This window comes from Micromonospora cabrerizensis (assembly GCF_022230955.1).
GTDB lineage: Bacteria > Actinomycetota > Actinomycetes > Mycobacteriales > Micromonosporaceae > Micromonospora > Micromonospora cabrerizensis.
Genome location: NZ_JAKKFI010000077.1, coordinates 1 through 57,352, shown reverse-complemented (window position 1 = coordinate 57,352; position 57,352 = coordinate 1). Strand labels below are relative to the sequence as shown.

At 71.7% G+C, this 57,352-nt stretch carries 53 protein-coding genes and 1 pseudogene (1 of these 54 cut by a window edge); 35 read left to right on the top strand and 19 right to left on the bottom strand.

What is annotated here, in order from left to right:
* The 3 genes from rfbC to LADH09A_RS19380 all read left to right on the top strand — a co-directional run.
* Window positions 1-618, top strand: partial view of a dTDP-4-dehydrorhamnose 3,5-epimerase gene (gene rfbC / locus LADH09A_RS19390; RefSeq protein WP_238646879.1) — the 3' portion only. 6 nt of this gene lie to the left of the window's left edge; the window shows 618 of its 624 coding nt (coding positions 7-624); its start codon lies off the left edge, out of view; it ends in the stop codon at window positions 616-618.
* A 68-nt stretch (window positions 619-686) separates the two neighbouring features.
* On the top strand, window positions 687-2,045 hold the full coding sequence (pafA, locus tag LADH09A_RS19385) for a Pup--protein ligase (protein ID WP_238646878.1): 1,359 nt from the start codon (window positions 687-689) through the stop codon (window positions 2,043-2,045).
* A 101-nt stretch (window positions 2,046-2,146) separates the two neighbouring features.
* A complete protein-coding gene (locus LADH09A_RS19380) occupies window positions 2,147-2,341 on the top strand; it encodes a hypothetical protein (RefSeq protein WP_238646877.1) in 195 nt (64 codons plus the stop codon).
* 143 nt (window positions 2,342-2,484) lie between these two features.
* On the opposite strand, the gene LADH09A_RS19375 is transcribed toward LADH09A_RS19380, so the two are convergent.
* On the bottom strand, window positions 2,485-3,570 hold the full coding sequence (locus LADH09A_RS19375) for a DUF3866 family protein (RefSeq protein WP_238646876.1): 1,086 nt from the start codon (window positions 3,568-3,570) through the stop codon (window positions 2,485-2,487).
* Between the two features lie 61 nt (window positions 3,571-3,631).
* Window positions 3,632-4,639 (bottom strand): cation diffusion facilitator family transporter, encoded by a 1,008-nt coding sequence (locus LADH09A_RS19370; RefSeq protein WP_238646875.1) that lies wholly within the window; start codon window positions 4,637-4,639, stop codon window positions 3,632-3,634.
* Between the two features lie 117 nt (window positions 4,640-4,756).
* Here LADH09A_RS19370 and LADH09A_RS19365 point away from each other — a divergent pair, with 117 nt between their 5' ends.
* The 6 genes from LADH09A_RS19365 (at window position 4,757) to LADH09A_RS19340 (ending at window position 9,559) form a co-directional block, all read left to right on the top strand.
* Window positions 4,757-5,755, top strand: coding sequence for a helix-turn-helix transcriptional regulator (locus LADH09A_RS19365; RefSeq protein ID WP_238646874.1), 999 nt, complete (start codon window positions 4,757-4,759; stop codon window positions 5,753-5,755).
* Window positions 5,752-6,798 (top strand): helix-turn-helix transcriptional regulator, encoded by a 1,047-nt coding sequence (locus LADH09A_RS19360; protein WP_238646873.1) that lies wholly within the window; start codon window positions 5,752-5,754, stop codon window positions 6,796-6,798. Before LADH09A_RS19365 ends, LADH09A_RS19360 begins: the two co-directional genes overlap by 4 nt.
* 10 nt (window positions 6,799-6,808) lie before the next feature.
* On the top strand, window positions 6,809-7,054 hold the full coding sequence (locus LADH09A_RS19355) for a hypothetical protein (protein WP_238646872.1): 246 nt from the start codon (window positions 6,809-6,811) through the stop codon (window positions 7,052-7,054).
* Between the two features lie 157 nt (window positions 7,055-7,211).
* Window positions 7,212-7,526, top strand: coding sequence for a Sec-independent protein translocase subunit TatA (tatA, locus tag LADH09A_RS19350; RefSeq protein WP_238646871.1), 315 nt, complete (start codon window positions 7,212-7,214; stop codon window positions 7,524-7,526).
* A gap of 18 nt (window positions 7,527-7,544) precedes the next feature.
* Entirely contained in the window at window positions 7,545-8,498 is a 954-nt protein-coding gene (tatC, locus tag LADH09A_RS19345; protein WP_238646870.1) for a twin-arginine translocase subunit TatC, read from the top strand.
* A 146-nt stretch (window positions 8,499-8,644) separates the two neighbouring features.
* Window positions 8,645-9,559, top strand: coding sequence for a diacylglycerol kinase (locus LADH09A_RS19340; protein ID WP_372492311.1), 915 nt, complete (start codon window positions 8,645-8,647; stop codon window positions 9,557-9,559).
* Here LADH09A_RS19340 and LADH09A_RS19335 read toward each other — a convergent pair.
* Window positions 9,522-10,439 carry an EamA family transporter gene (locus tag LADH09A_RS19335; RefSeq protein WP_372492310.1) on the bottom strand — a complete coding sequence of 306 codons (918 nt, stop codon included), beginning with the start codon at window positions 10,437-10,439 and terminating at the stop codon, window positions 9,522-9,524. The genes LADH09A_RS19340 and LADH09A_RS19335 overlap by 38 nt on opposite strands.
* A 148-nt stretch (window positions 10,440-10,587) precedes the next feature.
* Here LADH09A_RS19335 and LADH09A_RS19330 point away from each other — a divergent pair, with 148 nt between their 5' ends.
* Together LADH09A_RS19330 and LADH09A_RS19325 are read left to right on the top strand one after the other, a co-directional pair.
* A complete protein-coding gene (locus LADH09A_RS19330) occupies window positions 10,588-10,896 on the top strand; it encodes a hypothetical protein (protein ID WP_238646867.1) in 309 nt (102 codons plus the stop codon).
* Window positions 10,893-11,291, top strand: coding sequence for a PIN domain-containing protein (locus LADH09A_RS19325; RefSeq protein ID WP_238646866.1), 399 nt, complete (start codon window positions 10,893-10,895; stop codon window positions 11,289-11,291). The genes LADH09A_RS19330 and LADH09A_RS19325 overlap by 4 nt, the downstream gene beginning before the upstream one ends.
* Before the next feature lie 18 nt (window positions 11,292-11,309).
* Here the strand turns inward: LADH09A_RS19325 and LADH09A_RS19320 are convergent, their stop codons facing one another.
* Window positions 11,310-12,077 carry an HAD family hydrolase gene (locus LADH09A_RS19320; protein WP_238646865.1) on the bottom strand — a complete coding sequence of 256 codons (768 nt, stop codon included), beginning with the start codon at window positions 12,075-12,077 and terminating at the stop codon, window positions 11,310-11,312.
* 86 nt (window positions 12,078-12,163) lie between these two features.
* Between LADH09A_RS19320 and LADH09A_RS19315 the strand changes: the two genes are divergently transcribed.
* Entirely contained in the window at window positions 12,164-14,965 is a 2,802-nt protein-coding gene (locus LADH09A_RS19315) for a DEAD/DEAH box helicase (protein ID WP_238646864.1), read from the top strand.
* 166 nt (window positions 14,966-15,131) lie between these two features.
* Window positions 15,132-16,016 carry an MHYT domain-containing protein gene (locus LADH09A_RS19310; RefSeq protein ID WP_238646863.1) on the top strand — a complete coding sequence of 295 codons (885 nt, stop codon included), beginning with the start codon at window positions 15,132-15,134 and terminating at the stop codon, window positions 16,014-16,016.
* A 32-nt stretch (window positions 16,017-16,048) separates the two neighbouring features.
* On the opposite strand, the gene LADH09A_RS19305 is transcribed toward LADH09A_RS19310, so the two are convergent.
* From LADH09A_RS19305 to LADH09A_RS19295, 3 genes are all read right to left on the bottom strand, one after another.
* Complete coding sequence (locus tag LADH09A_RS19305; protein ID WP_238646862.1) at window positions 16,049-16,918, bottom strand: endonuclease/exonuclease/phosphatase family protein; 870 nt, start codon at window positions 16,916-16,918, stop codon at window positions 16,049-16,051.
* A gap of 132 nt (window positions 16,919-17,050) precedes the next feature.
* Entirely contained in the window at window positions 17,051-17,989 is a 939-nt protein-coding gene (locus tag LADH09A_RS19300) for an NHL repeat-containing protein (protein ID WP_238646861.1), read from the bottom strand.
* 173 nt (window positions 17,990-18,162) lie between these two features.
* Complete coding sequence (locus LADH09A_RS19295) at window positions 18,163-20,496, bottom strand: beta-L-arabinofuranosidase domain-containing protein (protein ID WP_238646860.1); 2,334 nt, start codon at window positions 20,494-20,496, stop codon at window positions 18,163-18,165.
* Window positions 20,497-21,235: 739 nt separating this feature from the next.
* On the opposite strand from LADH09A_RS19295, the gene LADH09A_RS19290 reads away from it, so the two are divergent.
* Entirely contained in the window at window positions 21,236-22,987 is a 1,752-nt protein-coding gene (locus LADH09A_RS19290; protein ID WP_372492316.1) for a family 43 glycosylhydrolase, read from the top strand.
* 393 nt (window positions 22,988-23,380) lie between these two features.
* On the top strand, window positions 23,381-24,748 hold the full coding sequence (locus LADH09A_RS19285; RefSeq protein ID WP_238646859.1) for an endo-1,4-beta-xylanase: 1,368 nt from the start codon (window positions 23,381-23,383) through the stop codon (window positions 24,746-24,748).
* 84 nt (window positions 24,749-24,832) lie between these two features.
* Here the strand turns inward: LADH09A_RS19285 and LADH09A_RS19280 are convergent, their stop codons facing one another.
* The 3 genes from LADH09A_RS19280 to LADH09A_RS19270 form a co-directional block, all read right to left on the bottom strand.
* The gene (locus tag LADH09A_RS19280; RefSeq protein ID WP_238646858.1) at window positions 24,833-27,700 is read right to left on the bottom strand and encodes a glycosyl hydrolase; all 2,868 of its coding nucleotides are present in this window, start codon (window positions 27,698-27,700) and stop codon (window positions 24,833-24,835) included.
* A 155-nt stretch (window positions 27,701-27,855) separates the two neighbouring features.
* Window positions 27,856-28,230, bottom strand: coding sequence for an MmcQ/YjbR family DNA-binding protein (locus tag LADH09A_RS19275; protein WP_238646857.1), 375 nt, complete (start codon window positions 28,228-28,230; stop codon window positions 27,856-27,858).
* Between the two features lie 40 nt (window positions 28,231-28,270).
* Window positions 28,271-28,966: a DUF1223 domain-containing protein gene (locus LADH09A_RS19270; protein ID WP_238646856.1), complete on the bottom strand. Its 696-nt coding sequence runs from the start codon at window positions 28,964-28,966 to the stop codon at window positions 28,271-28,273.
* A gap of 139 nt (window positions 28,967-29,105) precedes the next feature.
* On the opposite strand from LADH09A_RS19270, the gene LADH09A_RS19265 reads away from it, so the two are divergent.
* On the top strand, window positions 29,106-29,396 hold the full coding sequence (locus LADH09A_RS19265; protein WP_238646855.1) for a GNAT family N-acetyltransferase: 291 nt from the start codon (window positions 29,106-29,108) through the stop codon (window positions 29,394-29,396).
* Window positions 29,397-29,439: 43 nt separating this feature from the next.
* Window positions 29,440-30,156 (top strand): isocitrate lyase/PEP mutase family protein, encoded by a 717-nt coding sequence (locus LADH09A_RS19260; protein ID WP_238646854.1) that lies wholly within the window; start codon window positions 29,440-29,442, stop codon window positions 30,154-30,156.
* 65 nt (window positions 30,157-30,221) lie between these two features.
* Here LADH09A_RS19260 and LADH09A_RS19255 read toward each other — a convergent pair whose 3' ends face one another.
* Entirely contained in the window at window positions 30,222-31,148 is a 927-nt protein-coding gene (locus tag LADH09A_RS19255; RefSeq protein WP_238646853.1) for a 5'-3' exonuclease, read from the bottom strand.
* Between the two features lie 59 nt (window positions 31,149-31,207).
* Entirely contained in the window at window positions 31,208-31,435 is a 228-nt protein-coding gene (locus LADH09A_RS19250) for a hypothetical protein (protein WP_238646852.1), read from the bottom strand.
* A 484-nt stretch (window positions 31,436-31,919) separates the two neighbouring features.
* On the opposite strand from LADH09A_RS19250, the gene LADH09A_RS19245 reads away from it, so the two are divergent.
* Entirely contained in the window at window positions 31,920-32,414 is a 495-nt protein-coding gene (locus tag LADH09A_RS19245; protein WP_238646851.1) for a CAP family protein, read from the top strand.
* A gap of 55 nt (window positions 32,415-32,469) precedes the next feature.
* On the opposite strand, the gene LADH09A_RS19240 is transcribed toward LADH09A_RS19245, so the two are convergent.
* The gene (locus LADH09A_RS19240; RefSeq protein WP_238646850.1) at window positions 32,470-33,414 is read right to left on the bottom strand and encodes a LysR family transcriptional regulator; all 945 of its coding nucleotides are present in this window, start codon (window positions 33,412-33,414) and stop codon (window positions 32,470-32,472) included.
* A gap of 39 nt (window positions 33,415-33,453) precedes the next feature.
* Here LADH09A_RS19240 and LADH09A_RS19235 point away from each other — a divergent pair, with 39 nt between their 5' ends.
* Window positions 33,454-35,784, top strand: coding sequence for an MFS transporter (locus LADH09A_RS19235; RefSeq protein ID WP_238646849.1), 2,331 nt, complete (start codon window positions 33,454-33,456; stop codon window positions 35,782-35,784).
* A gap of 123 nt (window positions 35,785-35,907) precedes the next feature.
* Here the strand turns inward: LADH09A_RS19235 and LADH09A_RS19230 are convergent, their stop codons facing one another.
* Window positions 35,908-37,278, bottom strand: a complete 1,371-nt coding sequence (locus LADH09A_RS19230; protein WP_238646848.1) for a glycosyl hydrolase family 18 protein — start codon at window positions 37,276-37,278, stop codon at window positions 35,908-35,910.
* A 203-nt stretch (window positions 37,279-37,481) separates the two neighbouring features.
* Between LADH09A_RS19230 and LADH09A_RS19225 the strand changes: the two genes are divergently transcribed.
* The 3 genes from LADH09A_RS19225 to LADH09A_RS19215 all read left to right on the top strand — a co-directional run bounded on the left by LADH09A_RS19225 (window position 37,482) and on the right by LADH09A_RS19215 (window position 40,351).
* Entirely contained in the window at window positions 37,482-38,597 is a 1,116-nt protein-coding gene (locus tag LADH09A_RS19225) for a M24 family metallopeptidase (protein ID WP_238646847.1), read from the top strand.
* On the top strand, window positions 38,594-39,736 hold the full coding sequence (locus tag LADH09A_RS19220) for an acyl-CoA dehydrogenase family protein (RefSeq protein WP_238646846.1): 1,143 nt from the start codon (window positions 38,594-38,596) through the stop codon (window positions 39,734-39,736). The genes LADH09A_RS19225 and LADH09A_RS19220 overlap by 4 nt, the downstream gene beginning before the upstream one ends.
* 108 nt (window positions 39,737-39,844) lie before the next feature.
* A complete protein-coding gene (locus tag LADH09A_RS19215) occupies window positions 39,845-40,351 on the top strand; it encodes an Lrp/AsnC family transcriptional regulator (RefSeq protein ID WP_238646845.1) in 507 nt (168 codons plus the stop codon).
* Here the strand turns inward: LADH09A_RS19215 and LADH09A_RS19210 are convergent.
* Window positions 40,281-40,892, bottom strand: coding sequence for a histidine phosphatase family protein (locus LADH09A_RS19210; protein WP_238646844.1), 612 nt, complete (start codon window positions 40,890-40,892; stop codon window positions 40,281-40,283). The genes LADH09A_RS19215 and LADH09A_RS19210 overlap by 71 nt on opposite strands.
* A gap of 157 nt (window positions 40,893-41,049) precedes the next feature.
* Between LADH09A_RS19210 and LADH09A_RS19205 the strand changes: the two genes are divergently transcribed.
* The 3 genes from LADH09A_RS19205 (at window position 41,050) to LADH09A_RS19195 (ending at window position 42,766) form a co-directional block, all read left to right on the top strand.
* Complete coding sequence (locus LADH09A_RS19205; protein ID WP_238646843.1) at window positions 41,050-41,244, top strand: CsbD family protein; 195 nt, start codon at window positions 41,050-41,052, stop codon at window positions 41,242-41,244.
* A 75-nt stretch (window positions 41,245-41,319) separates the two neighbouring features.
* On the top strand, window positions 41,320-41,661 hold the full coding sequence (locus LADH09A_RS19200; RefSeq protein ID WP_088948151.1) for a YnfA family protein: 342 nt from the start codon (window positions 41,320-41,322) through the stop codon (window positions 41,659-41,661).
* A 295-nt stretch (window positions 41,662-41,956) separates the two neighbouring features.
* Window positions 41,957-42,766 (top strand): polysaccharide deacetylase family protein, encoded by an 810-nt coding sequence (locus tag LADH09A_RS19195; protein WP_238646842.1) that lies wholly within the window; start codon window positions 41,957-41,959, stop codon window positions 42,764-42,766.
* A gap of 28 nt (window positions 42,767-42,794) precedes the next feature.
* On the opposite strand, the gene LADH09A_RS19190 is transcribed toward LADH09A_RS19195, so the two are convergent.
* Entirely contained in the window at window positions 42,795-43,739 is a 945-nt protein-coding gene (locus tag LADH09A_RS19190) for an NADP-dependent oxidoreductase (RefSeq protein ID WP_238646841.1), read from the bottom strand.
* Window positions 43,740-43,837: 98 nt separating this feature from the next.
* On the opposite strand from LADH09A_RS19190, the gene LADH09A_RS19185 reads away from it, so the two are divergent.
* Window positions 43,838-44,401 (top strand): TetR/AcrR family transcriptional regulator, encoded by a 564-nt coding sequence (locus LADH09A_RS19185; RefSeq protein ID WP_238646840.1) that lies wholly within the window; start codon window positions 43,838-43,840, stop codon window positions 44,399-44,401.
* Window positions 44,402-44,408: 7 nt separating this feature from the next.
* Here the strand turns inward: LADH09A_RS19185 and LADH09A_RS19180 are convergent, their stop codons facing one another.
* Window positions 44,409-45,815 carry a KamA family radical SAM protein gene (locus LADH09A_RS19180; protein WP_238646839.1) on the bottom strand — a complete coding sequence of 469 codons (1,407 nt, stop codon included), beginning with the start codon at window positions 45,813-45,815 and terminating at the stop codon, window positions 44,409-44,411.
* Between the two features lie 141 nt (window positions 45,816-45,956).
* Between LADH09A_RS19180 and kdd the strand changes: the two genes are divergently transcribed.
* The 9 genes from kdd (at window position 45,957) to LADH09A_RS19135 (ending at window position 56,379) form a co-directional block, all read left to right on the top strand.
* The gene (gene kdd / locus LADH09A_RS19175; RefSeq protein ID WP_504854035.1) at window positions 45,957-47,018 is read left to right on the top strand and encodes an L-erythro-3,5-diaminohexanoate dehydrogenase; all 1,062 of its coding nucleotides are present in this window, start codon (window positions 45,957-45,959) and stop codon (window positions 47,016-47,018) included.
* Window positions 47,019-47,022: 4 nt separating this feature from the next.
* A complete protein-coding gene (locus LADH09A_RS19170; RefSeq protein WP_238646838.1) occupies window positions 47,023-48,588 on the top strand; it encodes an amidohydrolase in 1,566 nt (521 codons plus the stop codon).
* A gap of 103 nt (window positions 48,589-48,691) precedes the next feature.
* On the top strand, window positions 48,692-50,254 hold the full coding sequence (kamD, locus tag LADH09A_RS19165) for a lysine 5,6-aminomutase subunit alpha (RefSeq protein WP_238646837.1): 1,563 nt from the start codon (window positions 48,692-48,694) through the stop codon (window positions 50,252-50,254).
* Window positions 50,251-51,015, top strand: coding sequence for a lysine 5,6-aminomutase subunit beta (gene kamE / locus LADH09A_RS19160; RefSeq protein WP_238646836.1), 765 nt, complete (start codon window positions 50,251-50,253; stop codon window positions 51,013-51,015). The genes kamD and kamE overlap by 4 nt, the downstream gene beginning before the upstream one ends.
* Window positions 51,012-51,404: a 3-aminobutyryl-CoA ammonia lyase gene (gene kal, locus LADH09A_RS19155; protein ID WP_238646835.1), complete on the top strand. Its 393-nt coding sequence runs from the start codon at window positions 51,012-51,014 to the stop codon at window positions 51,402-51,404. The genes kamE and kal overlap by 4 nt, the downstream gene beginning before the upstream one ends.
* The gene (locus LADH09A_RS19150; RefSeq protein WP_238646834.1) at window positions 51,401-52,738 is read left to right on the top strand and encodes a glutamate mutase L; all 1,338 of its coding nucleotides are present in this window, start codon (window positions 51,401-51,403) and stop codon (window positions 52,736-52,738) included. Before kal ends, LADH09A_RS19150 begins: the two co-directional genes overlap by 4 nt.
* 479 nt (window positions 52,739-53,217) lie before the next feature.
* Window positions 53,218-54,936 carry an apolipoprotein N-acyltransferase gene (gene lnt / locus LADH09A_RS19145; protein WP_372492308.1) on the top strand — a complete coding sequence of 573 codons (1,719 nt, stop codon included), beginning with the start codon at window positions 53,218-53,220 and terminating at the stop codon, window positions 54,934-54,936.
* Between the two features lie 34 nt (window positions 54,937-54,970).
* On the top strand, window positions 54,971-55,780 hold the full coding sequence (locus LADH09A_RS19140) for a polyprenol monophosphomannose synthase (protein WP_238646833.1): 810 nt from the start codon (window positions 54,971-54,973) through the stop codon (window positions 55,778-55,780).
* A 68-nt stretch (window positions 55,781-55,848) separates the two neighbouring features.
* A complete protein-coding gene (locus tag LADH09A_RS19135) occupies window positions 55,849-56,379 on the top strand; it encodes an FxsA family protein (RefSeq protein ID WP_238646832.1) in 531 nt (176 codons plus the stop codon).
* A 94-nt stretch (window positions 56,380-56,473) separates the two neighbouring features.
* On the opposite strand, the gene LADH09A_RS19130 is transcribed toward LADH09A_RS19135, so the two are convergent.
* Entirely contained in the window at window positions 56,474-56,815 is a 342-nt protein-coding gene (locus LADH09A_RS19130) for an RNA polymerase-binding protein RbpA (protein WP_030489777.1), read from the bottom strand.
* A 227-nt stretch (window positions 56,816-57,042) separates the two neighbouring features.
* Window positions 57,043-57,352, bottom strand: a pseudogene (locus LADH09A_RS19125) (hypothetical protein); the annotation flags it as partial.

The window sequence follows — 57,352 nt, the reverse complement described above, 5'->3', positions numbered from 1 at the left end:
ATCCGGGAGTTGAGCATCGAGGGCGCCTGGGAGATCACGCCCCAGCAGCACGGTGACCCGCGCGGCATGTTCATGGAGTGGTACCGCTTCGACAAGCTCGCCGAGGCGGTGGGCCACCCGATGCGGCTGGCCCAGGCCAACCTGTCGGTCTCCGCGCGTGGTGTGGTCCGCGGCGTCCACTTCGCCGACGTTCCGCCCGGGCAGGCCAAGTACGTCACCTGTGTGCGCGGCGCGGTCCTCGACGTGATCGTAGATCTTCGGGTGGGTTCGCCGACGTTCGGCCGCTGGGAGGGCGTCCGCCTGGACGACACCGACCGCCGGGCGGTCTACCTCAGCGAGGGGTTGGGGCACGGTTTCTGCGCGCTGACCGACGACGCGACACTGAGCTATCTCTGCTCGGCCAGCTACAACCCGACCGGTGAGCACGCGGTGCACCCGCTGGACGAGGAGTTGGGCATCGAGTGGCCCGCCGACGTCCCACTGCTGTCCGCCCGCGACGACGCGGCGCCGACTCTGGCGCAGGCCCGCGAGCGGGGTCTGCTGCCGGAGTACGACACCTGTCAGCGGTTCGTGGCGAGCCTCGGGCCGGACGGTATGTCGCACTCAACCGGTATGTGACCACGCCCGGAGCACGACCTGTGGTGTGACAGTGACGAACCGGGCCTCCGGGCGGCTAATGTCACACCATGGAGCGGCGAATCTTCGGCCTCGAGACCGAGTACGGCGTCACCTGCACCTATCGCGGGCAGCGGCGGCTGTCCCCGGACGAGGTCGCGCGGTATCTGTTCCGACGCGTGGTCTCCTGGGGTCGGTCGAGCAACGTCTTCCTGCGCAATGGGGCCCGGCTCTACCTGGACGTCGGGTCGCATCCGGAGTACGCGACTCCGGAGTGCGACTCGGTGACCGATCTCGTCGCCCACGACCGGGCTGGCGAGCGGATCCTGGAGGGCCTGCTGGTCGACGCGGAGAAGCGACTGCACGACGAGGGCATCGCGGGTGAGATCTACCTGTTCAAGAACAACACCGACTCGGCCGGCAACTCGTACGGCTGCCACGAGAACTACCTGGTCTCCCGGCACGGCGAGTTCGGCCGGCTCGCCGACGTACTCATCCCGTTCCTGGTCACCCGGCAGTTGATCTGCGGGGCTGGCAAGGTCCTGCAAACCCCGCGCGGCGCGGTCTACTGCCTGTCGCAGCGGGCCGAGCACATCTGGGAGGGCGTCTCCTCGGCGACCACCCGCAGCCGTCCGATCATCAACACCCGCGACGAGCCGCACGCCGACGCCGAGCGCTACCGGCGGCTGCACGTGATCGTCGGTGACTCCAACATGAACGAGGTCACCACGCTGCTCAAGGTCGGCACCGCCGACATCGTGCTGCGGATGATCGAGGCCGGGGTGGTGATGCGCGACCTGTCCCTGGAGAACCCGATCCGGGCGATCCGGGAGGTGTCGCACGACATCACCGGCCGGCGCAAGGTGCGGTTGGCCTCCGGCAAGGAGGTCAGCGCCCTGGACATCCAGCAGGAATACCTGTCCAAGGCCACCGAGTTCGTCGAGCGCCGCGGCGGCGACCAGGCCGCGAAGCGGGTCGTCGAGCTGTGGGGTCGGGTGCTCAACGCGGTGGAGAGCGGCGACCTGGAGCCGGTCTCGCGGGAAATCGACTGGGTCAGCAAACTGCGGCTCATCGAGCGCTACCAGCGCAAGCACGACCTGCCGCTGTCGCACCCCCGGGTGGCGCAGATGGACCTGGCCTACCACGACGTGCGTCGCGGTCGGGGCCTCTACGGGCTGCTGGAGCGCCGCGGTGAGGTCGACCGGGTGACCACCGACCCGGAGATCTTCGAGGCGAAGGAGACCCCGCCGCAGACCACGCGGGCCCGGCTGCGCGGCGAGTTCATCCGGCACGCCCAGGAGAAGCGGCGCGACTTCACCGTCGACTGGGTGCACCTGAAGCTCAACGACCAGGCGCAGCGCACCGTGCTCTGCAAGGATCCGTTCCGGGCGTACGACGAGCGGGTGGAGCGGCTGATCGCCAGCATGTGACCGGTGTGCCGACCCCGGCGGCGGTGTGCGTCGTCGGGGTCGGCCTGCCGGGCGGGCTCAGCGGCGCGCCAGGCGCGGCGGCCCGCTAAGCTGGGTCCGCCATGACGACTTCTGGACCTTCCGACCGCTCCGAGCGCGGCACCGAGCGGCAGAACTGGGTCGAACGCCGGCGCGACAAGATCCGCGCCGAGGTCGACCGCAACCGGCGCGGTGAATACACCGTCCCGACGTGGGTGCTGGCCCTGGCCCTGCTGCTCATCGTGGGCGGCTGGCTAGCGCTGATCTTCCTGGCCTAACCCCACCCCACCCCCACCCCCACCCCACCCCACCCCCAGCTCGCGTTGATCATGAAGTTATTGCCGTGACACGCCGAGGAGGCGGGCCATAACTTCATGATCAACCGCGGCGGTGGGCAGGCGCGGGGTCAAGGTTGGGGGGGTTAGGGCAGCAGGGTTGCGGCGTGGCGGCCGGCCGCAGCGGCGGCCAGGAAGTACGCGTGGTCGGCGTCGAGGCCGCGGCCCATGGTGGACAGCGGCACGGCGCTGGCGCGCAAGGCGGCGTCGAGACCGGTCGTGGGCACCCGGACGATCCGGTGCCGGGCCGCCAGGGGGGCCAGCGACGCGTCCACCTCCGCGAGCAGCGCCGGGGTCAGGCCGTCGGGCACCACCAGCTCCGCCGGGGCGAGCGCCACCCGGCCGTACGCGGTCAGGCTGTGGTGCGACACCCCTCGGTGTCGGGGGCGGGGGTCGGCGTCGGAGATGCGCAACGAGCCGACCGGTCGACCGCCCAGCGTGGCGACCGCGTTGACCGCCTCGCCGACGGCGACGCCGGAGAACCCCCACCGGGTGCCGGTGCCCAGATTGCCGGGCCCCTGGGCGACGATGGCCACGTCGGCGCCCAGCACGTACCGGGCGGCAAGCAGGCCGCCGTGCAGGGTGGTGGCCTCCAGGTCACCGCCGAAGGCCTGCCCGACGGTGATCGTGCCGGCCAGTTCGGTCCGCAGCCCGGCGAGGGTGCGGGAGAACCACGCCGGCAGCGCCCCACCGTCGGTGAGCAGGTACGCCACCCGCGCCCGCGGGGCGTCGGCCCGGATGCCGGCCAGGATCGCCGGCAACGCCGAGTGCAGGTCGGCGGTGACCACCGGCAGGCCGCCCAGGTCGTCCGCGTCGGCCAGCACGTCGCGGTGCGGGGACGCCTCCTCGTCGACGCCGAGCAGGATCGGCTGCAACGGCGTGTAGCGGGCCTTGACCAGGTGACCGGCGTCGCGGGTGTCGCCGACCTGCGGCGGGTCCGGCGGCAACCGGTCCGGCAGGGCCACCACCAGGGCGTACCCGCCGGTGCCCAACCCCATCAGCAGCGCACCGGCGTTGAGCAGCACCCGGTCGCCGGGCTGCGGCGTGCCGACCAGCTCGGGGTAGGCCAGCGCCCGCATGTGCGTGCCGTCGGGCAGGTCGACGTCCAGCTCCACCGCCCCGGTCCACTGCCGTCGCAGCGCCGCCACCGTCCCCGTACGCCATCGCACCATGACGGGCACGCTAGCCGCGCGCGCCCGGCGGCCCGCGCCCGGGTGCTGCCGGGCGGCTCGTTCAGGGGCGCTCGGGCCCGTCGTCGTTCTGCGGGGCCGGCGCGGCCTGGGTGTGCCGGGCCCGGCCGGTGGCGCCGGGCAGCGAGCGCGTGGGGTCGAGGAACACGTAGCGGATCTCCGGGTACCGCCCGGTGAGCCGTCGTTCGGCCTCGTCGGCGGCGGCCTCGATGGCCGCGCCGGTGGCCTCGTCGCTGAAGTCGACCTTCGCGGCGACCAGGATGTCCTCCGGGCCGAGCTGCATGGTCATCAGGGTGTCGATGCGCTCCACCTCGGGAAGCCCGGTCAACTCCTGCTCGATCTCGTGGCGCAGACGCTCCGGGACGGCCCGACCGACCAGCAGCGACAGGTTGTTGGCGGCGAGGATCCCGGCGACCGTCAGCAGCAGGAGCCCGATCAGGATCGACGCGACGCCGTCCCACACCTCGTCGCCGGTGGCGTGGGACAGGCCGACGCCTGCCCCGGCCAGCAGCAGACCGATCAGGGCCGCGCTGTCCTCCAGGAAGACCGCCTTGACGGTGGTGTCGGCGGTCAGTCGCAGGAAGCGTCGGGGAGTGGTCCCCCAGCGTTGCGACTCGCTGCGGACCTGTCGCAGGGCCCGGGCCAGGGAGATCGACTCGATGACGAACGACACCGCCAGGACGATGTACGAGACCAGGTAGTCGCCGCTGTGCTCGTGCACCAGGATCGTGGTGACACCGTGGGTGACGGCGAAGCCGGCGCCGGCGACGAAGGTGAACATCGCCGCGAAGAACGCCCAGACGTAGCTCTCCTTGCCGTACCCGAAGGGGTGGCGCTGGTCCGCCGGCCGGGAGCCGCGGCGCAGCGCCTGGTAGAGCAGCACCTCGGTGGTGGTGTCGGCGACCGAGTGCGCCGCCTCGGAGAGCATGGCGGCCGAGCCGGAGATCACCCCGGCGACCAGTTTGGCGATCGCGATGGCGAGGTTGGCGGCGCCCGCGACGATCACGGTGCCGACGCTCTCGCTCTCCGGCCTGGCGTCCCCTTGCGACATGAGGATCACCCTATGACCGGAGACGGCGACGCGCCGGGGGAGGCCCGATCCGAACAAGTGTGCGGCACGCCCGCGCGGGTGCACGTCGTGGGCACGTCGACTGCTAGCGTCTACCGCGTGTCGCGGACCCGCACCGAACGCCTGGTCAACCTGGTGATCTGTCTGCTGTCCACGCGACGGTTCCTGACCGCCGCGCAGATCGCCGCGACCGTGCCCGGCTACGAGCACGATCCCGACGACGCGCGCGACCACGAAGCGTTCCAGCGCAAGTTCGAGCGGGACAAGGCCGAGCTGCGTGAGCTGGGTGTGCCACTGGAGACCGGCACGGCGAGCGCCTTCGACGCCGAGCCCGGCTACCGGATCGCCCACCGCGAGTACGCGCTGCCCGACATCCTCCTGGAGCCGGACGAGGCCGCCGCCGTCGGCATCGCGGCACGCCTGTGGCAGCACGCCGGGCTGGCCGCCGCCGCGTCGTCCGGGCTGGCCAAGCTGCGTGCCGCCGGCGTGGACGTGGACCCACAGGCCACCCTCGGCCTGGAGCCGATGGTCACCGTCGACCCGGCGTTCGCGCCGCTCACCGCGGCCGCCCGCGACCGCCGCGAGGTCGGGTTCGACTACCGGGTACCCGACCGGGACGCGCCCAGCCGGCGGCGACTGCAACCGTGGGGCGTGGTCTGCTGGCGCGGCCGGTGGTATGTGGTCGGCCACGACCTGGACCGGGCGGCGACCCGATGCTTCCGGCTGTCCCGGGTCGTCGGCACGGTCCGGGTGACCGGCACGCCCGACGCGTACGAGCCGCCGGCCAACGTCGACCTGATCAGCCACGTGGCCCGTTGGTCGGGTCCGGTGGAGCGCACCGGCCGGGCCACCGTCCTGGCCGCGCCGGGCCGTGCCGCCGGGCTGCGCCGCTGGGCGGTGGAGGTGACCACCGGGCCGGACGGTGACCGGCTGGTCCTGCCGTACGCGGACCCGGACGGGCTGGCCGGCCACCTCGTCGGATACGGCCCGGACGTGCGGGTGCTCGACCCGCCGGAGGTCCGCGAGGCCGTCATCCAACGACTCAAGGAGATCGCCGTCCGACACGACGAGCTGGCCGTCAGCGGGGGTGCCCGGTGACCCGCCCGGCCGCCCGGGGCGGCTCCCGCGCGTCCGCCGACCGGCTGGCCCGGCTGCTCAACCTGGTGCCCTACCTGCTGGCCCGGCCCGGCATCGAGATCGCCGAGGCGGCCGGTGACCTGGGCGTCACCGAGCGGCAGCTCCGGGAGGACCTGGAGCTGCTCTGGGTGTGCGGGCTGCCCGGCTACGGCCCCGGTGACCTGATCGACATGGCGTTCGACGGTGATCGGGTGACCATCACCTACGACGCCGGCATCGACCGGCCGCTGCGGCTCACCCCGGACGAGGCCCTCGCGCTGGTCGTGGCGTTGCGGATGCTGGCCGAGACGCCCGGGGTGGCCAACCGGGAGGCCGTGGAACGGGCCCTGGCGAAGATCGAGGACGCGGGGGACCTGGTGGGTGCGCCGGTGGCGGTCCGGCTGCCGGGCGACACCCGGCGGGTCGAGGCGCTGCGTGCCGCCGTGGAGGGCGGGAAGGCGCTGCGGATCACCTACTACACGGCAGCCCGGGACGAGACCACCGACCGCGTCATCGACCCGCTGCGGATGCTGATGGTCGGCGGCCGGGCGTACGTCGAGGCGTGGTGTCGGCGCGCGGAGGCGGTCCGACTGTTCCGGGCCGACCGGATCGACGCGATCAGCGAGCTGGCCGAGCCGGCCACCGTGCCGCCGCAGGCCGTCCCGCACGACCTCACCGAGGGGGTCTTCCGCCCCTCGCCCGACCTGCCGCTGATCACGCTGCGCATCGGCCGCAGCGAGCGGTGGATCACCGAGTACTACCCGTGTGAGCGCGTCGAGGCCGGCGACGGCGACCAGTGGCTCGTGTCGCTTCGGGTCACCGACCTGGGGTGGGCGCGCCGGTTCGTGCTGGGCCTCGGCCCGGACGCCACCGTGGTCGCTCCGGTCGAGCTGGCCGAGCAGGTGCGGGCGACGGCGGCCGCCGCCCTGGACGCGTACGCCGTGCCCACCCCGACCCGGCAGCCCGAGACCGACCCGGAGGTCGCGCCGTCGGGTGACCCGGCGGTGGCCGGCCGCACCCAGTAGGCTGACCGCCGTGCTGATCTGGATCGTGCTCGCCGTGGTGCTGCTTCCCCTCGTGGCGCTGGCGCTGGCCGTGCGCCCGGTGCTGACCCGCCTGCCCGGGCTGCGCCGCGCCGCCGTGGCGTTGCAGCGGCGGGCGGTCGAGGCCGAGGCGCTGCGGGAGACCGCCGAGGCGTTGCAGCAGCGCGCCGAGGGCGTGCAACGCCAACTCGACACCACGTCCGGGCGACTCGCGCTGATCAAGGCCAAGCGCAGCTGACCAACCGGTCGTTCGGGTTGTTGACGGATCATCCCGGGTTGGTCAAGACTTCACCCTCCGGGCCAGACCATCACCACCCGGCGGGTGGCGGGCAGCCGATCCGCACGTACGATGGGCTGCGTACCACCCCTCGGACACAGACCGACTGGAGCTTCTCATGGGTGCCCTCAAGCCGTGGCACATCGCTGTTCTCGTGGTTGTGCTGATCCTGCTCTTCGGTGCGAAGCGGCTCCCCGACGCGGCCCGTTCGCTGGGTCGGTCGCTGCGGATCATCAAGGCCGAGACCAAGAGCCTGCAGGACGACGACCGCGACCTCGCCGAGAAGGCCGACGCGCAGGCCGGCTACCAGCCGTTGCCGCCGCACGCCGGGCAGCAGGCGCCGTACACCGGGCAGCCGCAGCAGGCGCCCTACCAGCAGGCGCCGACGCAGCAGCCGGTCGTCGACCCGGTGCACCGCGTCCGCGACAACTGACCGAAGGGCCCCACCACCGTGGCCTTCGCACTGCGTAAACGCGCCCCAAAGGCGTTCGAGCGGGCCGCCGACGGCTCGATGACGCTCATCGAGCACGTCCGCGAACTGCGCAACCGCCTGTTCCGCGCCTCGCTGGCGATCATGCTCGGCTTCGGCGTGGGCATCTGGCTGGCGACGCCGGTCCGGATCCTGTTGTCGGAGCCGTACTGCAGCCTCGACGCCTCGCTCGACCCGGTCACCGGCAAGTGCAAGTTCGTCCAGCTCGGTGTCGCGGACGTCTTCCTGCTGAACCTGAAGATCGGTCTGTGGGTGGGCCTGATCATCGCGGCGCCCATCTGGCTCTACCAGCTCTGGGCGTTCATCGCGCCGGGCCTGCACCGGCACGAGCGGCGTTACGCGTACATCTTCACGGCTCTGGCCGCGCCGCTGTTCGCGGCCGGCGCGGTCCTGGCCTTCTTCGTCACCACCAAGGGCCTCGAGTTCCTGCTGAACGTGTCCGGCGACGACATCTCGACGAATCTGGAAGTCACCCGGTACATCTCGTTCGTCACCAATCTGATCCTGCTGTTCGGTGTGGCGTTCGAGTTCCCGCTGATCGTGCTGATGCTCAACTTCGTCGGCATCGCCAGCGCGAAGCGGCTGCTCAGTTGGTGGCGGGTGGCGATCTTCGTGTTCTTCGCCTTCGCCGCCGTGGTCACCCCCACCCCGGACCCGTTCGGGATGACCGCTCTGGCGCTCTGCCTCATCGCGCTCTACTTCGCCGCAGTCGGGGTCGCGTTCATCAACGACCGGCGGCGGGGGCGTGGCAAGGAGGTCTACGCGGGCATCGACGACGACGAGGTGTCGCCGTTGGAGTTCGACAAGGACCCGGTCGTGGCCGGGCAGCGGGTCGACGCGACCGCGCCGATCGGCGTACCCGAGCCGATCGCCAAGCCGGCACCGATCGAACGCCGCTACGACGACATGACCTGACGGCCCCGCGCCGCCCGGTCCACCGACGCCGTCCCCGCTTTCCGGGGGCGGCGTCGGTGCTTCACCCACAGCGCCGACAAAGGGACGGACCGTGAGGTCGCCCGCCCCTGGCGAACGGCGGGTGTCCGACCGGTACGGTGCTGCCCGTGACCGCAGACGATCACCTGCCCGGCCCGGTCGCCGTGCTCGCCAACCCGACCGCTGGTCGAGGGCGGCACCGCGCTCTGCTGCCCCGGCTGCTGGACGGGCTGGCCGCCTCCGGCCGGCCGATCCGCCTGCTGCCGGCGTCGAGCCCCGCCGAGGCGGAGGCGGCGTGCCGTGCCGCGGTCCGCGACGGCGCCGGCGCGCTGGTGGCGATCGGTGGGGACGGCACCGTGCACCGGGCGCTGCAGGCGGTCGCCGGCACCGACGTGCCGTTCGGCCCGATCCCCGCCGGCACGGGCAACGACTTCGCCCTGGACACCGGTTTCCCGGCCGACCCCCTCGCCGCGGTGGCGGTGATCGCCGACGCGGTGCGTGCCGGCCGGACCAGCGCCCTCGACCTGGCGCGGATGACCGGTGCCGACGGCACCGAGCGCTGGTACGGGGCGGTCCTCGCGGCCGGGTTCGACGCGATCGTCAACGAGCGCGCCAACCGGATGCGCTGGCCGCGTGGCCCCCGCCGCTACGACCTGGCGATCCTGGTCGAGCTGGCCCGGCTGCGGCCCCGCCGCTACACGCTGCGCCTCGACGGGGTGCCGCACGAGCTGGACGCGGTGCTGGTGGCGGTGGGCAACTGCCCGACGTACGGCGGCGGGATGCGGATCTGCCCCGACGCCGACCCGACCGACGGGCTGCTCGACGTGGTGGTGGCGGGTCGGGTCGACCGGCGGACCCTGATCCGGGTGAAGCCGCGTATCTACCAGGGCACCCACGTCAGCCATCCGCTGGTGCGCAGCTTCCGCGCCCGCACCGTGGAGTTGGCCGCCGAGGGCATCACCTCGTACGCCGACGGGGAACGCTCGCTGCGCCTGCCGGTGACGATCAGCGCCGTCCCGGGCGCCCTGCGGCTGTTGCGTTGACCCGTACCGCCCCGATGCTGGCCGCGATGACCAGCACGATGGCGGCGCACTCCAGCAGGGTCAGGGCCTGTCGCAGCACCAACCACCCGGCGAGTGTGGCGACGGCCGGGCCGAGGCTCATCAGCACCGCGAAGGTGGCGGTGGGCATCCGCCGCAGCGCCAGCAGCTCCAGCGTGTAGGGCAGCCCGGAGGCGAGCACCGCGAGGGCGGCGCCGAGCGCCAGCACCGGCGGCTCGAGCAGCACCGCGCCGCCGTCGACGATGCCCAGCGGCAGGGTGACCAGCGCGGCGAGGGTCAGCGCCAGGGCCAGACCGTCGGCGCCCGGGAACCGGCTGCCGACCCGCGCGCTCAGCACGATGTAGGAGGCCCACATGGCTCCTGCGCCGAACGCGAAGGCCACCCCGACCGGGTCCAGTCGGTCGAAGCCGCCCTGGCCGAGCAGTGCCACCCCGGCCAGTGCCAGCCCCGCCCAGCCCCAGCTGGCGAGTCGTCGGGCGGAGAACACCGACAGCGCCAGCGGGCCGAGCACCTCCAGCGTCACCGCCGGACCCAGCGGGATGCGTTCGATGGCCTGGTAGAACAGCGAGTTCATGCCGGCCAGCGCCAGCCCGAACGCGCCCGCCGCGAGCCAGGCCGACCGGTCGTGGCCGCGCAGCCGGGGTCGGCACACGACCAGCAGCAGCACCGCCGAGATTGTCAACCGCAGGGTCACCGCGCCGGCCACCCCGGTACGGGGAAAGAGCAACGCGGCCACCGCGGAGCCGAACTGCACCGACAGGGCCCCGCCGAGCACCAGGCCCACGGCGGCGACGCCACCGCGCCGGGCCGGTGGCGCGTCGGCCGGTGGTGGCGTGGGCAGCAGGATCTCGGTCACGGGCACGACGGTAGGCCGCCCCTTACGGCCATCCTTCGGCGGGTCCACCCGCCGGAAGGTCCGGCTCGTGGTGAGGACCGAGTTCCGCTGCCGTACGCCTCGACACGTCGGTAGGTGTTCGCCAACGTGGTGCTACCGGCGTACGGTCCCTGGTATGACCAGTGCGATGCGGAAGCTGTCGATCTCCGTGCCACCCGACGTGGCCGAGCGGCTGGAGCGCGAGTCGAATGCCAGCGCCTACATCACCCAGGCCGTCCGTGACCGGATGCGGCTGGACGCTCTGGACGCGGAGCTTGCCCACCAAGGCATCGCGATCACCGAGCAGGGGGTGGCCGAGGCGCGTGCCCGCCGGGCTGCCGTTGAGGCCGAATGGTCGCCCGAGCGCCGCAGCGCCCTTCGCGAGCGGGCCCGTCAGCACGGGCTCGACGCGGCCGCCGGGGCGCTCGAACAACCCGCGGCGTGAGCCCCGAGGACGACCGACCGGTCCGGCTCGTACTGGATCGGTCGGCACTGCTGGCGTACCTGGCGGGATCGGTGCACGTCGGGGAGCCGCTGCACGAGGTCATCCAGGACCGCAACAGGTTCGGCGTCACCGCCGTGACCGCGGCGGAGACGCTGGCGATCGTCAGTGACCCGAAGGAACGGGCGACACTGCACCGGTTGCTGAGCCTGGACGCCTGCGAGGTGCTCTCGACCGACGGGCACTCCTGGCACGAACTCAGCTTCTGGCGGACGGTGACGGGCCGTGCCGATCTGGCCACCACAGCGCTGGCCGTCCTCGAACACGACGCCTCGATCCTCACCGGGGAGGATCGGTACGGCGACGGCGAACTACCGGTGATCCACATTCCCGACTGACGACACACGGACCGCCGGTCAGGACGGCAGGGCCAGGTCGAGCACCGCGCCCAGCCCGTTCTCCCGGCCCGGCTCGGCCGCAGGCAGCACCAGCGCCGCGCAGCCGGCGGTGACCGCGCCCGCGTCGGCCGGTGTGTCACCGACCATCAGCGTCTGTTCCGGGTCGACACCGAGCATCCCGCAGGCCCGCCAGAAGATCGCCGGGTCGGGCTTGCAGCGCCCCACCTCGTAGGAGAGCACGAACGCGCCGACCAGGTCGGTCAACCCCCACGTGTCGAAGTGCGGCCGCAGGTCGAAGCCGATGTTGCTGACCACGGCCACCGGCACCCCGGCGTCGCGCAGTGCGGTCAGCGTGGGCGCGGTGTCCGCGTACGGTAGCCACCCCTCGGCGGTCAGCAGCCGCTCGTAGAGCGCGTCGGCGAAACCCTCGATGCCCGCGTCGACCGTCTCGGCCAGCCCGGTGTACGCGCCCCGGTGGGCGTGTTGGTAGAGGTCCCGGTCGGCCCACAACTCGGCCAGCCGGGGTGGCACCCGCGCCGGTAGGGGCCCTCCGGCACGCCCGGCGGTGAGTAGCCGGTCGGCCAGCGAGGTGGCCCGGACCCGGTCCAGGGTGACCCCGCACGCCGCGGCGGCCTCCAGCACCCACTGCCGGGGCTCCTCCACCTGGGCCAGCGTGCCGTGGAAGTCGAAGAGCACCGCCTTCACGGGCCGTCGGGACGCCCGCGGGGCGGCGGCCTCGGCGTTTCCCGGCGAAGGGGTGTGGGGCGGTTCGGCATGGTCCGGCACGCCGTGCACCCTACCGACCGCCCCCGATGGCGACTCCGGACGGCCTTGTCGGGTGCCGTGTCCGGGCACGCACTAATCTTGGTGTCATGTCGAGTCCCGCCGAGCGGTACGCAGCGGCGCGCCGCCGGGCCGCGCAGGCCTCACAGTTTCCCGCGCTGGACGAGTTCGCCCTTGACCTGGGGTTCGACCTCGACGACTTTCAGCGGGAGGCGTGCCAGTCGCTGGAGCGGGGCAGCGGTGTGCTGGTCTGCGCCCCCACCGGGGCCGGTAAGACGGTGGTCGGTGAGTTCGCGGTCCACCTGGCGTTGCGCGGGCGGCCCAACGATCCGGTGGTCGCCGACGACGCGGCGACCCCGCCGGCCCGGCGTAAGTGCTTCTACACCACGCCGATCAAGGCGCTGTCCAACCAGAAGTACCACGACCTGGTCTCCCGCTACGGCGCCGAGCAGGTTGGTCTGCTGACCGGCGACAACGCGATCAACGGTGACGCGCCCGTGGTGGTGATGACCACCGAGGTGCTGCGCAACATGCTCTACGCGGGCTCCAGCACCCTGCAGGGGCTGGCGTACGTGGTGATGGACGAGGTGCACTACCTGGCCGACCGGTTCCGTGGCGGGGTGTGGGAAGAGGTGATCATCCACCTGCCCGCCTCGGTCACCCTGGTCTCGTTGTCGGCGACGGTCTCCAACGCCGAGGAGTTCGCCGACTGGCTGGTCACCGTGCGCGGTGAGACGTCGGTGGTGGTCAGCGAGCACCGGCCGGTGCCGTTGTGGCAGCACATGCTGGTCGGCAAGCGGATGTTCGACCTGTTCCACGACGCCGACGCCGCCCGCAAGCACGACGTGCACCCGGAGCTGCTGCGCTACACCCGGGAGACCGCGCGGCGGTTGGAGTTGGGCGAGGGGCGCAGCGCCGGGCCCGGTGCCGGTCGGCGTGGCCCTCGCTGGCGTGGCCCGATGCGCCCGGACATCGTCGACCGACTGGACCGCGAGGGTCTGCTCCCGGCGATCCTGTTCATCTTCAGTCGGGCCGGTTGCGCCGCCGCGGTGCAGCAGTGTCTCGCCGCCGGGCTGCGGCTCACCTCGCCCGACGAGCGGGCCGAGATCCGCCGGGTCGTCGAGTCGCGGGTCACGGCCATCCCCGGCGAGGACCTGACGGTCCTGGGCTACTGGGAGTGGCTCGACGGCCTGGAGCGCGGCCTGGCCTCCCACCACGCCGGCATGTTGCCGGTGTTCAAGGAGATCGTCGAGGAGTTGTTCGTCCGCGGCCTGGTCAAGGCGGTCTTCGCCACCGAGACGCTGGCGCTGGGCATCAACATGCCGGCCCGCTGCGTCGTCCTGGAACGGCTGGTCAAGTACAACGGCGAGGCGCACGTCGACCTGACCCCGGGGGAGTACACGCAGCTCACCGGGCGCGCCGGCCGTCGGGGCATCGACGTGGAGGGGCACGCCGTCGTGGTGTGGTCCCCGGAGACCGACCCACGGCAGGTGGCCGGGCTCGCGTCCACCCGCACCTACCCGCTGCGCTCCAGCTTCCGGCCCTCGTACAACATGGCGGTGAACCTGGTCGGCACGGTCGGCGTGGAGCCGGCCCGGGCCCTGCTGGAGTCCTCGTTCGCCCAGTTCCAGGCGGACCGGTCGGTGGTCGGCCTGGCCCGGCAGGTGCAGCGCAACACCGAGACGATCGACGCGTACGGCGCGGAGGCCGCCTGCCACCACGGCGACTTCGACGAGTACTTCGCGCTGCGGGTGGCGATCGCCGACCGGGAGAAGGCCATCGCCCGGCAGGGGCAGACCCAGCGCAAGGCCGCCGCAGTGGCGTCGCTGGAGCGGCTGCGGGTCGGCGACGTGATCCGGGTGCCGTCGGGCCGTCGGGCCGGGCTGGCCGTCGTGCTGGACCCGGCGACCGGTGGGTTCGGTGAGCCCCGGCCACTGGTGCTCACCCAGGACCGCTGGGCCGGGCGGGTCAGCCCCGGCGACTTCACCACCCCGGCCGAGGTGCTGGCCCGGATCCGCGTGCCCAAGCACTTCAACCACCGTTCGCCGGGCGCCCGGCGGGACCTCGCCGCCGAGGTCAGCGGCACCGGCCTGGACCGGCACGGCGGCCGACGGGGTGGCCGTTCCCGACAGGTGGCCGGCGAGGACCACCAGATCACCCAGCTCCGCACCGAGCTGCGTAACCACCCCTGCCACGCCTGCCCGGAGCGGGAGGACCACGCCCGCTGGGCGGAACGGCGTCGGCGGCTGGAGCGCGACACGGAGGAGCTGCGGGAGCGCGTCTCCGGGCGTACCGGTTCCCTCGCCCGAACCTTCGACCGGATCGTCGCGCTGTTGACCGACCGTGGCTACCTCGCTCGCGACGGGGCGGTCACCGACGCGGGGCGGATGCTCGGCCGGATCTGGACCGAGGCGGACCTGCTGGTCGCCGAGTGCCTGCGCCGGGGGGTGTGGAACGGTCTGTCCCCGGCCGAGTTGGCCGCCGCGGTGTCCGTGGTGGTCTTCGAGGCGCGCCGCGACGTGGACGAGCGGGCGTCGCTCCCGCGTGGGCCGGTGGCCGACGCGGTCGACGAGACGTTGAAGTTGTGGGGCGAGATCGAGGCCGACGAGGCGGCGCGCGGGCTGACCGCGACCCGGGAGCCGGATCTCGGTTTCGCCTGGCCGATCTACCGGTGGGCCCGGGGTGAGGTGCTGGCCAAGGTGCTCGGCAGCGGGCACGAGATCGACGGTGAGATGCCCGCCGGTGACTTCGTCCGGTGGGCCCGACAGGTCGTCGACCTGCTCGGTCAGATTGCCGACTCCGGTGGTGCCGCAGCGGAGCTGCGGTCGACCGCTCGACAGGCTATAGCGACCGTCAATCGAGGTGTTCTCGCGTACCACACGTCAGCCTGATCTTTACTCTCAGTGATTTTTGGCGGTTGAATCGACGCAGCGGACGGTCACCGCAACGGCACCCCCCGGATAGCCCGGGGGGCACTGTTGCGCCTGATCACAGCACCCCTGATCATTGCCGAGGCGTCTTGTTGACGCGTCGGTAACGAATGGGGAGAAAGCCGCCGTGGCGGAGATCAATCACTTTGAGTACGGGTGGATCACACCCGCGTTGAGTTATGCGCTGTCCGTGCTCGGCTCGATCCTCGGTCTCGTGTGCGCCGGGCGCATCCGCACGGCGCAGACGAACGGCCAGCGGGCCTGGTGGGGTCTGCTGTCGGCCTGGGCACTGGGCGGCACCGCCATCTGGGCGATGCACTTCATGGCCATGCTCGGGTTCGCCGTCGAGAACACCCGGATCCGCTACGACGTGCCGCTGACCGCGGCCAGTACGGCCATCGCGGTGGTGGCGGTCGGGATCGGCCTGGCCATCGTGGGCACCGGCCGGTTGAACACGGTGCGACTGATCGCCGGTGGCGTCTTCACCGGTGTGGGTGTCGCGTCCATGCACTACACGGGCATGGCGGCGATGCGGCTCAACGGCAGTCTCCAGTACGACACCGTCCGGGTCGCGCTCTCCGTCATCATCGCCGTCGTGGCGTCCACCGTCGCGCTGTGGCTCGCCATGACCGTCCGCCGCGGGCTGGCGATCTTCGCCTCCGCGCTGGTCATGGGCGTCGCCGTGAACGGGATGCACTTCACCGGGATGAGCGCCCTGTCGGTGCACCGCCACGAACGGGCGGGCGAGGTGACCGGTGCCGGGGTGAGCACCTTGCTGGTGCCGATCATGCTGGCGGTGATCTTCGGGGTGGTCGGTCTGCTCTACGCCCTGCTGGCCGCGCCGACCGACGACGACCGGGCCGCCGCGGCGTACCTGGAGGGGCGTCGGCTCCCGGAGCCGGCCGCCGCGCCGCCCGTTGCCGCCCCGGACCCGGTCGGTCTGCGGGCCCGCTCCACCCTCGGCCAGCCCGGTACCCCGTTCCCGTCCCGTCGGGACACGCCGCCCCGCTGACGCTCGACCGGGGCGGACAGGTCGCCGGAGGTTCAGGTCGGCGGGCGTCCGGGCCGGCTGCCGTCGATGACGACGGTGGCCAGCAGCCCGGGGTGGTCGGTGGCCTCCCGCATGGTCACCGACCTGCGGCAACAGAGTGTGATGCCGGTTGTCGCCACGATGTGTTGTCGTGCGCCGTCGTCGACCCGGGAGTGGCCCGGCGGCGCACAGGAGCGTACGTCGGGGTCGGCGTCGGCCCGCAGATTGAGGTCGCCACCGAGCACGGCGGGCCCGGATCCGGTGCTCCTGCGGATCGTCGGCAGGATCGTGTCGAGCAGGTGTCCGCACTGGGCGAGCGCGACGCGGTAGTCGGTGTTGGCCAGGTGCGTGGTGCAGGCGAGCAGGCCGCCGTCGACGTTGACGTCGACGCAGAGCCAGGCCCGCTCCTCCGGGTCGGCGAGGTCCTGCGTCGGGTGGATGCCGCCGTACACGTCGTCGGGGGTGGCCGGAGTCCTGGCGTGGGCGAGCAGCCCGACACCGTACGGCCGGCCGTTGCGGCACCGGGTGTCGGCGCCGCTGGGCCGGTCGCCGGCGGCCTGGAACGCGGACACGACGCTGCGACGCGGGTGGACGGTCTCGAAGACGCTCCGCAGGGCGCTCACGTCGTCCTCGCAGATCTCGTTCAGGGTGACCAGATCGGGCGCCTCGGCCCTGATCACCTCGGAGGCGACGGTGATGGACCGGCCGGTGTAGCAGCCGGCGCGGCCGCTGTTGCAGAGGTTCAGCTGGAGCATCCGCAGGATCGTGGGTCTGCCGGTGTCCGTGGAGCCGGTCACCGTCGGCCCGGCCGGCAGCCCGGCGGCGACGATCAGGAGGCCCACGGCCAGGGCTCGGCGCGGGAACCGGTGAGGACGATTGGCCACGCGCACTCCGGGTGGGGGAGGCGACAGTCGTCGCCGGGGTGCCCGTGATCGTACTCGCGGCCGACCGGCGATCTCACCCCGTGCCGGTTGCCGGTGGGGGCACGCGCGGTGCGCGTACCCCCACCGGGTTGGTCAGCGTGCGCGGACCGCGACGACCGTGTACGGCGTGGTCGGGGTCGGTGGGGTGGTGAAGCGGGCGTTGGGCAGGTAGAGCCGGCCCAGCGCCTTGGCGACGGTCGTGGGGACGTCGAAGGTCGGATCGGTGATGGTGGTGGTGAGCGTTCCGGCGGTGCCGGCGTGGTTGAGCGTGACCACCGCGATCTGGTTGAGACGGTTCTGCACGACGTAGAGGGTGCGGCCGACCAGCAGCAGCCCGTCGCCGTTGGTGAAGGTGTGGCCGGGCACGTCCACGACGGTGCTCACGCCGGTCGCCGGGTCGACGCGGAACAGCGTGCCGGTGTTCGACTGGACGACGATCAACGCCCGGCCGTCGGGTGTGGTGGTGATGCCGTTGAGGTTGACGCCCGTGCCGACCTGCTCGTACGCGCCGGTCAGCGCGATGGTGGTGAAGCCGTCGGCGGGCGGCAGCGCGCCACCGCGGCCGAGCGGCAGCCGGTAGAGCACCGGGCGGTTGGAGTCGGTGAAGTACGCGGCGTGGCGGGTCAGGACCACGTCGTTGACGAACGTCGGGGCGGTGGCGAACTGGTAGCTGGCGAGCACGTCGCCGGTGCGGGTGTCGAGCACGCGGGCGTCGCCGGCCGTGCCGCCGGCGACGAACAGCCGGCCGCGGGTGTCGACCTTCAGGCCGAGCGACGGGGTGCCGGTCGGCGCGCCGACCGCCGTGCCCCGGCCGGTGATCAGGTCGACGCGCTGGATGGCGCCCGTCGCGCGGGAGCCGAAGTAGGCGTACCGGCCGGCGGTGGCGATGCCTTCGGGCTGGAATCCGTCGGGTAGGGCGAGGACGGTGGGTGGCCGGACTCCGGGGTGCGCCTGCGCGGGCGCGACGGCGACCGAGGTCAGGAGGGCGGCGGTCAGGGCGCCGCCGAGGGCGGCCCTGAGGGGTCGGTTCACTGTGCTCCTTCCGGGCGGCGCGGCGGCGTGAGCCGACACATCCACCACGATCACTGGGGCCAGGACCCGATCCACTGTACGACCGCTGCCGTCGGTCCGCTCGGCGTGCGACGCCCGGGTCACCGGCGCGGCCCTCACGAGGCCGCGCCGGTGACCCGTCGGGACAGCGGACGTCAGGGGTTGCGGACGAGCCGCCACCGGTTGTCCGCGCTGCCGTTGTCCGAGTCCTGTACGGCCTGCGCGCCCCAGGCGGTCGACCCGTTCAGGATCCCGAGCAGTTTGTTGCTGTTGACGTTGCGGATCTTGTAGGTGCCGTCGCCGTTGTCCACGAGGATCCACCGGTGGTCGGCGGTGCCGTTGTCCGACCACTGCAGGACCCGGGCGTTGTCCGCGGTGGACATGTTCTCCACGCCGAGAACCTTGCCGCTGTTGACGTTGCGGAACCGGACGGCGTTGCCGTCGGTCACGATCACCCAGTTGTGGTCGGCGGTGCCGGTGTCGCTCCACTGCACCGCCAGCCCGCCGTCGGCGGTGGACATGTTCTGGATGCCGAGGACCAGCCCGGTGCCGACGTTGACCAGTCGGCTGCTGCCGCCGGTGCTGCCGCCGCCGCTGGTGCTCCAGTAGACGGTGTAGTTGTACCCGTGGGCGTCCTGGAAGGGGGCCAGGTTGACCGTGGACCCGTTGGCGCTCGCGGTGAACGCGAGCGCCGTGGTGCTGGTCCGGGTGATCGACGAGGCGGTGAGCGCCGGCAGGGTGCTGAGGGCGGTGTTGCCGTAGTTGCCGGCCAGCACCGACGGGCCGTACGTGACCGCGGCGACGTTGGCGTTGTCGTTGGCGGCCCGCAGGACGACCTGCATCGGCAGGCGCACGGTGATGGTGTCGCCGGCGGCCCAGGTGCGGGTGACCGTGGCGTAGCTGCCCGGCGTGGTGGCGACACTCTGCACCGTGCCGTTCACGGCGATCGTGGCGCCGTTGGTCCAGGACGGGATCCGCACCCGGATGCTCCACGAGCCGCTCATCGACCCGGACAGGGTGAGGGTGCTGGTGTCACCGACCGGGTAGTTGGTGCTCTGCGTGACCGTGATGCCGCGTTGCGACCAGGTCAGCACCGACGGCGTGAACAGGTTCACGGTCAGCGTGGTGCCGTTGTGGAAGTAGATGGAGTCCATCAACCTCGTGTTGATCTCCAGGCCGGTGCCCTGGCAGCACCAGAACGAGTTGTAGTCCGTGCTCCAGGTGCCGCCGCCCCACGCCGGCCCCACGCCTCGACGCCCGCCCGGCCTCAGCGGGGTGAAGTAGGTGATGTGGCCATGGCTGTCCGCCGGGTTCTGTCCGCCGATCAGGTGGTTGATCGTCGCGCGCTCGTAGAAGTCGAAGTAGTCCGCCCGGTTCGGGTCGAGCAGCCACAGCTCCCGGGTCAGTTTGAGCATGTTGTACGTGTTGCACTGCTCGCAGGTGTCGTTGCTGAGGTACCCGGCGATGGCGTTCGGCGGCCGGAAGTGCTCCGCCTGACTGTTGCCGCCGATGACGTACGTGTGCGCGCCGACGGTGATGTTCCACGCGTTGCTGGCGATGTTCCGGTACCGGGTGGTCCCGGTGGCCTTGAACTCCCGTGCCGCGCCGATCCACTTGGGCACCTGCGTGTTGGCGTGCTTGCCGTTGAGCTGGTCGGAGTTGTTGGCCAGGGGGTCGAACACGGCGGCGTGGTCGAACCGCTGTGCGGCGGTGAGCCACCGGGAGTCCCCGGTCTGCTGGTAGATGTCGGTGAGCACGTCGTTCATGCCACCGAACTCGGTGCCCAGCATCGACTGCATCTGGCTGGAACTGAGCCGGGCGGTGCGGGTGTCGACCCAGCCGGCGAGGGACAGCAGCACCGTACGGGCCTGCGTGTTGCCGGTGTAGCGCCAGACGTCGAGCAGCCCGGCGAGGGTCTTGTGGATGCAGTAGTAGGGCACGTTGCCGTTGGACAACGTCCGCGCCTCCAGTGCGGTGAAGTCGGACTCGGGGAAACCGGAGAGGTAGCCCGCGCCGAAACCGGCAGCGCCGTTGTTCGACTGGCACTTGGCCAGCTCGGCCACCATGTAGTTCGCCTTGTCCCGGCAGGTGGTGTCACCCAGCACCGCGTACGCGTACGCCCAGGCGGTCAGGAAGTGCCCCTGCATGTGGGTGCGGAACGGGAAGTTCGGTGCGTCCCAGCCGCCGTTGGTGGCGGCGCCGTTGGTGGACAGCCGGTGGTTGGCGCGGAAGTTGTAGAGCAGCCGGTCGACGTCGACGAACCGCAGGTAGTTGAGCGTCCGCGTCTGGTTGTCCATCCAACGGCCGCTGGTCAGCCGCACCTGGCCGAGGTCGAACGGGTACGCGGAGACGCCGATGTCCGGCCGGACCGGTGGCACGACCGCCGCAGCGGCGCTGCCGGCGGCGACAGTGGTGCCGGTTGCGGAGAGCACCACGGTGGCTCCGGCGGCCTGGAGCAGGTGTCGGCGGCTGAGGGGCGGGGGTGGCATGGGACCTCCAAGGGGCTCGTGACAACGGGACGGGGTTGGTGGTGGCCGACCGCAACGGTGGGCGCGTCGGCGGCGGCCGTCGCGTGTGGTGGGTTGCCGCTGCGGACTTTCACGTGTTGCCCGGTGTAATCGCTCCACGTCAATGTGATCGCTAACATAGTTCGTCGTTAACATGCCCGCAACCCCCGTGACGTCTGCGGGCCGATCTGGTCCTGCCGAGCCCGCGCCGCGCGCGGCTGTCGGTGTCCCGGCCACGCCCTCCTCGACAGCGCGAGGGTCGAGGTTGGTGCGAAATGACGCTTAGGGCCCGATGGTCCGTAGCGGCGGGTGGCGGACCACGGCGGTGCGGGCGCCGGTCGGCGTCTCGTTGACGCCCATCGCACCCCTCAGTACGGTGCATCGTAAAACGTGGATGTCAACGCTGATACATCAGCGTTACGGCGAGACAGCACGGGGCGTCTCGTGGCAGGTCAAAAAACCAGGTCAAAGGCGGTGAAGGGAGGTAGCGGCGATCATCTGTTAGCGCTAACAGAATGTCCGTTTGTGCTGCTGGGTCTGGCGACACCGCACGCCCGCTCGAACGGCAGCCGGGTGGCGCATTCCGCCGAGTCAGACATCGCGCACCGCGCATTCGGTAGGAGACAACGTGAAGCTCAAAGATCGCACCGGAACCGGCACCGGGAGCCGTGCCAGGCGTGCCGTCGCCTGGCTGACGAGCATCGTGTGCGTGCTGGCACTGGTGCCCGGCACCGCCAGGGCCGACAACCCCATCGTCCAGCACATCTACACCGCCGACCCGGCACCCCTGGTGCACGACGGCCGGGTGTACCTCTACACCGGACACGACGAGGACGGCTCCACCTACTTCACCATGCGGGAGTGGCGCGTCTGGTCCTCCGCCGACATGGTCAACTGGACCGACCACGGCTCGCCGATGAACCTGGCGACCTTCGCCTGGGCGGACGCCAACGCGTGGGCCGGGCACGTCGTCGCCCGCAACGGGAAGTTCTACTGGTACGTGCCGGTACGCCAGCGCTCGAACGGGCAGATGGTCATCGGGGTGGGCGTGGCGGACAGCCCGACCGGGCCGTTCCGGGACGCCCTCGGTCGACCCCTGGTCGGCAACAACGAGATCGACCCGGCGGTGTTCGTCGACGACGACGGGCAGGCGTACCTGTACTGGGGAAACCCGGGCCTGTGGTACGTGAAGCTGAACGCCGACATGATCTCCTACTCCGGCAGCGCCACCCGGATCACGTTGACCACGGCGGGCTTCGGCACCCGGACCGGTAACGCGAGTCGGCCCACCCTCTACGAGGAGGGGCCCTGGGTCTTCAAGCGCAACGGGTTGTACTACAACGTGTTCGCGGCGGAGTGCTGCTCGGAGTTCATCGCCTACTCCACCGCCCCGGGCCCGACCGGCCCGTGGACGTACCGGGGGACGATCATGCCCCGGCAGGGCAGCAGTTTCACCAATCACGCCGGTGTCATCGACTTCAACGGCGGCTCGTACTTCTTCTACCACAACGGGGCGTTGCCCGGCGGCAGCGGTTACACCCGCTCCGTGGCGGTGGAGAAGTTCAGCTACAACTCCAACGGCACCATCCCGACGATCACCATGAGCACCGCCGGGGCGCCGCAGGTGGGCACGCTGAACCCGTACGGGCGGCAGGAGGCCGAGACGATCGCCTGGGGTTCCGGCATCGAGACCGAGCCGTCCAGCGAGGGCGGCATGAACGTCGGCTGGATCGAGAACGGCGACCACGTCAAGGTCAAGGGGGTGGCCTTCGGCGGCGGCGCGACCTCGTTCACCGCCCGGGTCGCCTCGGCGACCAGCGGTGGCCGCATCGAGGTGCGGCTCGACAGCGCCAGCGGCCCGGTCGTCGGCACCTGCACCGTGGGTGGCACCGGCGGCTGGCAGACCTGGGCCACCACCACCTGCGCGGTGAGCGGCGCGACCGGCACGCGGGACCTGTACCTGCGCTTCGCCGGCGGCAGCGGCAACCTGTTCAACCTCAACTGGTGGCAGTTCGGTGGCACCGGCGGCAGCGGGAACGTCCTGACCAACGGCAACGTCGAGAGCGGTACGACGGGTTGGGGCGTGAACGGCAGCGGCACGCTCTCCACCAACACCTCGGTGGTGCACGGCGGCAGCGGATCGCTGTCGATCAGCGGGCGCACCTCGGCGTGGAACGGCCCCAGCCAGGACGTGACCTCGAAGCTCACCAACGGCAAGAGCTACACCACGAGCGTCTGGGTACGCGCACAGAGCGGCACGCCGTCCGCGAAGGCGACCATCGCGCTGACCGCCAACGGCACGACGAACTACCTTCAGCTGACGCCGGCGGCGGGTGTGACCGTCAACGGCTGGACCCAGCTCACCGGCACGGCGACCGTCTCGTGGAGCGGCACGCTGACCAACGCCACGTTCTATGTGGAGACGGCGGCGGGCACCGACAGCCTGCTCGTCGACGACGCCTCGTTCCAGTGACGCGCGAAGCCGGGGCCGTGCCCGCACGGCTCCGGCACCCCGCCGACGCGGGATCGACGTGGGCACCACCCGACGCTTGACGTACGACATGTTATCGCTCACAGTCGATGGGTGAGGGCGGCCGCTCCTGTGGCTCACCGGGCGAGCTGGCCGGTCGCACCTCCGCACACGACGTCCGCCCAGGGCATGCCGGACGTCGTGTCAGGGCTCCCACCCACGGTGCCGTGACGGCTACCGGGCTCTCGCTCGTCACGGCTCCGCCGGTTCTGGGACGAATCCGCGATCGGCACCGACATCGGTGTCGACATCGCCGACGCCGCGTTCCCCGACTCTCGCGGAGCAGATCCGGGCGCTGCACCTCCATCGCTGAACCACCACAGAGAAGGAAGTCGCATGAAGCACAAACGAGCCCTGCGAGCGGCGGTGACCATCGCGGTGACCGGTGCCCTGGCCGCCGGTATGACCGTGGCGCTGAACCCCGCTGCAGCCGCTGGCACGACCCTGAAGGCGGCGGCAGCGGAGGAGGGCCGCTACTTCGGTGCCGCTGTCGCGACGGGCAAGCTGTCCACCGGCGCGTACACGACGATTCTGAACCGTGAGTTCAACAGTGTCGTGGCCGAGAACGAGATGAAGTGGGACGCCACCGAGCCGCAGCAGGGCCAGTTCCGGTATACCGGTGGTGATCGTCTGGTCAGTCATGCGCAGGCCAATGGCATGAGTGTGCGGGGTCACGCGTTGTTGTGGCACGCACAGCAGCCGGGTTGGGCGCAGGGCATGTCCGGTAGCGCGTTGCGGAACGCGGCGATCAACCATGTCACGAAGGTGGCGACCTACTACCGGGGCAAGATCCATTCGTGGGACGTGGTGAACGAGGCGTTCGCCGACGGTGGGTCGGGGGCGCGTCGTGACTCGAACCTGCAGCGCACGGGTAACGACTGGATCGAGGCGGCGTTCCGGGCCGCGCGGGCGGCGGATCCGGGTGCGAAGTTGTGTTACAACGACTACAACACCGACGGGGTCAACGCGAAGTCGACCGGCATCTACAACATGGTGCGTGACTTCAAGTCGCGTGGTGTGCCGATCGACTGTGTGGGGTTCCAGTCGCACCTGGGCACCTCGTTGGCCGGTGACTACCAGGCCAATCTGCAGCGTTTCGCCGACCTTGGCGTGGACGTGCAGATCACCGAGCTGGACGTGATGACTGGCGGCAGCCAGGCCAGCATCTTCGGCGCCGTCACCCGCGCCTGCATGAACGTGTCGCGCTGCACGGGCATCACCACGTGGGGCGTACGCGACTGCGACTCGTGGCGGGGGTCGGACAACGCTCTGCTGTTCGACTGCAACGGCAACAAGAAGGCCGCGTACACCAGCGTCCTGAACGCCCTCAACGCCGGCCCGGGCATTCCGACGGACCCGCCGACGGACCCGCCGACGGACCCGCCGACCGACCCGCCGACGGACCCGCCGACGGTTGGTTGTTCGGCATCGGTGTCACTGAACTCGTGGACCGGTGGATTCGTGGCCACCGTGAAGGTGACGGCCGGCTCCGCCGGCACGAGCGGATGGAATGTCAGCGTTCCGCTTCCGAGTGGTGCCAGTGTCACCAACACCTGGAGCGCGACGGCCACCGGCTCGACCGGCACGGTGCGGTTCGCCAACGTGGACTACAACGGTCGCCTCGGCGCCGGTCAGGTCGCCGAGTTCGGTTTTCAGGGCAACGGCAGCGCCTCCGGCCTGACGCCCACCTGCACCGCCTCCTGAGCACACGATGACGGCGGCCGGTGCGGAGGACCACGACGGGGTCCCTCCGCACCGGCCGCCATCAGGTCGCGCCGTGCGGGTCGGTCAGGAGTAAGGAAGCCGCAGCACCGACTGGTTGCCGATGCCCACGGTGCTCGGGTTGTTGCCGATCGCCGACCAGACCTCCACCCGGACCGTGCCGTTGCTCAGCGCGCCCAACGTGCCGGTGGACGAGGACAGGCCGGCACTCTGGGTGTAGTGCTCGTAGCCGGGGACCGGGTCGGTGGCGAAGTAGCGCACCGTCTCCACCCGATCCCAACTGCCGTTGCCGGTCAGGTCGTAGGAGATCCGCACCTGCACACCGTTGCCGACCGCCGTTCCGGCGTCGACGAACAGGTCGAACGTGGCCTGCCCGCCGGCGTAGGCGAGGTTGAGGCCGGTCGCCGTGAAGACCTGCGCGTTGGTGGGCGTACCGTCGCGGTTTCCGTTGGCCGCCGCGACCGTCGCCGTGGCCGCGCTACCGGCGGCGCCCAACCCGCCCCCGGACAGCAGGTACCGGGTCGGACCGCCGGTGGTCGGCGGCGGGTCGGTGGTCGGCGGGGGGTCCGTCGGCGTCGTCGGTGGAACGCCGCCGGCCGCGTTGCCGCCGCTCCACGTGTACGCCCCGGTGGTGGCCGTCTTGCCGGCGCCCACGGCGAGCGTGGTGCCGTTGGAGAAGGTCACCGTGATCGGCGTGGCGGTCGGGTTCGATGCCACGTAGGTGCGGGCCCCGTTGCGGGAGAAGACCGCCGACAGCGGATGGTTGCCGGTCACCGTCGTGTCGACGTTGCCCAGGGCCGCGAGGTTGCGGATCCAATGGAAGGTGTGTGCTCGACTCTCGCCCTCCTCCGGGGTGTAGCCCGGGTTAGCGCGGAGGTTCGCCAGCGCCGCGTCGGGGTCGCCGAGGGCCTGGAACTGCCAGAGGATGTCCTGCCACACCGTCGGTTGTCCGCCGTTGTTGCGGACGAGCTCGGCGTAGTTGGTCCGCACGTACGCCGGGTTGTTGCCCAGGTAGAGGTGCCCGCCGGTGACCGGCAGCAGGTTGATGCCCTGGATCATCTCCGGCTCGCCGCTGAACCAGGTGGCGTACGCGCCACCGTCACCCCAGACCATGCCGACCGTCGAGTGCCCGAAGGCGGCGGGGAAGTTCTGGTCGCTGACGTCGAACCAGTACTCCTGGATCGCCGCTGCCTGCGTGGTGTAGAGGAAGACACCCGCGTCGCGGATGGCAGTGTTACCCGTCGTCTGCCCCCACTGGATCAGGGCGCTCGCGAAGTTCATCCCCTCCGACGAGGACTCCTGGTTGTTGCCGGAGCCGAAGGAGCCGTGCCCGGACGCCCAGTCGTGCCCGGCGTAGATGTCGAAGTCGCGCAGGTACGGGAACTGGGTGTCGCCGCGGCGGTAGTTGTTGGCGTCGCGGATCAGCAGGTCGACCATGCCGCCGTAGCGGCTGGTGGCCGCCCAGGCCGGGTCGAACTTCGCCAGCGTCGCGGCGGCGGCGATGTAGTAGCCGTAGTGGAAGTGGTGGTCGTTGAGCTCCTGGTCGGACCCGTACGACGCCGGGTAGCCGATCAGGGTGCCCCAGGTGCTGTTGTAGTAGAAGACCCTGCTGGTCTTGCCGCTGGACGCGGTGAACCAGTCGGTGAGCGTGCTGCGGATCGCGTTCAGGGCGCTGTCGCGCGTCGCGGTGTCGTTGACCAGGTCGGCCATCTCGGCGATCCGGGCGGCGCGGCCGAGCCCCTTGCCCGTCCAGTAGGTGTCGTTGCCGCGCTGGTCCATCGGGTTGGCGCGGGCGGCGGCCAGGTGCCCGGTGAGCGTGGCCAGGTCGGCGCCGCTGCCGTCGCCGACGGCCGGCAACTCCGGCAGGATGCCCTGGAACTTCATGGCGGTGCGGAACTGGTTGACGCCGGTGAGCACCTTCATCCGGCCGCGCGCCGACGGGTAGGTCGGCGTGATCGCGGTGGAGCCGCTCAGCGACTTCCACTGGTGCGGGTAGAGGCTCACCACGGTCTGCGTGGCGGTGCCCTCCCGGGCGGTCGTGGTGAACGCGTACGTGGTGGTCAGGCCGCTGGTCGCCGGGTTGTAGGCGTACGACACCTGGGTGCCGGTCACGTGGGCGTGCGCGTACTGACCGTAGGTCGCGGCCAGCGCGGCCCGCTCGGTCGCGCTGGACGTCGGCGGCAGGAGTGCGACCGAGAAGTAGCCCCGACCGCTCAGGTTGGACGAGATCCGGCCACCCGCCACGGTCCAGTTCGCACCGCTGGGCGCGAACCCGACGTAGTCGTGGCCGTTGACCCGGAAACCGATGGTGGCGCCGCTGTTGGACCACACGTCGGCGGTGCCGCTCGTGTTGATCACCGCGTCGCCGCCGGTGGCCTGGAAGTACGCGAAGGGAAGGCCGTGACCGATGGTGGCCCGCAGCGTGCGTGTCCCGTCGCTCCAGTGCGGGCTGACCGTCCAGTCCGTCCAGCCGTCGACCCGGACCAGGGGTGCGCCGAGCCCGGCCACGCCGACCCGGATGTCCTGCACGTACGGGTAGTGGAACTCCCCGACACCGGTGGCGGTGCCGCTGATGGCGGGGGTGGAGTTGGCGGAGAAACCGAGCCCGTCGCCGAAGGTGTCGTACGAGACCGGGTGGGCGTGCAGCGGCTCGCTGAAGGAGCAGTCGGTGCGCTTCCACAGCAGCGAGGACCACCAGTCGTTGGTGGGGATCGGCCCTGCGGGTGCGTTGGCGGTGGCGAACTGCCGGGGGTTGCTGGACATCGCGCCGCAGCCGCTGGGGAGCGCGCCGACGGGGGTGGTGGTGTAGCTGCCGGCGCCGACGGGCGCGGCCTCGGCGGCGCGGGTGACGGGGATCGTGAGGCCGCCGACGACCAGGGCCAGCGCGGTGGTGGCGGCCAGGGCCCATCGACGGTGGGGGACGGGAGGTTTCATGGTGCCTCCATCGCGCGCCGGGTGCGGCCCTTGCCGGCTCCGACGCGATGCGTCTGAATTGGGGGGAAGGTCAGGTGAGAGAGCGCTCTCACGGCCACGGTAGTGGAGCACCCAGATCCCCGTCAATGTGTCCATCCCGTTGCGTGCTGATGTCGCTATTTGCCGGCGCCCTCGCGCTCGCTCAGCAACGCCTCCGGCACGCGCATCCGCCACGCGTCCGTCACCAGCTCGTCCAGGCGTTCCAGGTCGATCTCGGCCAGGCGCAGCAGCACCAGGGGCAGGCCCTCGTACCCGGGCGTGGTGAAGAAGACGTCCGGCTCACCGAGCAGGAGAGCCTGCTTCTCCGCCTCGTCCCCGACGAACAGCACCGCGATGTCGAGTCGGATCACCCGCGGCCTGCCCGGCACCCGCTCCGGATAGGACCAGACGAAGCCCTTGTCAGCCACCCGGAAGTCGAAGCCGTCACTGGCGATCTCCACCGCGTGCGGCAGGGCCAACGCCACCCGGCGTACGTCATCCGCGTCAACCACCGGGACCCCTCACACCGCGGACCGTCCGCATGTGCCGAGATTACGCGGTGGACAGGCCGATGGCGGTCGCGCCGATGACGGCCCCGTTGCCGCTCTCCTGCACGTAGCCGACAACCGTGGCACTGCGCGGATCGAGATCGGGCGGCACCACCAGCTCCATCCGTCCCCCCTCGGCGTCCGCTCCCACCGACGTGAAGGCCCGTACGACGTTGTCCTGCCGTAGCGTCCGCCCGGCGTTCTCCCCCCGGGCGATCTCGCTGTCCAGGCCGCGTTGCACGATCGCCACGTTCAGCACCGCGCCCTCCGGTGGCTGGTCGACCCGGTAGTCCAGCGTCACACGCGGCCCGCCGACGTCCGACGCGGACAACGTGAGCGTGGTGGTGGCGGTCGTGGTCAGGGCGGAGTCGATCGCGCCGGCCGCGCGTCGACGATCGGACCCGACGAACTCGTCGGTGCCGTTGACGATCATCTGCGGCGTGTACAGGCGTCCGGAGCCGAAGGCCCGCGCGTACGCCTCCTGCCGCGCGGTGTAGGCCGCGTCGGCGAACTGGTCGGCCCAGCCCAGATAGTCCCAGTAGTCGACGTGGAATCCGAGGCCGAAGACGGGCTGGCCCCGTTCCCGGGCGTCCCGCTCGATCTCGGTCAGCAACTCCTCCGCGGGAGGGCAACTGGAACAGCCCTGGGAGGTGAACATCTCCACGACCGCGAAGCCGCCGCCCGTCGCTGGGTTCGTCATGTGGCGTGTCTCCTCCCACGTGCCGGCTGCGGCGCTGCGTTTCCCGTTCCGGGGAAGACAATGCGCGGCGGGTGCCCTCCTGCCGGCCTCCGGGCAGCGCGACGGGGTCGGGTGGTTGGATGGTCAGGTGGAGTTCACCGTGACAGACGCGCCGGAGCGGGAGCGCTTCGAGGCGCGCGACGAGGCGGGCGTGGTCGCCGGGTTCGTCACCTACCAGCTGACCGGCTCGATCATCGCCTACACCCACACCGAGGTCGACCCGGCGTTCGAGGGCAGGGGCGTCGGGTCGACGCTGGCGCGCGCCGTGATGGACGACGCGCGCGCCAAGCGCCGGACCGTCGTGCCGATCTGCCCGTTTCTCGCCGACTGGCTGGTCAAGCACCCGGAGTACGAGGGCATCGTGGTCCGCTCGACCCGCAAGGTCAAGTAGACCGGCCCCCTTGCGCCCTGCAACCCGTCGGGAGACGTGAACGATGACAGCTCAAACCTTCCGGGCGCTGCACCACGGCCGTGCGGTCGGAGACCCGCTCGTCCTCCCCGGCCCATGGGACGCGGCCAGCGCGCGGGCCCTCGCCGATGCCGGCTATCCCGCACTCGCCATCCCCAGCGCCGGGGTCGCCGCCTCGCTCGGCTACGAGGACGGCGCGACGCCGCCCGACGAGATGTTCGCCGCGGTCGCGCGGATCGTCCGGGCCGTCTCCGTCCCGGTGTCCGCCGACGTGGAGGGTGGGTACGGTCTCACCCCCGGCGAGTTGGTCGGGCGGCTCCTGGAGACGGGCGCCGTCGGCTGCAACCTGGAGGACTCCGAGGGTGGCACCACGCTGAAGGACCCGCAGCGCCACGCGGACTGGCTGGCCGAGGTCCGCGCGGAGGCTGGCGACGCGCTCGTCATCAACGCGCGCGTCGACACGTTCCTGGCCGGCGCGGGTGACCCGGCCGACGCGGTGGCACGAGCCCGCCTCTACACGGCCGCCGGTGCCGACTGCGTCTACCCGATCCTGGCGCCGCCGGAGCTGCTGCCGGTGCTGCGCGAGGGCATCACCGGCCCGATCAACATGGTCGCCGGCGCGGACGGCGAGTCCGTGGCCGAGGTGGCGCGGTGGGGCGCGACGCGCATCACCTTCGGGCCGGCCATGCAGCGGTACGCCATCGGGGCCGTCGGCGACCTCGCGGCACGACTGCGCGCCTGACCGCGCAGTGGTCGGTCAGGCGCGCAGTCGCCCGGTGGTCGGTCAGGCGCCAGCGGCGGTGGTCGTCAGGCGTCGGAGCGGGCGGCCAGGGCGTCCACCAGGCGGCGGGCGGAGCCGGCGAGGTTCCACCGTCCGGCCAGGTCGAGCAGCCGCTCCGGGTCGACCGGGGCGGTCGGCAGCGCGGTGGGCAGCTCCGGCAGTGGCACGTCCAGGGCGACCCGAACCACCGTCGGCGCGACGGCCAGGTAGTCGCGGGCCGCGGCCAGCTTGGTGCGCAGGCCCGGTGCGAAGGACGAGTCGGAGTCGTCGAGCGCGGCCAGGATGCCGGCGATGCTGCCGTACCGCTCGATGAGCCGGGCGGCGGTCTTGTCACCGACGCCGGCCACCCCGGGCAGCCCGTCGCTGGGGTCGCCGCGCAGTGCGGCGAAGTCGGCGTACCGGTCGGCCGGCACGCCGTAGCGCGTCCGCACCGCGGCGTCGTCGCAGTCGTCCAGTTTGGCGACGCCGCGCCCCACGTAGAGCAGCCGGACCGGCCGGGTGTCGTCGATGAGCTGGAACAGGTCACGGTCGCCGGAGACCACCTCGACCGGGCCGGGCTGGGTCACCGAGAGCGTGCCGAGCACGTCGTCGGCCTCGTAGCCGGTCGCGCCGACCGCGGTGATGCCCACGGCGGTCAGCACCTCCAGGATCATCGGCACCTGCGGGGAGAGAGTGTCCGGAACGATCTCGCCGCCCTGCGGGGCCACCCGGTGCGCCTTGTACGACGGCAGCAGGTCGACCCGCCACGCCGGGCGCCAGTCGTAGTCGAGGGCGCAGACCATCCGGTCGGCGCCCCGCACGCGAATCAGGGTGGCGAGCATGTCGAGGAAACCGCGCACCGCGTTGACGGGGGTGCCGTCCTCGGCCTTGGCGACGGACTCCGGAATGCCGAAGTAGGCCCGGAAGTAGAGGCTCGCTGCGTCGATCAGCAGGATCGGGGGTCGGTGTGCCACGCCGGACAGCCTGGCACAACCGTCCGACGATCCGGGGCACCCCCGGCCGACCGGTGCTGTCAGCGCTGGTCGTCGTGCCGGTAGACGGTGTCCCGCCGGGCCAGGTGCTGCACGACGTAACTGGTCACCAGCAGCAGGATCGCCACCAGCACCTCGACCCAGGCCGCGACGCCGTCGGCGACGGTGAGCCCGACGATCAGCAGGGCCAGGCCGACGAGCGCGAGGACTCCCGCCCACAGTTGGCGGCGACGGCGCGTCGCCACCCGGTCCGCCTCGTTGCCTGCCACGTCGGTCCTCCCGGTCGGGGTGCCCGAGCGGGCACCCCGATCCAGGCTAGGCCGCAGGGACGCGCCGGGCCGGAGAACGACCGTGCGGACTGGGCCGAGGATTCCGTCGGCGCGGGAGCGGGTTTGTCCCGGACACGGATGTGAAATCGCCGTTGTGACAGGGAATCGGAAATTCTCTCTCACGCCGGTGATGTCGTTCAGGGCTGAAACAAGGTGTCGCTGACGCTGCCTCCGGGTCAGGGTGCCCCGGCCATCACCTGGGTCGGTGTGGTCCGGCTCGCTGCAGCGTCGCCTCCGCGGTTGACGGGCGAGAGCCGGTGTTATCGCCTCTGTCATTAACCCGTCACCGTTGGTGACGACCCCGTCGAGTTGCTCGATGGAAAGCTGTCGATGGCCACCCGGCTCGCTGTGCGAGCCGACCGGGGCCGAGTCGTCCGCCAGGGGCAGACCTTCCGCCGTTGTTCTTCAGAAGAGGTGTCACATCATGCGAGATGGATTCGCGGACCGAACCAACGACGAGTTCCTGCAAGAGGTCCTGAGCAAGGTCAACGAACTGCGGGCACGGCACGGATCGTCGCTGCTCACCCTCGACCCGGAGCTCGTGGCGTACTCGAAGTCGCGGGCGTCCTTCATGGCCGAGAGGACCAAGCTCACCCACGACGACCTGCGAGCGGACACCGGTGAGAACGGGTCGTGGGCTGGCGCCTCGACCGGCCCCACGGCAGGCTCCGGGACCGCTGCCGTCAACTCCTGGTACAGCGAGGTCAGCAACTACGACTTCGCCACGGGCAACCCCATCGACCCCACGAAGGCCATCGGGCACTTCACCGCGCTGGTCTGGAAGAACACCACGAAGCTGGGCGTGGGGCGGGTCGCCGGCCAGGGCACGAAATGGTGGGAGACCTTCATCGTCGCCAACTTCTCGCCGCCCGGAAACGTGGGAGGGCAGTACGTGATGAACGTGGGGCCCGCGAGCTGACACACCGACCCACGCGGGCGGGCGTACCGGCGGTGACCGGTGCGCCCTCGCCCTCTCAGTCGGTTGCCGCATGCCGCAGTGCGGCGAGCAATCCGTCGAGCGCCGGCTGGCCCAGCGATGTCTGCCGCACCGCCGCCTGGATCGCCCGGACGGGTTCCGGGTTGCGGATCTTGCGCATCACGACGCCGGGGTGCCGGTTGGTCAGCCCTAACTCCGGAATCAGACTGACGCCCAGGCCCGCGGCGACAAAGCCCTGCGCGGTGGCGTAATCCTCGCTCCGCGCCACCACGTTCGGCTGGAAGCCGGCCGCGGCGCAGCCGTCGAGGATGACATCGAGGCAAGGGCCGGGGCACTCGCTTCCGACCCACGGCTCATCAGCCAGATCGATCAGGTCGACGACCCGCTTCGAGGCGAGCCGGTGCCCCTTGGGTAGGGCGGCGCGATAGGGGTCGTCGAGCAGGTGGACCAGGTGGACGCCCTCCGGTGGCCGATCCGGGGATCTGACCACGATGGCCAGATCGATCCGGCCCTGTGTCACCGCCGGCAGCGGATCCGCGGGATCGGTCATTCTGAGGTCGACCCGGACGCCCGGGTACGCCTGCCGGAGCCGGGCGAGCGCGGGCGCCATCAGGGTGGCTCCCGCGGTGGCGAAGTAGCCGATCGCCAGCCGCCCGGTACGCCCGGCCCGCAGATCGGCCAGCGCCGTCTCCGCCTCGGCCAGTTGCTGGCCGATGATGGCCGCGTGTTCGGTGAGCAGCCGTCCGGCAGCCGTCGGCCGTACGCCCCGGCCGACGCGCTCCAACAGCGCGATCCCGGCCTCCTTCTCGAGCGCCGCCACCTGCTGGCTGACCGCGGACGGGGTGTACCCGAGGTCCGCCGCCGCTGCGGTCACCGAGCCCGTGGCCACCACCGCGCGGAGGACCTGCATGCGGCGTACGTCAATCATGTAGCTGAGCTTAACGGTCTCTGAAGAACCTTTCACTTGTCCTGTCGGGTCCACTCCGGCAGCGTTCATGGTGATTCGACCGGGAGGCAAGAAGTGAGCAGTGGCGGACGTGGCGCGTTGGGACGGATGGCTGTGCTCGCGCTGCTGTGGGGCTCCGGCTTTCTCTGGATCAAGCTGGCCCTGAACAACGGTCTGACCCCGCTCCAGATCACCTTCGCGCGCTCCGCGCTCGGCGCGGCGGTCCTGCTGGGCCTGGCCTGGTCCGCACGCCAGCGAGTGCCCCGGGACCGGACGACCTGGTGCCACCTCGTCGTGGCCGCCTTCTTCGGCAACGCCCTGCCGTTCTTCCTCTTCAGCCTCGGCGAGCAGACCGTCGACTCCGGGCTGGCCGGCGTGCTGAACGCGACCACGCCGCTGTGGTCTCTGCTGATAGGCATCGGGATCGGGGCGGAACGCGGCCTCGGCCCGGTCCGCCTGGGCGGGCTGCTGCTCGGCTTCGCCGGTACCTTGCTGATCTTCGCCCCCTGGCATGCGGTCGGGCTGCTGAGCTGGGGCACCCTCGCCCTACTCGGCGCGGCGGCGAGCTACGCCGTCGCCTTCGCCTACATGGCCCGAAAGCTCACCGGGAGGGGCACCGCCCCGATCGCCCTCGCCGCGGCCCAGCTTCTCGCCGCCACCGCGCTGAGCGCGCTGGCCTTGCCAGCCGGCGGGACGGCACCGCCGGAATTCAATCCGAAGGCCGTGATCGCGGTCGCCCTTCTCGGCATCCTCAGCACCGGATTCACCTTCTACCTCAGTTACCGGCTGATCGCGGACGAGGGGGCGACCAGCGCCGCCACCGTCGGGTACCTCCTGCCGGTCGTCTCGGTGGCGCTGGGGGCGATCGTGCTCGATGAGCAAGTCGGTCTGCGCGTCATCGCGGGGATGGTCGTCGTGTTCCTCGGTGTCGCGATGACCCGGCGACAGCAGCCGCCGCCATCGGTCCAGCAAGGTTGCCGCGACACCCGTCACCCATACCGCCCCCACCAGCAAGGTCACTGCCGGATGACGGCGGTGCCGCGAACCCCACCACCGGATGAACGGATCATGCAACCCAACTCCCCGTGGCGGAACTCCGACTTCCGCGCCCTGTTCACCGCGACCAGCCTCAGCCAACTCGGCACCAACGTCGGATACATCGCCGTCCCGCTCATCGCCGTGTCTGCCCTGGACGCCAGTCCCGGCCAGGTCGGGGCACTCGCCACCCTGAGCACCGCCGCCTTCCTCCTCATCGGTCTTCCCGCCGGGGCCTGGGTGGACCGGATGCGCCACCGGCGCGTACTGATCACCGCTGACCTGGCCCGAGCCGCGCTGTTCGCCCTCATCCCGCTGGCCTGGTGGTGGGACGCCCTCACGCTCTGGCAGTTGTATCTGGTCGTCCTGTTGAACGGCTGCGCCACCGTCTTCAGCGATGTCGGCGCGCAGAGCGTGCTGCCGCGAGTCGTCGGCCGTGACGGCCTGGTCCAGGCGAACGCCGCCGTGGTGAGCCTGATAGCGGTCGGCAACATAGCCGGGCGGGGCGCGGGCGGGGCGCTGGTCCAGCTACTCAGCGCGCCCGTGGCGGTGGCGTGCGCGGCCGTGGGCTACCTGGCCTCGGCCCTTCGGCTCACCGCCATTCGCCGTACCCCGGCGTCGGCCGTGACGGGGCAGGCCACCCGGCTGAGCACACAGATCGCCGAAGGGCTGCAGCACGTCTTCAACAACCCGGAGCTACGGGCCCTGGCGCTCACCGCAACCCTGTCCAACCTCGGCTCGCAGATCATCAACACCATGCTTCCGGTGCTGTTCATCCGGGAACTCGGCCTCTCGGCCGGCGCGCTGGGCCTGTTCTGGGCGGTGGGCGGGGCCGGCCTGCTGCTGGGATCCCGCTGCGCTCGCCCCATCGCCGGACGGCTCGGCTACGGCCGCGCGCTCGGTCTCGTCGGCCTGTGCCTGGCGCCCGCCGGACTGCTCGTACCGCTCATCGACCGGGGCCCCTGGTTGTGGCTCGCCGGAACCGGATGGCTGCTTGCCCTGTTCAAGACGGGCATGGACAACGTACTCGGCGTCAGCCTGCGACAGCGGATGACAGCGGACTTCCTCCTCGGCCGGATGAACGCCACCTTCCGCTTCCTGCTCACCGGCGCACTCGCGATCGGCGCCGCCGTGGCCGGACTGATCGGCGAGTTGGCCAGCGCGCACGCCACGCTCTGGGTAGGTGGTGCCGTGCTGACGGTGGCCTTCCTGCCCGTGTTTCTCTCGCCCCTTCGCACCCGCCGCGACTTGCCGGAATCGCCAGCGGGCAAGGACGACGACCGCGCCGATCAGCGAACCGGGTCCCTGGCGCTGGCCGGTGCGAACCGCCCGGTGGCTGAGACGCCGGGTCTGTTGCAAGGGCCACCATGACCGGACACTGGCCCCGCCACGAACAGGTAATTGGCGAGCTGGGACAGCGAACCGAGCGCGGGGCAGGGTAAGGGCCTCTTGTTGACATTATTTACGTCAACAAGAGGCCCTTACCCCTTACCGTCAGGCCGGGAGCGTCCAGCGCTGGTTGGCGCCGGCGAAGCAGTCCCAGATCTGCAGCCGGGTGCCGTCGGCGGAGCTGTTGTCGCTGGCGTCCAGGCACTTGTTCGACTGCGGGTTGCGCAGCGTGCCGTTGGACTGCGACTGCCAGACCTGCGCGCCGCTGCCGTTGCAGTCCCAGAGCTGGACCTTCGCGCCGTTGGCGGTGGAGGCGCTGGTGATGTCGGCGCACTTGCCGAGGGCCCGCAGCGTGCTGTCGCTGGCCACGGTCCAGGTCTGCGCGTTGGTGCCGTTGCAGCCGTACAGCTGGACGGCGGCGCCGTTGGCGCTACTGGCCGCGGCCACGTCGACGCACTTGCCACCGATGCCGGTGATCTGCCCGGTACGACCGGTCGGCGGCGGCGTGGTGCCGCCCATGATCGTGTCGTACATGGCGCTGACCAGCGAGGTCGAGCCGGTGGTGTCCTGCGACAGCTCCCAGTTCATCACGCCGCCGGCGTTGGCCAGCGCCCACTGCGTCTTGCGCTTGACCGTCGGGATGCCGTTGTAGCACTGCTGCGCGCCGCCGGCCGTGGTGCAGTCCCGGTTGGCGTTGGCCGGGTCCAGCGCGACCAGAGCGGAGTAGGTGAAGTAGCCGGGGCGGCTGTAGAACGGAATGCCGAGCACGGCCTTGCTGGCCGGCAGGCCCCGGGCCTTCCACAGGTTGATGCTGTTGATCGACCAGTCGTAGTTGGCGTGCGGGCTGCCGCCGTCGTACGCCATGATGTTGAGCCAGTCGACCTGGTTGAAGACGGCCGTCTGCACGCCCTGCACGCTGCCGCCCTCGGAGACCACGGCGGCGGTGAGCAGCTTGCCGCGGCTGCGCAGGGCGCTGCCGAGCTGCGTCATGAGTGCCGTGTAGTTGTTGGCCGAGGTGCCCGGGTCGGGGTATTCCCAGTCCATGTCGACGCCGTCGAGGTTGTACTGGTTGACGAAGTTGATCAGGTTGTTGACGAAGTTGGTGCGGCTGCCGGAGTTGGCGGCGAGGGCCTCGAAGGCCGAGTCGTTGCCGTCGTTCCAGCCGCCGACCGCGATCGACACCTTGACGTTGTTGCCGTGCGCGAGCGAGACCAGCGAGGAGAGCTTGCTCGGGTTCTCCACCGCGCGCAGGCTGCCGTCGTTGTTGGGCAGCACGAACGCGTAGTTGATGTGGGTCAGCTTGTTGTACTGGATGGTGTTGACGTTGCCGGCCCAGGAGGGCATGTAGCCGACGCTCTTGAAGTTGTTCGGCAGCACCACGGCCTGCGCGGCGGTGGGGGTGATGGCGAGGGTGGCGCCGGCGGTGGCCAGCGCGAGGAGGCCGGCGGTGAGGGCGCGGCGCAGAGGTGAGGACATCGGGGGCCTTCCCGTGGGCGGGGGACGACGCCCGCCCGCGCAGGGTTGTCGCGGGCGGGAGGTGCGGGGGACGCAGGGACGGGTGGGCCTCGAGGCAGCCAAATCTTAAAGAGTGTTAACTGTCCGCGTCAATCAACGTCGATGGATTTTCCGACGATCGGTGTCGATATGGGGTTTGCCCAAACGACCGTTAAGCTGACGGGGTGGGAATCGACGAGCTGTATCCGCCGGATCGGCTGATCGCCGCGCAGCGCGCCACGGCCGCCGCCGGCCTGGACGCCCTGCTGCTCACCCCCGGCTCCGACCTGCGGTACCTGACCGGGTACGACGCCCACGCGGGGGAGCGGCTGACCTGCCTGGTGCTGCCCGCCGAGGGCGAACCGACCCTGATCGTGCCGAGGCTGGAACGCCCGGCGGCGGAGGCGTCCCCCGCGCCGGCCACCGGCGTCCGCATCGTCGACCACGTCGACGGCGTCGACCCGTACCCCCTGGTGGTCGCCGCCCTCGACGGCCCGCCGGCGGCGGTGGGGCTGGCCGACCGGATGTGGGCCGAGCAGGTCCTCGCACTGCGCGCGGCGCTTCCCGACGCCACGCAGCGGCTCGCCGAGGAGGTGCTGCGTGAGCTGCGGATCCGCAAGTCCCCGGCGGAGGTGGCGGCGCTGGCCGAGGCCGGCGCGGCCATCGACGAGGTGCACCTGCGGATGGGTGAGTGGCTGCGCCCGGGTCGCACCGAGGCCGAGGTCGCCGCGGACATCGCCGCGGCGATCCGCGCCGCCGGGCACGTCAGCGTCGACTTCGTCATCGTGGCGGCCGGCCCCAACGGGGCCAGCCCGCACCACGGCACCTCGGACCGGCCGATCGGCGTCGGTGAGCCGGTGGTGGTCGACATCGGCGGCACCATGGCATCGGGCTACCGCTCGGACTGCACCCGCACCTACCTGGTGGGCGGGCCGGCGCCGGCAGACTTCCTGGACTACTACGCGGTGCTGCGCGACGCCCAGCGCGCCGCGGTCGCGGCGGTGCGGCCCGGGGTCACCGGCGCGGCGGCCGACGCCGCAGCCCGGGAGCCGATCGCCGCCGCGGGATACGGCCCCGCGTTCCTGCACCGCACCGGGCACGGCATCGGCCTGGACGGTCACGAGGAGCCCTACCTGGTGACTGGCAACGACCGGCCCCTGGAGGCCGGCATGGCGTTCTCCATCGAACCGGGCATCTACCTGGCGGGCCGACACGGCGCCCGTATCGAGGACATCGTCGTCTGCACCACGGACGGCGTGCAACGGCTCAACACCACCCCCACGGAGCTCATCGCGCTATGACTGTCGACCGGATCCTTCCCACCGACGAGGCCCACGACCTGCTGGGTCTCGCCACCGAGCTCGCCGACCGCGAGCTCGCGCCGAAGGCCGCCGCCTTCGAGGAGCGCGCCGAGTTCCCCCGCGAGGTGCTGCGTACCCTCGGCCGGGCCGGCCTGCTCGGCCTGCCCTACCCCGAGGAGTACGGCGGCGCGGCCCAGCCGTACGAGGTGTACCTGCAGGTGCTGGAGATCCTGGCCAGCCGCTGGCTCGCGGTCGCCGAGGCGGTCAGCGTGCACACCCTGTCCTGCTACCCGGTGGCGGCGTTCGGCAGCGACGAGCAGCGCAAGCTCCTGCCGGACATGCTCGGTGGCGAGTTGCTGGGCGCGTACTGCCTCTCCGAGCCGCAGGGCGGCTCCGACGCGGCGTCGCTGAGCACCCGGGCGGTTCGGGACGGGGACGCGTACCTGGTCTCCGGCACCAAGGCGTGGATCACCCACGCGTGGTCGGCGGACTTCTACAACGTCTTCTGCCGCACGGGAGGGCCCGGCCCGAAGGGGATCTCCTGTCTGCTGGCCGACGCGGGCACTCCCGGCATCGCACCGCAGGCGGCCGAGCGGACGATGGGGCTGCGCGCCTCCCCGGTGGCGCAGATCGCCTTCGACGAGGCACGGGTGCCGGCGGACCGGTTGGTCGGCGGCGAGGGCGTGGGCTTCACCATCGCCATGTCCGCGTTGGACTCCGGCCGGTTGGGCATCGCGGCGTGTGCGGTCGGGCTGGCCCAGGCGGCCCTGGACTACGCGGTCTCCTACGCCCGGGAGCGGCAGCAGTTCGGTCGGTCCATCATCGACTTCCAGGGGCTCGGCTTCCTCCTGGCCGACGCGGCGACCCAGATCTCCGCCGCCCGCGCGCTGACCCTCGCGGCGGCCCGGTTGCGCGACGCGGGTCGCCCGTACTCGATCGAGGCGGCCAAGGCGAAGCTCTTCGCCACCGACATGGCGATGCGGGTGACCACCGACGCGGTGCAGGTGCTCGGCGGCGCGGGCTACGTGGCCGACCACCCGGTGGAGCGGTACATGCGCGAGGCCAAGGTGTTGCAGATCGTGGAGGGCACCAACCAGATCCAGCGCCTGGTGATCTCGCGGGCCCTCGCCCAGAGCTGAGGACGGCACGTGGTGGTGGGCTGCGGTGGTTCGCCGTGGCCCACCGCCCGCGTGGCCGCGTCGGGCACTGCGTCGCAGTCGGGCGGTTTTCCCGGTAGGTTGCACGCCGTGGAGGAGATCGACCGCGCTATCGTCGCCGCGCTGACCGCCGACGGCCGTCTGTCGTACACCGACCTGGCCGAGAAGGTGGGGCTGTCGGTGTCCGCGGTGCACCAGCGGGTGCGCCGCCTGGAGCAGCGCGGGGTGATCAAGGGGTACGCCGCCCGGGTCTCGTTCGAGGCGCTGGACCTGCCGCTGACCGCGTTCGTGGCGATCCGCCCGTTCGACCCGTCGCAGCCGGACGACGCGCCGGAGCGGCTGTCCCACCTGCCCGAGATCGACTCCTGCTACTCGGTGGCGGGGGAGGACTTCTACATGCTCCTGGTGCGGGTGGCCAGCCCGGCCGACCTGGAGCGGGTGTTGCAGGAGATCCGCACCTCGGCGAACGTCACGACCCGGACGACGGTGGTGCTGTCCACCCCGTACGAGAACCGGCCGCCGAAGATCAGTGTCGCGGCGCCGAGTCGGTCGCGGTCCCGGGCGCCGGAGGAGCCGGCTGGTTCCACCGCAGGATGACCTGACGGCCGTGCTCGTGGCCGAGCGCGCTGACCGTGGCGGTCTCCAGGCGGAGCCGTCCGCCGGCGGACGGGGGCAGGCCGATCCAGCGGGCGCCGAGCACCCGCAGGCTGTGCGCGTGACCGACCAGCGCGACGCTGCCACGGTCGAGCAGCGGGGTGACGCGGGCCAGCACCCGGTCGACACGTTCACCCACCTGCGCGGGTGACTCGCCGCCGGGGCAGCCGTCGGTCCAGATGTTCCAGTGCGGCTGGTCGCCGTGGATGTCGACGGTGGTGCGGCCCTCGTACTCGCCGTAGTTCCACTCGCTGAGGTCCTCGTCGACGGCGTCGACGGTGAGGCCGGCCAGCTGCGCGGTGCGCAGGGCCCGGGAGCGGGGGCTGGCCAGCACGGTCACGAACCGCCGGCCGGCCAGGAACGCGGCGAGGGTGCGCGCCTGTCGCTCGCCGTCGGGGGTCAGCTCCAGGTCGGTGTACGAGGTGTGCCGCAGGCTGGCGCTCCAGGTGGTTTCGCCGTGCCGGATCAGCAGGAGCTCTCCCATGCGGCCAGTTAACCATCGTGGCGGGGGCACGGCATGCGACCCACCCTCAACCTATCTTCCTAGGATGCCTTACGCGGTGTGCCGACCGGCACCGCCGGTTTCGGCACCGGGAGAGCGGGCAAGCGTGCGAGGACAATCGCCAGACCGAGGAGGCGCGATGAGCTTCGCCGAGAAGGCAAAGAACAAGGCCGAACAGATGGCCGGCGCCGCGCGGGAGCGCGTGGGCGACATGACCGACAACGAGCGGATGCGTGGCGAGGGCGCCAGCCAGCAGAGCGACGCGCGCGCCAAGCAGGCCGGTCAGAACGTCAAGGACGCCGGTCGCAACGTGAAGGACTCCTTCACCAAGTGACCTGAGCGGTTCACGGGTCCCCGGGCGCACCGTCGCCCGGGGACCCGCTGCGTGTGTGACGGCTAGTCTCGTCGGGTGACAGTGCTCCGCTCGCTGGTGTTGTTCGCGCTGGCCGCGCTGGCCGAGATTGGTGGCGCCTGGCTGATCTGGCAGGGCTGGCGGGAGCATCGCGGGCTGTGGTGGATCGCCGCCGGGGTGGTCGCGCTGGGCTGTTACGGGTTCGTGGCGACGTTCCAGCCGGATGCGAACTTCGGCCGGATCCTGGCCGCGTACGGCGGGGTGTTCGTGGCCGGTTCGTTGGCCTGGGCGATGGTGGTGGACGGCTTCCGCCCGGACCGGTGGGACCTGACGGGCGCGGCGTTCTGCCTGCTCGGCGTCGCGGTCATCATGTACGCCCCGCGCGGAGGTTCCGCCTGACCCGCGCAGTGGCTGTGGGCGGTCGGTGACCTCACGGGCGGGCGGTGTTTCCCCGGTCAGCGATATACCTCGGAGTCATATTTATGCCTCTGAGGTATGTCGCTGACCGGAACGGCACCGCTGGGGCGAGCCTGGGACACGCGCCCACGAGCCCCTTAGGACAGCACGCACGGGACAGTGAAACGCATTCGCGTCTGCGATGATCTGCGGCGTGATCCGAGCTGGGCTTCGCCCGTTTCTTGGCGTACTGGTTGTGGCGGCCATCCTCGGCAGTGCCGGGTGTGAAGCGTCCCGGGTGCCGCCCTCGGACCAGCCGGTCTTCGTCGGCTCGTCCGCCTCGTCGAGCCGATCCACGCCTTCCGTCGCGCCGTCCGTCGGTGTCCCGTCGCCGCCGGCGGTTGCCTCGGTGCCGGGCGCGACGACGACCGGGACCAGGGCGCCGGTGGTGGACCACGGGCCGCGGACCGGTAACAAGGTCGCGTTGACCTTCGACGCGGACATGACCGACGGGATGCTGGCCAGTCTGCGTGCCGGTCGGGTCAAGTCGTACGCCAACCTGCGCATCCTCGACCTGCTGGAGCGCGACGAGGTCCCGGCCACGTTCTTCCTGACCGGCAAGTGGGTGCAGCGGTACCCGGACGTCACCCGGCGGATCGCCGACAATCCGCGCTTCGAGTTGGCCAACCACACCTATGGGCACGCGGCGTTCACCAGCGACTGCTACGACCTGCCCTCGCAACCGGTGACCGAGTTGCGCGGCGACGTGGCGAAGACGTTCGAGGTGATCAAGCCGTACGGGGGTCGGCAGACCCGGTACTTCCGCTTTCCGGGGCTCTGCCACGACGCGGCGACGCTGGACGCCCTGGCGCCGCTGGGCGTGACGGTCGTCGACGGGGACGTGGTCAGCGGTGATCCCTTCGCGACCGCGTGGAAGCCGCTGGTGCGGGCCGTGCTGGACCACGTCCGCCCGGGGTCGGTGGTGATCATGCATGTGACCGAGGCGAACGCCGCGATGACCGATGAGGCGTTGCCGCACATCCTGGCCGGGTTACGCGAGCGGGGGCTGGTGCCGGCGCCGTTGTCCGAGGTGTTGGCCGCCGACTGACCGGCGCGCGTGGTCGGGCCGAGGTTGGTCAGATTCCTTGCGCGTCGTCGACGGTCATGACGATCTTGCCGCGGCGGGATCCGCGCTCGGCCGTCTCGTGTGCGTCGGTCGCCTTCTGAATGGGGAAGGCTGCCTCGATCGGTACCGTGAACCGGCCTTCGGTGAACAGTGTGGCGGCGGCGTTCAGGCCGTGCCGGCCGTCGGGCTCACCGGCCAGTTGGCCCATGGACAGGCGGACGCCGTGCGTGGGGGCGGTGAAGTCGGCCAGGCTCACCACCGCCGTCGGGCTGCCGGTGAGGTGGAGCAGTTCGGTGAGGGTGCCGGCGCCGGCGACGTCGAGTGCGCGGTCCACCCGGGGTAGGTCCAGGGCGTTGAGCCGGTCTGTGAGGCCGGGCCCGTAGGTGACGGGTGTGGCCCCGAGCTGGCGGAGGAAGTCGTGGTTGTCGGCGCGGGCGGTGCCGATGACCCGGATGCCGCGGGCTGCGGCGAGTTGGATGGCGATGCTTCCGACGCCGCCGGCGGCGCCGTCGACGAGGAGGGTCGTGCCGGGTTGCGGGTCCAGTAGGTCGAGGGCGCGGGTGGCCGTCTCGATGCTGGAGCCCGCCGCACCGGCTTGGGCCCATGGCATGGTCGGGGGCTTGCGTGCCCAGAGCTGCAGTACCGCGAACTGTGCGGTTGCTCCGCCGAGTTGTGTCAGGTCGACGATGCCGAAGACGTGGTCGCCGATGGTGACGCCGTCGACGTCGTCGCCGATCTCGTCGACGATTCCGGCGGCGTCGACGCCGGGGATGTGCGGGAGTGGCAGCTTCGCGCTCATCGGTGTGCGGCCGGCGCGGAGTCCGACGTCGACCGGGGAGACGCCGGCGGCCTGGACACGGATCCGGATCTGGCCGGCTGCTGGTCGTGGGGCGTCGGTGGTGGTGAGGTGAAGTACGTCGGGACCGCCGAACCGGTCGAACTGCACTGCGAACATCAGCGGCTCCTCTGCCTCGGTGACGTGGTCGTAGCCGTACCGTAGGCCGGAACCGGAGCAGCTGTTCCGTTATGGGGGTCAAGTGAGAAGGGGGTGGGTTGACGTTGCCTCAGAAGCAGCGCGCCGATGCCCGGTCCAATCGTGAGCGGGTGCTGGCGGCGGCGCGGGAGACGTTCGCCGTCGGGGGGCTCGAGGCGCCCATGCGGGAGGTGGCCCGGCGGGCGGGGATCGGGGTGGCGACCCTGTACCGGCATTTCCCGACCCGCGCGGAGTTGGTCACGACGGTCCTCGCGGAGCGGGTCGAGGCCTGTGGTGTGCAGATGCGTCGTGCTCTCGATGATCCCGACCCGTGGCGGGCGCTGTCCGGCACGGTCCTTGAGTTCGCCGATCGGCAGGTCCGCGACCAGGCGCTCAACGAGGCCCTGTTGGGTTCCGGGGAGGTGGGTGCCGCCTTTGGTGCCGAACGGCGGGAGCACGCTCAGGCGTTGAACGTGCTGGTCGCCCGCGCACGGGCCGCGGGTGTGCTGCGTGCTGGTGTGGGCGTGGACGATGTTCGGGCCGGTCTGCTGGCCATCGCGTCGCTGCGGCGGTTGCCGGCGAGGACGAGCGCGCAGGTGATCGGCAGGCTCGCCGATCTCGTCCTCGCCGGGATCCGCGTGTGATGGGTTGTCAGTCGTCGCGGTGGTCGTTCCACCACTGCTGGCCGCCGGCGGGCAGGGTGTCGATCGGGTCGTAGTAGGCGTAGCGCTTGTTGAGCGCCTCCAGGTCGGCGGACTCGATGGAGGTGCGGTAGTTCTTGGTCCAGTAGGAGATGCCGCGTTCGCGGTCGTAGTCGGTGAGCATGTGCACCCAGCGCTTGCCGACGAAGGGCACGTCGCAGACGATCCGCGGGGTGGCGTAGCCGGGCAGGTAGCCCATGATGTCGTGCTGGAGCTGCTGGGCGTGCCAGACGGGGACCCGCCAGTGTTCGGCGTTGGGGATCATGTCGCACATGTAGAAGTAGTACGGCAGGATCCCGGCTTCGCCCTGGAGCGCGAAGCAGAGGTCGAGCAGCTCGGGGGTGGTGGCGTTGACGCCGCGCATGAGCACGCCCTGGTTGCGGACGTCGCGGACGCCGACGTCGAGGGCGGTCTGGGCGGCCTTGGCGACCAGTGGGGTGAGCGACTGGGCGTGGTTGACGTGGGTGTGGATGGCGAGGTTGACGCCTCGGCGGGCGGCGGTGCGGGCGACGCGTTCGAGGCCCTGGACGACGTCGGGCTGCAGCCAGTGCTGGGGGAGGCCCATGAGGGCCTTGGTGGCGAGCCGAATGTCGCGGACGGTTTCCAGTTCCAGCAGGCGCATGAGGTACGACTCGAGGTTGCGCCAGGGGACGTTGGCGACGTCGCCGCCGGAGACGACGACGTCGCGGACGCCGGGGTGGGCCTTGAGGTACGCGATGTGGGCGTCGTAGCGGTCGACGGGCTTGAGGGTGAGTTTGAGTTTGTCGACGGCGGGGGTGGAGTTGCCGACGAGGTCCATCCGGGTGCAGTGCCCGCAGTACTGGGGGCAGGTGGAGAGCAGCTCGGCGAGGACCTTGGTGGGGTAGCGGTGGGTGAGGCCTTCGGCGACCCACATGTCGTGCTCGTGGAGGCTGTCGCGGCTGGCGTAGGGGTGTGACGGCCAGTCGGTGCGGCGGTCGGAGGCGACGGGGATCATGTAGCGGCGGATGGGGTCGGCCAGCAGCGCCTCGGTGGTGAGGGGCGCGAACGGCACCATCGTGTTGATCATTTGTGGTGGCACCAGCATCGACATGGTGGCCAGGGCCGACTGGTCGGCTTCGAGGTCGGCGTAGAAGGTGTCGTCGATGAGGTCGCCGAAGACGGCGCGCAGCTGCTTGGTGTTCTTGACGCAGTTGACGCGCTGCCACTGGGCGGATTCCCACTGGTCGCGGGTGACGTGGCGCCAGCCGGGGAACCGGGTCCAGTCGGGTTCGACCAGGGGGCGGCGGTGGTATTCGTAGGGCTGCCCGGCGGTCGGTACGGCGACCGGGGCGTGACGGGGTTGAGGGATGCTCTCAACCGGTTGGGTCTGGGTCACGGCCCCTCCTCGGTGTTGCGGCTGATCATCAAGGCCCGAAGGCTACTGGAAAATATTCGGTACAGAAACTAGTCTGCCGTAAGTTTTCCCGTTACGCGAGCCTTGACCGGGGCTTCGAGCGGCTGGACAGGGGAGGTCGGCGTGACGTCACCGGTGGGACTGCACCGCGTCGTGCAACCGGCGGGGGTGCTGCCGCAGGCGGCCTGGCGCCTGGACGCGTCGGCGGCGATCGCGCCGAATGAGGTGCGGATCCGGGTGCAGCGGCTCAACCTGGACGCGGCGAGCTTCCGGCAGTTGTCGGAGAAGCACGGCGGCGACGGCGACGCGGTCCGCGCCGAGGTGCTGGAGATCATCAGGACCCGGGGCAAGATGCAGAACCCGGTGACCGGGTCCGGCGGCATGCTGATCGGCACGGTCGAGGAGGCGGGGCGGCGTTCCCCGCTGGGGCTGCGGGCGGGCGAGCGGGTCGCGACCCTGGTGTCGTTGACGTTGACCCCGCTGGTGGTGACCGACGGGTTGGCCCGGTGGGACGGGCGCAGCGAGCAGGTGCCCTGTGACGGGTGGGCGATCCTGTTCGCCCGGTCCATCGCCGCGGTGCTGCCCGACGACGAGGACCCGCAGTTGTCCCTGGCGGTGCTGGACGTGTGCGGGGCGCCCGCGCTGACCGCGCGGGTGGTGTCGCGCTACGTGGAGGACCGTCGTCGCGTCGGCGACCCGACGCCGGTGCGGGTCGCGGTGATCGGTGGGGCGGGCAAGAGCGGGTCGCTGTCCCTCGCGGCGGCGAGGCGGGTGGGCGCCGCGCGTACCGTCGGGGTGGTGCCGGTAGCGGCGGAGCGCGACGCGCTGACGGCCGCAGGCCTGGCCTCGGTGGTGGCGTTGGCCGACGCGCGGGACCCGGTGGGGTTGTCCACGGCGGTGACCACCGCCCTGGGGGCGCCGGCGGACGTCACGGTGGTGTGCGTCGACGTGCCCGGCTGTGAGCACGGCGCGGTGCTGGCCACCGCGGACGGCGGCACGGTGATCTTCTTCTCGATGGCGACGAGCTTCTCCGCGGCGGCGTTGGGCGCCGAGGGGCTGGCGGCGGACGTGACGATGCTGGTGGGCAACGGGTACGTGCCGGGGCACGCCGAGCTGGCGTTGGGGTTGCTGCGGTCCGAGCCGGGGGTGCGTCAGCTGTTCACGGCGCGGGTCGCGGCAGACTGAGGTCATGACGAACCCCTCGACGTTGTACCGCGGCGGCGTGCTGCACTGCCCCGCCGACCCGAGCGCCACCGCGCTGCTGGTGTCCGGTGGGCGGATCGCCTGGTTGGGGACCGACGGTGACGCGCCGCCGGCCGACCGGGTGGTGGACCTGGATGGGGCGTTGGTGACGCCGGCGTTCGTCGACGCGCACGTGCACGCCACGGACACGGGGTTGGCGTTGGCCGGGCTGGAGTTGTCCGGGGTGCGCTCGGCGGCGCAGCTGCTCGACGCGGTGGCCGGGTTCGCGGCGGGCCTGCCGGCGGACGCGGTGCTGTTGGGCCACGGTTGGGACGAGTCGGGTTGGTCGGATCCGACGTTGCCGGACGCGGCGGCGTTGGACCGGGCGGCCGGGGGCCGGCGGGTGTACGTGTCGCAGGCGTCGCTGCACTCGGCGTTGGTGTCGTCGGCGTTGCTGGCGGCGTGCCCGCAGGTGACCAGCGCGCCCGGGTACGACGCGTCGGGGTGGTTGCGGCGCGACGCGCACCACGTGGTGCGGGCGGCGGCGCAGGCGTCGGTGAGTCGGGCGCAGCGGGTCGCCGCGCAGCGGGTCGCTCTCGGGCACGCGGCGTCGCTGGGGATCGCGGCGGTGCACGAGTGCGGCGGGCCGGACATCTCCGACGAGGAGGACTTCACCGGGTTGCTGGGCATCTCCGGTGCGGGGTTGCCGGAGGTGTACGGGTACTGGGGTGAGCTGGGTGGCGCCGCACGGGCCCGGGAGCTGGGTGCGGTGGGCGCCGGAGGTGACCTGTTCGCCGACGGGGCGTTGGGTTCACGTACGGCGCACGTGTCGCAGCCCTACGGCGACGGTGACGACTGCGGGCACGGGTACCTGACGGCCGAGCAGGTGCGTGATCACCTGCTGGACTGCGCGGCGCACGGTATGCAGGGTGGCTTCCACGCGATCGGTGACGCGGCGATCGGCACCGTCCTGGACGGTTTCGCGGCGGCGGCGGCGACGTTGGGCGTGGAGCGGCTGCGGGCGGCCCGGCACCGCATCGAGCACGCCGAGATCATGAACAAGCGGTTGATCGCGCGGTTCGTGGAGTACGGGGTGGTGGCGAGCATGCAGCCGGCGTTCGACCGGCTGTGGGGTGGCGCGGGCCGGATGTACGAGGCGCGGCTGGGTCTGGACCGGTCGTTGGAGTCCAACCCGATGGGTGCGATGCACTCGGTGGGTGTGGCGTTGGCGTTCGGGTCGGACTCGCCGGTGACGCCGCTGGACCCGTGGGGGTCGGTGCGGGCGGCGGCGGCGCACCACAACCCGGCGCAGCGGATGAGTGTGCGTTCGGCGTTCGCCGCGCACACCCGTGGTGGGTGGCGGGCGGTGCACCTGGACGTCGAGGGGGTCCTCGCGTTGGGTGCGCCGGCGACGTTCGCGGTGTGGTCGACGCCGGCGGGGGTGGAGCGGGGCCTGCCGGTGCTGCTCGCCGAGGACCCGGAGCAGCGGGGTCCGGGCGACCCGACGCCGTTGCCGGTGTGCCGGCGGCTGGTGCTGCGCGGTGAGGTCATCTACGAGGAAGGGTCGTCGTGAGCGAGCAGAGCGAGCGAACCGGTAGGCACAGCAGCGGGGCGCTCGCGCCGACGCGAAGCGGTGACGTGAGTGAGCGGTTGACGGATGTGGCGGGGGCGACGGCGTGACCGGCAAGCTTGATCTTGACCCGGTGTTGGTGGCGCGGGCGCGGGAGTTGGCGCGCCGCGCCGGGCAGCCGGTGGTGGACCTGGCGCGCAGCCACACCACCGTGTCGGTGGAGCGGGCGGTGCTGCGGCTGGCCGGGGTGGCCGGCGCCGACCCGGACGGCATTCCGTGGGTGAACCGGCTCGTCGACGCTGTCGCCGCGGACGTCGGGTTGGGTCACGGGGTCGCGGTGCCGGTGTTCGACGCCCTGGCCCGTGAGGGCATCACCGACGTGACGTTGCTGGCGCAGAAGGCCGCGGCCGGGTCGGTGCGGTTCACGCTGCCCACCGGTCGGGCCGCGACGGCCGCCCGGACGGCGGCGCGCAGGGCCGTCGGCGCGGGTGTCCGGCGTATCGACCGGCGGCGCGCCGAGCGGGACCGGCTCATCAAGCGCCACGGTGACCCGAAGCAGCGGCCGTGGATCTACCTGATCGTGGCCACCGGGGACATCTACGAGGACATCCCGCAGGCGCAGGCCGCCGCCCGGGCGGGCGCGGACGTGATCGCGGTGATCCGCTCCACCGGGCAGTCGCTGCTGGACTACGTGCCCGAGGGCGCGACCCGGGAGGGGTTCGCCGGCACGTACGCCACGCAGGAGAACTTCCGGCTGATGCGCGCGGCCCTGGACGAGTCGTCGAAGGAGGTGGGCCGCTACGTGCGGTTGACCAACTACGCGTCCGGGTTGTGTATGCCGGAGATGGCGACCCTGGCGGGCCTGGAACGGCTCGACATGATGCTCAACGACTCGATGTACGGGATCCTGTTCCGCGACATCAACCCGGTGCGCACGTTCGTCGACCAGCGGTTCTCCCGGCAGGTGCACGCCCGCGCCGGGATCATCATCAACACCGGTGAGGACAACTACCTGACCACCGCCGACGCGGTGGACGAGGCGCACACGGTGACGGTGTCGCAGCTGCTCAACGAGTTCTTCGCGCACGAGGCGGGACTGGCGGACTGGCAGTTGGGGCTGGGGCACGCGTTCGAGATCAACCCGGAGGTGCCGGAGTCGTTCCGGTTGGAGCTGGCGCACGCCCTGCTGGCCCGGGAGTTGTTCCCCGACGCGCCGCTGAAGTGGATGCCGCCGACGAAGCACATGACCGGGGACGTGTTCCGGGGCAACCTGCTCGACGGGTTCTTCAACCTGGCGGGCGCGCTGACCGGTCAGGGCATCCTGCTGGTGGGGATGATGACCGAGGCGGTGGTCACGCCGTGGTTGTCCGACCGGGACATCGCGTTGCAGAACGTGCGATACGTGCTGGGCGCCGCCGGTGGGCTGCACGAGGACTTCGTGCCGGCGCCGGACGGGTTCATCCGCCGACGCGCCAACCAGGTTCTCGGTGAGGCACTGGACCTGCTGGGGCGCATCGGCGAGCAGACGTTGCTCACCGCGATCGCCGAGGGCACGTTCGGGATCATGAAGCGGCCCGCGGACCGGGGCAAGGGCCTCGCCGGGGTCGCCGCGCACGAGGCGGACTACTGCAACCCGGCCACCGACATCCTGGAAGGGGACGCGGCATGAGCGCCACCGACGCCGCGAAGAAGATCGTGCGGCCGTACGGGGACACCACCGGCGACGGGATGGTGCAGGTGTCGTTCACCCTGCCGGTGAGCCACGACAAGCGCGCCGAGGGCGCGGCGGTGCAGCTGGCCAACAAGATGGGCATCGACCCGGCGATGGTCGTGCACGCCAAGCCGATGGGTGACGGGTTCACCTTCTTCGTGGTCTACGGGCGGGTCAACCACCTGGTCGACCTCAACGCGGTGCAGGTGGTGGAACGCGACTTCGCGCTGCTGTCGGCGAAGGACGTCAACACGGTGATCAAACAGCGGCTGCGGCGTAAGTTGTCCGTGGTCGGGGCGTGCATCGGCACCGACGCGCACACCGTGGGCATCGACGCGATCCTCAACGTCAAGGGAATCGCGGGGGAGAAGGGCCTGGAGTACTACCGGGAGTTGAAGGTCACCAACATGGGCGCGCAGGTCAGCGTGCCGGAGTTGGTGGAGACCGCCCGGGCGGAGAAGGCCGACGCGGTGCTCGTGTCGCAGGTGGTCACGCAACGCGACGCGCACCTGCACAACACCCGGGAGATGTCCGCCGCGTTCCGGGAGGCGATGCCCGCCGGTAGGCGGCCGCTGCTGATCGTCGGCGGGCCCCGCTTCGACGAGACGATGACCGACGAGTTGGGCGTGGACCGCATCTTCGGTCGCGGCACCACCCCCGGCGAGGTGGCCAGCTACCTCGTGCACGCCCTGATCACGCAACGGAAGGCGATGGCATGACCGACGCAAGGCTCGGGTTGACCGTGACGCACCGGCGCTACGTGCCGTACTCGCACGCCCACTACGCCGGCAACCTCGTCGACGGGGCGTACGCCCTCGCGTTGTTCGGCGACGTCGCCACGGAGGTGTGCATCCGCACCGACGGCGACGAGGGCCTGTTCGCCGGGTACGCCGACGTGCGGTTCCTCGCGCCCGTGCGCGCCGGCGACGTGGTCGAGGTGACCGCCCGGGTGTCGCGGGTGGGCACCCGCAGCCGCACCCTGGACCTGGAGTGCGCGGTGGTGTGCCGGGGCCGCCCGGAGCGCTCCGAGTCCGCCGCCGACGTCCTGGACCCGCCGATCGTGGCGGTCACCGCGACCGGCACCGTGGTCGTTCCCGCCGGCTCGTGACCCTGGCGGTCTGCGCGGACGTCGGCTCCACGTACACCAAGGTCGCGGTGGTGGACCTTGCCGCCGGTGTGCTCGTCGGCGCGGCGGCGGCGCCGACCACGGTGGGCACGGACGTGCTGCACGGCCTGGACGCGGCGGTCGCGGCGGCCACCGCCGGGCTCGGGGTGCGCGACGCCCCGTGGTACGTGTGCTCGTCGGCCGGCGGTGGGCTGCGGCTGGCCGTGGTCGGCTACGAGCCGCTGGTCACCGCGCAGGCGGGTCGGCGGGTCGGGTTGTCCGCCGGGGCGCACGTGGTGCACGTGGCCGCCGGTCGGCTCGGCGCGGCGGACCTCACGGCGATGCGTTCGGCCCGACCGGACGTGGTGCTGCTGGTCGGCGGCACCGACGGCGGTGACGCCGACACGATCACCCACAACGCGACGCGGCTGGCCCGCGCCCGGTGGCGGGTGCCGGTGGTGTACGCGGGCAACGCCGACGTCCGCGCGCAGCTGACCGGGTTGCTGGAGGCCGCCGGGGTGCCGGTGACGGGCGCGGAGAACGTCCTGCCGCGCATTGGGGTGCTCGCCCCGGCGTCGGCGCGGGCGGCGATCCGCGCGGTGTTCCTGCGTCACGTCATCGGGGGTAAACGACTGTCCAGGGGCACCCGGTTCGCGCGGTTGGTGCGCGCGGCCACCCCGGACGCGGTGCTCACCGGTGTGGAGGTGCTGGCCGATACCATCGGCGGTGACCTGGCGGTGGTCGACGTGGGTGGGGCCACCACCGACGTGTACTCGGTGCTCACCCCCGACGAGCGGGCCACCGGCCCCGCGCGGGAGGTCGCCGGCAGCCTCTGGCGGGCCCGCACCGTGGAGGGCGACCTGGGTATGCGGTGGAGCGCCCCGGGGGTGCTGCGCGCCGCCGTCGAGGAGCGGCTGCTCATCCCCGACGAGGCCGACGACCTGACCGCCGCGGCGGCCCGACGGGCGGACGATCCGGCGTTCCTCGCCGTCGACGACGTCGAGCGGGCCGTGGACCGGCGGATCGCCACCCTCGCGGCGACGGTGGCGTTGCGGCGGCACGCCCGCGGTGCCGCCACCGGCGAGCGGGCCGGGCGGGACCTGCGTGACGTGCGGTTGATGGTGGGTTCCGGTGGGGTGCTGCGGCACGCGCCGGCGCAGGCGTCCGCGCAGGTGTTGGCGGCTGTCCTGGCCGACCATGCGGGCGGGTGGGCGCTGCCCCGGGCTGCCGCCGCCGTGGTCGACGCCGACTACGTGCTGGCCGCCGGGGGGTTGCTGGCCGAGGACCATCGGGTCGCGGCGGGGGCGCTGCTGCGTCACCATCTGCGGACGCATTGAGACTCGCCGACCCGACACGCCGTGGCGCAACACACGACAGGCCGGGGGTGGGTTGACAACCGACGGGGGTCGGCACGTACCGTCTTTGAGTCCTACCACGGGAAGCGGCTGTTGTTCGCTTCGTCCCTTCGTCCGCTGGCCGAGCGACATTTTTGAGCGTCATCGTCGCGGCGGCCAGGTCCAGCGGGCGGGGGTCGGCGGGGCGGCGCGAACCGGCCGCGGTTACCGGTGTACGGGCAGGGTGAGGTGCACGGCCAGTAGACAACGGCCCGGCGGGGGCAGCCAGTCCGCGTCCGGTCGGTCCGAAGGTCGTCGTACCCCATCCTCGCCACACCGGCCGGGAAGGGCCTGGGAGCATCGGGGCGCGGCGTGAGCCGCGCCCCGATTTCATGTCCGTCGGGCGGTTCGTGCCCGGCGGCCCGATGCGGTCGCTCCGGCCGCCGGCCAGGTAGCCTTCGCCCCGTGATCGAGGTGAAGCGGTGACGATTCTGGACCGGGACGACACGCACAGCCCGGCGGCGCCGAGTCAGCCGGTCGTGACCGGTCGGGCGCTGCCGCTGCGCGTCGCCGTGCCCCTGGCCGTGGCCGCCGGGTTGGCCCTGCTGGTGGCGTTCCCCCCGTACGGGGTGTGGCCGCTGGCCCCGGTCGGGGTGGCGTTGCTGGCCGCCGCCGCGCACCGGCGGCGGTTGCGTGCCGGCGCCGGCCTGGGCCTCCTCACCGGGGTGGCGCTGTTCGCCCCCCTGTTGGCCTGGACGAACCTGCACACCGGCTACCTGCCGTGGGTGCTGCTGTCTCTGCTGCAGGCCGCCTACCTGGCGCTGCTGGGCGCGGCCACCGCCTGGGTGTCGCCGCTGGCCGACCGCGTCCGTTGGGCGTGGCCGGTGCTGACCGGCCTGCTGTGGGTGGGGCAGGAGGCGCTGCGTGACCGCACCCCGTTCGGGGGGTTCCCGTGGGGGCGGTTGGCGTTCAGCCAGGACACGTCACCGCTGCTGCGCCTGGCCGCGTTGGGCGGCGCGCCGCTGGTGACCTTCGCGGTGGCGCTCGTCGGCGGGTTGCTGGTCACCGCCGTCTGGCGCGGCTGGGCCGCCGCCCGCACCGCACCCGCCGACACTCCACAGGACGCCGCCGCCCCACAGAACGCCGACAGGCCACAGGACGCTGACAGCCCACAGGACGCTGGCGGCCCGCAGGGGGTCACGCGGGCACGGCGGTGGACGCCCGTGGCCGTACCGGCCGCCGTGGCGGTCGCGCTGACCGCCGGAGGCCTGCTCGTGCCGGTCGCCACCGCCGGGTCGGGCGCCACGGTCACCGTGGCCATCGTGCAGGGCAACGTGCCGCGCCTGGGCCTGGACTTCAACGCCCAACGGCAGGCGGTGCTCAACAACCACGTCGACGCCACCATCGAGCTGGCCGCGCGAGTCTCCGCCGGGCAGCAACGCCAACCCGACCTGGTGGTGTGGCCGGAGAACTCCAGCGACATCGACCCGCTGCGCAACCCCACCGCCGGCGCGCGGATCTCCCAGGCCGCCGACGCCATCGGCGCGCCGATCCTCGTCGGAGCGGTGCTGCTCGGCCCCGGCGTCGGGCAGGTCCGCAACGCGGGCATCCTGTGGCGCCCCGGCACCGGCGCGGACCTCGACCAGCTGTACACCAAGCGCCACCCCGTGCCGTTCGCGGAGTACGTGCCGCTGCGCGACGTGGCCCGCATGGTCAGCAAGCAGGTCGACCTCATCCGCGCCGACTTCGTGCCCGGAAGCACCCCGGGCGTGGTACGCGCCGGCCCGGCCGTCCTCGGTGACGTGATCTGCTTCGAGGTCGCCTACGACGAGGTGGTCCGCGACACCGTCACCGGCGGCGCGCAACTGCTGGTGGTGCAGACCAACAACGCCACCTTCGACGTGGCGGAGGCCCGCCAGCAGATGGCCATGGTGCGGCTGCGGGCGGTGGAGCACGGCCGACCGGCGTTGATGGCCTCCACGGTCGGCGTGTCCGGGTTCGTCGCACCCGACGGGCGGGTAAGCGATGCCACCGGGTTCAACACCCGGGAGGTCGTGGTGCGGCAGGTGCGGCTCGACGACGGTCGTACCCTCGCCACCCGCCTCGGCTGGTGGCCGGAGGTGGCGCTCGCCGCGCTGGCCGCGGCGGCCCTCGTCGGCGCGGCGGTGCTGCGCCGCCGGCAGCGGGTCATGTCCGGATAGCAACAGCCGGTACGCCGGCGGGAGCGGAGGAACCGTGATCCAGGCGACCGATACGATCCGACGCCCGGACGAGGTGCCCGGTGTGGGCCGGGTGCTGGTGGTGATCCCCACCTACAACGAGGCCGACAACATCGCCGCGATCGTGGGCCGGGTCCGGCGCGCCGCCCCGGCGGTGCAGATCCTCATCGCCGACGACAACAGCCCCGACGGCACCGGCGCGATCGCCGACGCCCTCGCCGACGGCGACGCGCACGTGCAGGTGCTGCACCGCCACGGCAAGCAGGGCCTCGGCGCGGCGTACCTGGCCGGGTTCGGGTGGGCGCGGGAGCGCGGCTACCAGGCGGTCGTGGAGATGGACGCCGACGGCTCGCACGCCCCGGAGGACCTGCCGGCGCTGCTGGACGCCGCCCGCGACGCCGACGTGGTGATCGGGTCGCGGTGGACCAGCGGCGCGCGGGTGCTCAACTGGCCGCTGCGGCGGCTGCTGCTGTCGCGCTGCGGCAACATGTACGCGCGCCTCGCGTTGGGTATGCCCGTCTCGGACGCCACCGGCGGCTACCGGGTGTACCGGGTCAGCGCGTTGGACGCCATCGACCTGGAGTCGGTGACCTCCCAGGGTTACTCGTTCCAGGTGGAGCTGTCCCGGTTGGCGCACCAGGCCGGGGTGCGGATCGTGGAGGTGCCGATCACCTTCGCCGAGCGGGAACGCGGCGACAGCAAGATGAGCCCGAAGATCGTCGCCGAGGCGCTGTGGCGGATCACCGCGTGGGGCGTGCAGGACCGACGCCAGGCGGTACGCCGAGGTCTGCACGGCACCGCCACCGGTCAGGCGCGGTGGCCGTGAGCGCTGTCGTGTCATGCTGGATGAGCGGGACACGTCCGTGGTGCCCGCGGGAATGGCGATGAGGTGAGATGCGCCGAGGACTGAGGTTCGTGCCGTTGGCCCTGTTGCTGGCGGTGGTGCTGGAGCTGGCGGTGTTCGTCGGTGTGGGGCGGGCGCTGGGGTTCGGGGTGGCGGTGCTGCTGGTGTTCGCCGCGTCCCTGCTGGGGCTGGTGCTGCTGCGCCGCGAGGGGATGCGCGCCTGGCGTGGTTTCCGCTCCGCCGCGGCGGCCGGACAGCCACCGGGTGGGCAGGTGACCGACGGGCTCGTCGGGTTGGCCGGGGCGTTGCTGCTGGCGGTGCCCGGCCTGGTCAGTGGCCTGATCGGGTTGCTGCTGCTGGTGCCGCCGGTGCGTCGACTGGCCCGCGCCGGGGTGCGCCGTGCCACCGAGCGGCGGGTGTCGTCGATGGTCGCCGGTGACCTGTTCGGGCCGCGTACGGTGCGGGTGCGCCAGGGTGCGCCACAACCGACCCCGCAGGCGACGCCGCAACCGGAGCAACCGGTGGTGGTCGACGGCGGGCGGGCCATCGAGGGCGAGATCGTCGAGCCCGGTCGCCACTGAGACCAGGCGCCCCGGTCGCCAGTCAGACCAGGTACAGAGCAACGACGGCGCCCCCGGGAGAACCCGGGGGCGCCGTCGTCGTTCGTCGTGCGGCTCAGGCGCGGCCGCGGCGGGTCCGAACCTCCTGCAGACGCTCCTCCAGGATGTCCTCCAGCTCGGCGATCGAGCGCCGCTCCAGAAGCATGTCCCAGTGGGTACGCGGGGGCTTGGCCTTCTTCTGCTCCGGCTCGTTGCCGTCGACGAGTCGGGCGACGCTGCCGTCGAACTTGCATTCCCAGGTCATCGGGACCTCGGCGTCGACGGCGAACGGCACCTCGAACTGGTGGCCCTTGGCGCACAGGTACTCGCGGGTCTGACGCGGCGCGAGCTCCGTGTTGCGGTCGGATTCGTAGCTCACCGCGCCAAGGCGGCTTCCGCGCAGCATACGCTCGCCCATGATCGACTTCCCCTCGTTCGTGGTGCTGGTCTTCTGGGTGTAACGGTGTGTGCCCGTCGAGCCATTCCCGCCCGAAGGCGTGAGGCGTCCACGGGTGGGCCGGGACCAAGGGTAGCCGGCCGGGACGATCACCCGGTGAGGTGATCACCAGGCGGGTCGCAACGGGCTGTGCGTCCGCTGCCACCGGGGATGTTAACCGCCGAAGCGTAGCGAAGGTTGCGCGCCGATCATCGGGTGGCGTCGTCGGGAGTGGCCGCGCCGAGGCGTGCCAGCGCCAACGCCAGGTCGCTGACCTGGTCGCCGAGCTGCGCCACCCGCCGCTGGGCCAGGTCCCGGTCGGCTTCGGCGGCGTCGAGTCGTACCGTCAGGGCGGTGAGGCGACCCTCGGCGGTCGCCGTGGCCTGCCGGGCCGCGGTCAGCTCGGCGGTCAGCGTGTCCCGCTGCGCGGCGGTGGCGGCCAGCTCCGCGCGCAGCCGCGCCGCGAGTTCCGCGGCCTCCTGCCGGGCGTCGTCGGCCTGCGCGGCCGCGACCTGCGCG

Coding starts and splice junctions, on each gene's coding strand:
- LADH09A_RS19330 (WP_238646867.1), top strand. CDS start 10,588: ATGACCAGTGCGATGCGGAAGCTGTCGATCTCCGTGCCACCCGACGTG.
- tatA (WP_238646871.1), top strand. CDS start 7,212: ATGGGTGCCCTCAAGCCGTGGCACATCGCTGTTCTCGTGGTTGTGCTG.
- LADH09A_RS19285 (WP_238646859.1), top strand. CDS start 23,381: ATGAAGCACAAACGAGCCCTGCGAGCGGCGGTGACCATCGCGGTGACC.
- kamE (WP_238646836.1), top strand. CDS start 50,251: ATGAGCGCCACCGACGCCGCGAAGAAGATCGTGCGGCCGTACGGGGAC.
- kal (WP_238646835.1), top strand. CDS start 51,012: ATGACCGACGCAAGGCTCGGGTTGACCGTGACGCACCGGCGCTACGTG.
- LADH09A_RS19260 (WP_238646854.1), top strand. CDS start 29,440: ATGACAGCTCAAACCTTCCGGGCGCTGCACCACGGCCGTGCGGTCGGA.
- LADH09A_RS19375 (WP_238646876.1), bottom strand. CDS start 3,570: ATGGTGCGATGGCGTACGGGGACGGTGGCGGCGCTGCGACGGCAGTGG.
- LADH09A_RS19170 (WP_238646838.1), top strand. CDS start 47,023: ATGACGAACCCCTCGACGTTGTACCGCGGCGGCGTGCTGCACTGCCCC.
- LADH09A_RS19230 (WP_238646848.1), bottom strand. CDS start 37,278: ATGTCCTCACCTCTGCGCCGCGCCCTCACCGCCGGCCTCCTCGCGCTG.
- LADH09A_RS19135 (WP_238646832.1), top strand. CDS start 55,849: ATGCGCCGAGGACTGAGGTTCGTGCCGTTGGCCCTGTTGCTGGCGGTG.
- pafA (WP_238646878.1), top strand. CDS start 687: ATGGAGCGGCGAATCTTCGGCCTCGAGACCGAGTACGGCGTCACCTGC.
- LADH09A_RS19130 (WP_030489777.1), bottom strand. CDS start 56,815: ATGGGCGAGCGTATGCTGCGCGGAAGCCGCCTTGGCGCGGTGAGCTAC.
- LADH09A_RS19190 (WP_238646841.1), bottom strand. CDS start 43,739: ATGTTCGCAGTGCAGTTCGACCGGTTCGGCGGTCCCGACGTACTTCAC.
- LADH09A_RS19370 (WP_238646875.1), bottom strand. CDS start 4,639: ATGTCGCAAGGGGACGCCAGGCCGGAGAGCGAGAGCGTCGGCACCGTG.
- LADH09A_RS19245 (WP_238646851.1), top strand. CDS start 31,920: ATGCGAGATGGATTCGCGGACCGAACCAACGACGAGTTCCTGCAAGAG.
- LADH09A_RS19205 (WP_238646843.1), top strand. CDS start 41,050: ATGAGCTTCGCCGAGAAGGCAAAGAACAAGGCCGAACAGATGGCCGGC.
- LADH09A_RS19270 (WP_238646856.1), bottom strand. CDS start 28,966: ATGACGAACCCAGCGACGGGCGGCGGCTTCGCGGTCGTGGAGATGTTC.
- LADH09A_RS19380 (WP_238646877.1), top strand. CDS start 2,147: ATGACGACTTCTGGACCTTCCGACCGCTCCGAGCGCGGCACCGAGCGG.
- LADH09A_RS19210 (WP_238646844.1), bottom strand. CDS start 40,892: ATGGGAGAGCTCCTGCTGATCCGGCACGGCGAAACCACCTGGAGCGCC.
- LADH09A_RS19295 (WP_238646860.1), bottom strand. CDS start 20,496: ATGCCACCCCCGCCCCTCAGCCGCCGACACCTGCTCCAGGCCGCCGGA.
- LADH09A_RS19280 (WP_238646858.1), bottom strand. CDS start 27,700: ATGAAACCTCCCGTCCCCCACCGTCGATGGGCCCTGGCCGCCACCACC.
- LADH09A_RS19220 (WP_238646846.1), top strand. CDS start 38,594: ATGACTGTCGACCGGATCCTTCCCACCGACGAGGCCCACGACCTGCTG.
- LADH09A_RS19315 (WP_238646864.1), top strand. CDS start 12,164: ATGTCGAGTCCCGCCGAGCGGTACGCAGCGGCGCGCCGCCGGGCCGCG.